A 56,896-nucleotide genomic window follows, 5' to 3' on the forward strand; every position below is an offset into this window, starting at 1 on the left:
GATGACAAGCCTGGTGGCTTGGTGGAGTTTTTACAATCTTTTCAAGACAACAAAGTCAACCTCACGAAAATAGAATCCAGACCAGCTAAAGAGCGTGGTTTTAAAACAGTGTTTTACTTGGACTTCGAAGGACATATTGACGATGAGAATGTTCAAAACGTATTAGAACAAAATAAAAACAAACACCAAATCAAATGGCTAGGAAGCTATGTTGCAGGAGAATAACATGACGTTTAACCCCGTATTGGACGGTCTAAAGAACTACGAAGCAGGCAAACCCATTGAGCTTGTTGTGCGAGATTATGGGATTGCACCTCAAGATGTAATCAAACTTGCAAGCAACGAAAATCCACGAGGGTGTAGTCTTGGCGTGTTGGCTGCAATGCAACAGGAAAGTACACGTGCCCATTTGTATCCGGATGATAGCATGTACGAACTCAAAGATGGGCTAGCATCACGTTTTGGTGTAAAAAAAGAAAACGTAATTATTGGCGCAGGGAGTGATCAGGTTATCGGGTTTGCTTTGCACGCCAAGGCAAACCCCAATCAAGCAATTTTGATGGCAGGAGTAACCTTTGCCATGTATGAAATTTATGGCAAACAAACGGGGGCAACCATTCTAAAAACACCTTCAAAAATGCATAATTTGGAGGATTTTAAACAAATGCTTGCCACCCACAAGGGTGCTATCGGCGTGCTTTTTTTATGCCTCCCCAATAATCCGTTGGGTGAAGCGCTTGATGCTGATGAAGTGAAACTCTTTTTGAGGGAAGTCGACCCCAATATTTTGGTGGTCGTGGATGGTGCCTACCAGGAATATGCTAGTTATAAAGACCAAACCAAAGCCCTTGATCCTAGGGCGTTAATTGAGGAATTTCCCAATGTGCTTTATCTTGGCACCTTTTCAAAAGCCTATGGTTTGGGCGGTATGCGATGCGGTTACGGGATTGGTGAAGCAGGCTTAATCCATACATTGCATAAATTGCGCCCTCCCTTTAACATCACGACGTTGAGTTTAAAAGCAGGTATCGAGGCACTCAAAGACGAAGGGTTTGTTGCGCGATGCATGGAGGAGAATTTTTCTGAAATGAAGCGGTATGAAGCAGAAGCAAGGGCACTCGGATTTGATTTTATTGAGAGCTATACTAATTTTATTACGCTAGAGTTCCCAGAGGGAAAAATTGCCTCAAAAATTGCCCAATCCCTACTTGAAAAAGGTATAATTATTCGTGACCTCTCTGCTTATGGGATGAATGCCGTGCGAGTGACTATCGGCACGCCCGAGCAAAACAGCCGATTTTTTGAAAATTTTAAACGCGTATACTGTTAAGATGGGAGTTTAATGGACGTTAAGGTACTGCTCCACCAGATTGGCTCATTGTTTCAAACCCTTTCCTTGCGGCAACGCATTGTTGCAGCGGTTTCCATTGCTGTCGTGATCGGTTTTTTGGTTTTTTTGAGTTTTTATAAGGGTGGTAAATCTTCAGGGTACGCGGGGTATAGCGTATTGTTTGAGAATACTTCTGCTGAAGACTCAGCTTTGATTATTCAGCAATTGGAACTGCGCAAAATTCCTTATCAGATTCATAACGAAGGAACGGTACTTGTTCCTTCGGATGTGGTCTATAAAGAGCGCATCGCAATCGCTGCTTTAGGAATCCCAAAAAACAGCAAAGTGGGTTTTGAAATTTTTGATAAAAACGAATTTGGTGCTACTGATTTTGAACAGCAAATTAAATATTTGCGTGCCCTTGAAGGGGAGCTTTCACGCACCATTGAAAATCTCCAGCCTATCGCAAAGGCAAGCGTTCATATTGCTATTCCAAAAGAGAGTGTTTTTACCGAAAGACAAGCTCCTCCTACGGCGTCGGTGGTTTTGGAACTTCGCCCTTCTATGCGCTTGTCGCCCAACCAAATTACAGGTATAAAAAATCTTGTAGCAGCTTCAGTGGTACGCATGAGTGCGGAGAATGTCAAAATAGTTAATCAAGATGGTGTTCCTTTAGGAGATGATGAGGGGCTTTATGAAAATGATTTAATTCAAAACCAAATCAAATACAAACGGGATTTTGAAGCAGCCTATGAACGCAAGATTACGAATGTTTTGGCACCTGTTATTGGGGGTGTTGATAAGGTTGTGGCAAAGGTTAACATTGACTTTGATTTTGCTAGAAAAGAGAGCATGAGCGAAGAGTATGACCCTGAATCTGTTCCGCGCAGTGAGCAGTTTGTTGAAGAAAACAGAGAAGGAAGACGTCCTGCACAAGTGGGTGGTGTTCCAGGAGCTGTGAGCAATATAGGCCCCGTCGAAGGACTAGAAAGCGATCAGGTTGTGGAAAAACAGAGCAAAAGTTCCGCCACAACAAATTATGAAATTTCAAAACGCGTTACTAATATTAAGGGGCAGTTCGCGACAATTAACCGAGTGAGCGCAGCTGTTGTGGTAGATGGAAAGTATGAATTCCAAACAGGAGAAGACGGGCCAAGAAAGCTAGAGTTTGTAGCTCTCACTCCTGAGCAATTAAGAAGCATTGAAGCGATTGTGCGCCAAACCATTGGGTTTCAAGAGGCAAGGGGGGATGAAGTTACAGTAAGTAACTTTGAATTCAAGCCGCTTCAGCCTGATGGCAGGGTCGCTCCTACTAAAACTTTTGTGAGTATGGCCCATTACTACCTTGAGCCACTTATTCCTCTTTTGAAGTATTTGCTTGTTGGAATTTTGCTCTTTGTCTTTTACAAAAAAGTCATCCTTCCTTTTAGTGAAAGAATGATTGAAGCCAAGGATGATACGGCTGAACTTTCTAGGGCACTGGAAGAAGTGGATGAGGATGAAAGCGCTGAAGACACTTTGGAAAAATTTAGACAAGCACGTAAAAAAGTAGAAGAACAGCTTGGTATCGGGGATGATTTTAATGAAGAAGAGTTGCGTTATGATGTACTTTTGGAAAAATTAAAAACAATGGTAAATGACCGCGGTGAAGATGTTGCCGCCTTGCTTCAAGGTATGATTAAAAGTGAAACAGAATATGGGCCGCAAGGGAAGGATGGGTAGATGATTAAATTAACTGACCAACAGCAAACCATTTACAATGAACTAACCATGCCTGAAAAAGTGGCTATTTTAATGATTCAGCTAGGGGAAGATACAGCAACGACACTGTTTTCACATATGGACGTAGATATTGTAACAGATATTTCCCGTTATATTGCCACAGTAAAGAACATTGACCGACAAGTGGCAGGGGCGGTACTTGAAGAGTTTTATGCTATTTTGCAATCAAACCAGTTCATTCGCAGTGGGGGTATGGAGTATGCCAAAGAGATCTTATACCGAACGTTTGGACCAGAAGTGGCTCAAAAGATTTTAGATAAATTGGCAAAATCCATGGAAAACACCCAAAGTTTTGGGTATCTTTCTCAAATTAAGCCCCAGCAGTTGGCGGATTTTATCATTAACGAGCACCCTCAAACAATCGCATTGATTATGGCACACATGGACCCTACGAGTGCGGCAGAAACTATCTCCTTTTTCCCAGATGAGTTGCGCAGCGAAGTGACAATCCGTATGGCAAATTTGGGCGATATTTCCCCTTCAGTTATCAAGCGCGTTTCTGCTGTTTTGGAGAGCAAGCTTGAGTCTCTTACGTCTTACAAGGTTGAGGTGGGTGGACCTCGAGCGGTGGCGGAAATTCTCAATAGATTGGGTCAAAAAGCCTCTAAAGCAACAATTAGCTATATTGAGCAAACCGATGAAAAACTTGCTACTATTATTAAAGAGATGATGTTTACCTTTGAGGACATCATGAAGCTTGACAATAGCGCTATTCGCGAAATACTAAAGGTTGCCGATAAAAAAGACTTAATGGTTGGGCTCAAGGGAGCTGCAGAAGAGTTGCGCAATAAATTTATGGAAAACATGTCCCAGCGTGCCTCGGAAGCTTTTTTGGAAGAGATGCAATTTTTAGGGGCAGTGCGTGTAAAAGATGTGGAAGAGGCCCAGCGTCGTGTTGTGGATGAGGTGCAAAAACTAGCCGAACAAGGTATCTTGCAAGTAGGTGAGACCGAAGAGATGGTTGAATAATGATACGCACGGTTATTTCTTCAAAAAATATGCACGATCACAATGTGGAGCCTTACCGCTTTAAGGTTTTGGGCACAACGTTTGAGCCAAAGCAAAAACCAGAGCCTTTGGAAGAAAAAAAAGAAGAGGAACCCAAAAAAGAGTCTCCAGCACCCGAACCAACCAAGCCCCTTGAATCAGCGTTTGTGGAAGAGCTTCTTAAGAAAACAGATGAACTTTCTACAAATATTATTAAGCTCCAAATCCAAATAGAAAATCAAGAAAAAGAGTTTGAAAAACGCCTTCACGATGAGATTCACCGTGCCAAAGAAGAGGGCGCTTCCCAGGGCTATGTTAAGGCGCAAGAAGAGCAGCGCGAGGCATTAAAGGCTCTTCAGGGACATTTTTCACGCTCTTTACATCTTTTAGAAGAAGAGCACCAGCGCTTTAAAGTTTTTTTGGAAAAAAGCGAGGCAGAGCTTTCAGAAGCTGCGATTGATGTGGCTAAGGAGGTGGTCAAAAAAGAAATTTCTCACCACTCAACTGCCGTTTCCATTGCTCTTTCGACTGCGCTTATGCGAGAGCTTCAAGATGCAACAAAGCTTGAAATACGGGTGAATCCAAAAAACTATGAAGGGGTCAAAGAGGCACATGAAAAATTTGAGCATATTCAAGTAGGGGTCGATGATGCAATTACGGAAGGCGGCGTGATTATCCTAAGCGATGTGGGCAATATTGATGGGACGATTTCAACACGTTTGGAAAAAATAAAACAAATGATGAAAGAGTAGCAATAAGGATAATGGGCAAATGAATATTAGAGAAAAAAATCATGAAGAACTAAAAGAGATATGCCATCAAATACGTGAAAAAATTTTAGCTACTGTCAGTAAAAACGGGGGCCATTTAAGCTCAAATATTGGGGCGGTTGAGCTTACTGTGGCAATGCATTATGTTTTTAATATAGAAAAAGACCCTTTTATTTTCGATGTAAGCCATCAATGTTATGCACACAAATTACTTACAGGGCGTTGGGATTCTTTTGAAACATTGCGTCAATTCAATGGAGTTTGTGGCTACACAAAACCCACAGAGTCTCCTTGCGACTATTTTGTTGCGGGCCATAGCTCCACGTCCATCTCATTGGCAATTGGTGCGGCAAAAGCTATCAAGCTTAAAGGCGAAGATCGTATTCCTGTTGTGTTGATAGGAGATGGGTCTATGAGCGCAGGGATGGTGTATGAAGCACTGAATGAACTGGGAGACAGAAAGTATCCTGTTGTGATTATTTTAAACGATAATGAAATGAGCATTGCAAAACCTATTGGTGCAGTTAGTAAGTATTTGTCTCAGGCCATGGCAGGAAAGTTTTACCAAAAAATTAAGCAAAGAATGGAGCAATTTCTCACCTACTTGCCTGAGGGTGCAACATACATGGCGAAAAAATTTGAAGAGAGCTTGAAGCTCATCACTCCAGGACTTTTGTTTGAAGAGCTTGGCCTTGAATACATTGGACCTGTAGATGGGCATGATTTGGAATCTTTGATTGAAACCTTGCAAATAGCCAAAGAGATGGGCAAGCCCGTCATTGTCCATGCTCAGACGCTAAAGGGAAAAGGGTATGAAAAAGCAGAAGGGTATTATGAAAAATGGCACGGCGTAGGCCCCTTTGATTTAAAGAGTGGTAAATCACTAGGCACTTCATCCTCCAAAAACGCCACAGAGCTTTTCAGCGAAGGGTTATTGCGTCTTGCTTCATTACACGAAGATGTAGTGGGAGTAACTGCTGCCATGCCAAGTGGGACAGGAATGGATAAATTAATTGAAAAATTTCCTGAACGTTTTTGGGATGTGGCCATCGCAGAACAACATGCTGTAACATCTATGGCAGCCATGGCCAAGGAAGGGTTTAAGCCTTTTATAGCCATCTACTCGACATTCTTGCAGCGGGCGTATGATCAGATTATTCATGATTGTTGCTTGATGAATCTTAATGTTGTTTTTGCTATTGATAGAGCAGGCATTGTGGGAGAAGATGGAGAGACACATCAAGGCGCATTTGATCTCTCTTTTTTATATCCAATTCCTAACATGACCCTCTTTGCTCCGCGCTGCCCGCAAAGCATGGAACATGCCATTACCTATGCTTATGCACACCAAGGGCCTTGTGCTTTTCGCTACCCACGCGGTACGTTTTTAGAGTGTGGTGAACATGCGGGAAGTGTTTTTGAGTATGGTAAAGGCGAAGTTCTTGAAGAGGGTGAAACCTCTGTATTTATTGGTTATGGCAAGGGTGTGGGAAAGGCATGGGCAACCAAACAACTGGTTAAAAAAGAGATGAATCCTGCTTTGGTTGATTTAAAATTTCTAAAACCTCTTGATGAGGAGTTGTTGTTAGGCTTGGCACAACGCTATAGCCAATGGTATGTTTTTAGCGATTCAGCAAAATGTGGAGGCGTGGGTGCAATTTTGAGTCATTGGCTCCAAACGCAGGGTATTTTAACTGTACATGTAAAGAGTTTTGAATACGGCGATGCGTTTATTGAACATGGAAAAACAGCGCTAATAGAAGAGCACTTGGGGGTTTCCCCTGAAACGATAGCAAAAAGCTTAAAAATAACCTAAATAGTAAAAATTATTAAATAAATAAAATACTTTTTAAAAATATTTTTGGCATAATGGAATAAAAATTAGGAAAATCCCATGAAACAGTACCTTGAACTCTTAAAAGAAAGAAATTTAAAGGCCACACCGCAACGTCTTTCTGTTTTGAAGACGTTGGGTGAGCACATGCACCCTACGATGGAAGAGCTTTATGAGAAAATCAAAGAAGATCACCCTTCGGTTTCGTTGGCTACGGTTTATAAAAATGTCAACACTTTAAAAGAAGAGGGGCTGATTGCAGAAATCAATACACCTGGGTCTAAAACCCGCTATGATATTTTTTGCCATCCGCATATCCATCTTGTGTGTGCTGCATGCGGCGATATTCAAGACTTCCCGTGTGATATTGGTTTTGAAGCGTACCAGCATGACATTGAGGCTAAAGCGGGAAAAGAGATTAAACGCATTGATGTTGTTGCGACAGTGGAGTCGTGCAAAAAGTGTTCCTAGGAATTTAAAGGGTGAGCATGTCACCCTTTAAAGAGGTGCTAGTTCAAAGTTTTTCTACGTTTTTTGCAAGATATTCCGCAACACCTTGTGTCGAACCTTTCATTCCCTCATCTCCCTTGCTCCATCCTGCGGGGCAAACTTCTCCATGCTCATTGGTAAATAACATTGTGTCTACCATACGAATCATTTCATCAATGTTGCGTCCAAGGGGCAAGTCATTGATGACGGCATGGCGCACAGTGCCATCTTTGTCAATCAAAAAAGAACCTCGAAGCGCTACGGATTCATTGAAGAGTACATCATAATCTTTGGCGATTTTTTTAGTAAGGTCAGCAACTAAAGGGAAGCGTACTTGCCCGATACCTCCTTGATTTACCGCGGTGTTTTTCCATGCAAAGTGAGAAAACTGCGAGTCAATAGAAACACCAATGACATTAACACCACGGCTTGTGAACTCTTCTAGGCGTTTATCAAAAGCAATAATTTCTGAAGGGCAAACAAAGGTAAAGTCCAGAGGATAAAAGAAAAGAACAGCACCTTTTTCACCAATATTTTTGTAAAGATTAAAATCTTCAACGATTTGATTGTTGCCTAGTACCGCAGTAGCTGTAAAGTCGGGTGCTTTATTTGTTACTAACATAGAAACTCCTTAATTAAGAAAATTTATTGATGGCGAAATAATATCATCTATTTCTTAAGAAATTAATTAAAGATAAGTGTTACATGTAAAGGTTTGTATTAACTTTTAGTGTTCTGCGGCAAATCCTTTTGTTATAATGCGCTTAGATATTTTTGAGGGAAAAACATGAAAAACAAGTATTTATTTACAAGTGAATCTGTAACGGAAGGGCATCCTGATAAAATAGCCGATCAAATCAGTGATGCAATTTTAGATTATATTATTGCTCGTGATCCTGAAGCCAAAGTAGCTTGCGAAACTCTTGTTTCCAACGGCCTTTGTGTTGTGGCGGGAGGGCTTCAAACAACAACCTATGCGCCAATGCAGGAAATTGTGCGAGATGTAATTCGCCGTATTGGATATACGGATGCCACGTATGGATTTGATTACCGCACAGCTGGAGTGCTTAGTGCTGTAGGAGAACAAAGCTTGGACTTTCCTGGGAGAGCCATGAAAAAAGACGGCATCATGGGCGCGAGTGATCAAGGAACGGTCTATGGTTATGCCTGCGACGAAAGCCCATCGCTTATGCCTTTACCTATCTCACTGGCACATGCGTTAGCTTTTGCATTATCTAAAAAAAGAAAAAGTGGTATGTTGCCTTTTTTGCGCCCTGATGGCAAAACCCAAGTGACGCTTCGGTATGAAAATGATACTCCTGTTGCGGTAGAGAGCGTAGTAGTTTCCACACAGCACTCTCCCGAAATCTCCCAAGCGCTATTAAAGGAAGCAATTATTGAAGAGATTATTAAGCCCACTTTGCCTAAGCATCTCTCTTATGAGACCCTTGTGTGTCATATTAACCCAGCGGGTCGTTTTGTTGTTGGGGGACCACAGGGTGATGCGGGACTTACAGGGCGAAAGATTGTGGTGGATAGTTATGGGGGGAGTTGTCCTCACGGAGGAGGTGCATTTAGCGGAAAAGACCCCAGTAAAATAGTCAGGAGTGGCGCTTATATGGCGCGGTATATTGCCAAAAATCTTGTGGCAGCCAAGGTGTGCACAAAGGTTTTAGTACAACTTTCTTATGCTATTGGTATTGCTAAGCCTGTGTCGGTTTGGGTGTGGACCTATGGGACAGCTCGCGAAACAGAAGAAAAAATTGTAGCTTGCATTTGGGAGGTTTTTGACCTTACGCCCAAGGGAATGATTTACGCCCTAGACCTCCTTCGGCCCATTTATGAAACAACAGCTTCGTATGGTCATTTTGGTAGGGAGGATGAGGGATTTGGCTGGGAGCGGTGTGATAGAGTTGAGGACATCAATGCATTTTTTGGAAGAGACTAGGGTATTGTAAATCAAAAAAATGCAAAAAACAGTGTGCTGAGTTGGTATTTATTTTTTATACCTCTTTTAAACTTTGTGTGCTATAGTTTGCAGGTTTCAACTAGAATTTCAAAGGAGAAAAGATGGCTGTAAAGATTACAGATATTTGTATCAGTTGTGGCGCCTGTATCGACGAGTGTCCAGTAGAAGCAATCGTGGATGATGACGATAACCCAACAGGAGAAGGCATTTACTACGTGTACCCTGACAAATGTGTAGAGTGTGTCGGTCACCATGACGAGCCAGCTTGTGCATCGGCCTGTCCAACAGAAGGTTGTATTGTATGGGATGCAGCTGTCGATGGTCAGCCAAGTCGTGATGAAATTACAGCAGATATGCGTGGCGGAAACACTGCCTGCGTAGAATAATCTTCTTAATGGGCCCTTACTAATTCGGGCCCATTCTCTTCTCTTCTTTTATTTAAAACAATTTTTTGCTATAATCCCGACCTTGCATTGTGCAAACACTGTAATCCACCGAAGGAGTTATTGACAATGGAGCAAACACTATCCATTATTAAGCCAGACGCTGTTGCTAAAGGTGTCATTGGAAAAATTGTTGACCGATTTGAGTCAAATGGGTTGAAAATAGCTGCGATGCGAAAAATTAAACTAAGCCGTGAAGATGCTGGAAAGTTTTATGAAGTTCACAAAGAACGCCCATTTTTCGGAGAATTGGTTGATTTCATGACCAGCGGACCTGTGGTTGTTATGGTTCTTGAAGGTGACAATGCAGTGGTGAAAAATCGAGAGCTTATGGGTGCAACTAACCCAAAAGAAGCAGCTCCTGGAACCATTCGAGCTGATTTTGCTCAAAGTATTGATGCTAATGCAGTACACGGAAGCGACTCTCTTGAAAATGCAAAAGGGGAGATTGAATTCTTTTTTGCAAAACGAGATATTAGCTAAACAATGATCATTGATTTTCGAAAGATTCCTAAAGAAGAATTTGAAATCGATGTTAAAGAGGGCGAAGTCTCTCTAAAAGCGCGTGTTTTCAAAAAAAAATCAAACCTTCTTGTGTGCCAAGGAAAAATTTCTGGAACGCTTGAGCATCACTGTGACAGATGTGGCGCCCCATTGCCTGTGGCTCTTGATGAGGCAGTTGAAGTTTGGATAAGCGATGGTGCAATTCCCTTAGAAGAGGAAGGGCATTTGCTCAACTTGGTTGAATTTTTTGATGGACGTGTGGATTTTTGTGCTATTTTACATAGCGAAGTAGAAGCAATAAAGAGTGATTATTTTTATTGTCAAACCTGTGAAAACTAAACAAAGGAGAGTACAATGGCTGTACCAAAGAGACGCGTAAGTAAGACCCGTTCAGCAAAACGACGTACACACTATAAAGTGTCACTCGCAATGCCTGTGAAAGACAAAGACGGTTCTTGGAAAATGCCCCACCGCATTAACAAAACAACTGGCGAATATTAATTCGAATGTTGCGCATAGCAATTGACGCCATGGGTGGCGACTTCGGCCCAGAACCAATCGTCGAAGGAGCCATCCAGGCACTTTTAGCCTCCAAAAAAGAGTTTCATGCTATTTTGGTGGGCGATAGCGCTGTCATTAAGCCAATGATTCCACAAGGGCTGTTAAAAAAAGTATCTTTTGTGGAGACACGCGATGTTATTGATATGCACGAATCTGCGACCGATGCCTTAAAACGAAAAGAGTCTTCCATTTACAAAGCAGTGGATTTGGTTAAAAATGGCGAGGCAAATGCTGTGGTTTCAGCAGGGCACAGTGGCGCGACCATGAGCCTTGCAACACTTCGCATTGGCCGTATCAAAGGGGTTGCAAGACCCGCAATTGCTACATTGATGCCAACCCTTAAAGGCGGGTATACGCTTGTGTTAGACGTAGGGGCGAATGTAGATTGCAAGCCCGAGCATCTTTTTCAGTTTGCCGTCATGGGAGAGGCCTATGCCAAAGAGGTAATGGGCGTCAAACACCCAAAAGTCGGACTTCTTTCCAATGGCGAAGAAGAGAGCAAGGGAGATGAAATCACCAAAGAAGCGCATAAAAAATTGCTCAAACTCGGTTCTTTTATTGGAAATGTTGAGGGAAACAATATTTTCGACAATTCAGTAAACGTTGTTGTTTGCGATGGATTTGTGGGAAATATCGTTTTAAAAACCAGTGAGGGAGTAGCTGATTCCATCACGAAAATCATTCGTCAAAACATCAGACGTTCTCCTGTTGCAATCGCAGGTGCAATGTTGATGAGAAAAGTGTTTAAGATTCTTAAAACCCAAGTGGATTATGCAGAATATGGCGGAGCTCCATTGCTTGGGATTCAAGGATGTGCGATTGTTGGGCACGGTAAAAGTAATGCAAAAGCGGTAAAAAATGCTATTTTTCAGGCTCTTAATTTTGCCGATTCAACCATTAATACAACAATCGAAAGCGAGCTTTTGCGCTATAAGATTTAAGCGAAGGATATTTACATGTACGCGACCCTCAAATCCATCGGAGCGTATGCGCCTCAAACTATTTTGACCAACCACGACCTTGAAAAAATGGTTGATACGACCGATGAGTGGATTACTAAGCGTACAGGAATTAAAGAACGTCGTATTGCCGCCCCTGATGAAGTAACGAGTGATTTGGGTGCGGCAGCTGCAAAAATTGCCATAGCGCGCGCAGGCATTGACCCTAAAGAGATTGATGGGGTTATTTGTGCGACGCTGAGTCCAGATTACCTTACAATGCCCTCAACCGCGTGCATGATTGCACACAAGCTCGGCCTTAGCCACGTAATGGCATTTGACATTTCTGCAGCGTGTAGTGGATTTGTTTATTTGCTTAATCTTGCTAAAGCGTTTGTTGAATCAGGAGCATACAAAAATCTTTTGATTGTAGGTGCAGAAAAAATCAGTAGTTATGTAGATTACACCGATCGCGGTACATGTATTTTATTTGGGGATGGCGGTGGGGCTGCCATCATTGGCCAAACTGAAAATAAAAACGAAGCAATTTTAGACGTGCATGTGGCATCTGATGGCGAATATGGTCACTTGTTAATTACGCCCGGAGGAGGTTCAAAGGAGCCTTGTTGTTTGAGTCTTCTTGAAAACAAGCGCCAATTTATCCAAATGGCGGGCAATGAAGTGTTTAAGATTGCTGTTAAAACCCTAACCAATGATGTGATTGATATTTTGGCAAAAAACAACCTTTGCGCAGAGCAAATTGATCACTTTATTCCCCATCAAGCAAATTTTCGCATCATTGAAGCGGTGCGCCAAAAGCTAGAATTTCCTGAGGAAAAAACTGTTTTAACTGTCCACAAATACGGCAATACCTCTGCTGCTTCGATTCCTATGGCGATGAATGATGCTTACGAAGAGGGCCGTATCAAGCGAGGGGATTTGATCTTGCTTGATACGTTTGGGGGCGGCTTCACGTGGGGAAGCGCTCTACTTCGATTTGGGGGAGAGTAGTCTCTACCCCAAAATAAGACGCACGCGTCGAATCCCTTCAGTCTTTTCAAGGGCCTGAATCAGGCTAGGTGAAATTTCCCCTTGAACATCAAGGAGCATGTAAGCAACATCTCCTTTGCTTTGGTTAATCATCTCATCAATATTGATTCCCTCTTTTGCCAATAATGAGGTAACTGTGCCGATAATATTGGGAATATTTTTATTTACGATACTGAGGCGTTTTATTCCTTTGCGCATCGGAAGTTTACATGTAGGGAAATTTACAGAGTTTTCAATGTTGCCACTTTCCAAAAAGTTTTTAAGTTGTCGGCTTGCCCAAATGGCGCAATTTTCTTCACTTTCTTCCGTGGAAGCTCCAAGATGAGGAACAGGAATGACTCCTTTGGCATGGATGAGTTTTGTTGTAGGAAAGTCAGTAACATAAGCGCCAATTTGCCCAGATTCCAAAGCGTCAAGAAGGTCATCTTCTTTAAACAATTCTCCACGCGCAAAATTCATAATTTTAATACCGGGCTTCATCATGGCAAATTTTTCGGCATTGTACATCTCTTTGGTGGAGGGCAGAAGAGGGACATGAATGGTGAGGTAGTCTGCGCTTTTAAGAAGGGTCTCTAGTCCTGAAGCTTTTTGCACATCATTTGAAAGTTCCCACGCACCATCTACGGATAAATACGGGTCGTACCCAATGACATTCATCCCAAGCGCGAGGGCGTCTTTGGCGACTAGAGCACCAATAGCGCCAAGACCAACAACGCCAAGGGTTTTTCCTTTGATTTCACATCCAGCGAAGTTTGCCTTTCCTTGTTCCACGAGGGCGGGGATTTGGTCTGCTGGGGCCTCTAAGGACTTAGTCCATGCAACACCACCAACCACATCCCGTGAAGCTAGCAGCATGGAGCATAGCACCAACTCTTTTACTGCATTGGCGTTAGCGCCAGGGGTATTGAAAACAACGATACCTTTTTCACTGCAACGCTCTAGGGGAATATTGTTTACACCCGCTCCTGCTCTAGCAATTGCCTTAAGAGAGATGGGAAATGGCATCTCGTGCATTTTAAAACTGCGCACGATAATTCCATCGGGCTCGTTAAATTCACTAGCAATTTCATACTGCCCGTGCGGCAAAAGGTCTAGTCCTTTTTCGGCGATCTTATTGAGGGTTTGAATCTTATACATGTAACGCTCCTAGCGATGGGTTTTGGCAAAAGAGTGCATGAGGTCTACAAGAGCCTGTACACCTTCTTTGCGCATAGCATTGTAAATAGAAGCCCGCAAACCACCTACTGAACGGTGGCCTTTGAGACCCACCATCTGCTCTTTTTGAGCAAGGTCTAAAAGGGCGGCTTCTAGTGTTTTATCTTTGTCTTTGATGTTAAAAGAGACGTTCATCAGCGAGCGGGACCCAGGGAGTGCGTGCCCCACATAGAACCCTTCGCTTGCGTCAATAGCATTGTAGAGTAGGGCTGCTTTTTCTTCATTGTACTGTCGTACTGCTTCTACGCCCCCTTGCGCTTTTATCCATTTCATAGTGAGACCCAAGAGATAGATGCCAAAAGTGGGTGGAGTGTTGTATAAAGAGTTGGCTTCTGCGTGGGTTTGGTAGCGTAGCATGGTAGGCACTGTTTCATTTACTCTTTCTAGTAAATTGCGTTTGATGATAACAATGGTAACCCCAGAAGGCCCTGCATTTTTCTGTGCCCCTGCAAACAAAAGACTTGTTTTATTCCAGTCAATGGGGTACGAAAAAATATCACTGGAAGCATCCACTACAAGAGGGGCAGTGGCGTCGGGGAATGTTTTGTATTGGGTGCCATAAATAGTGTTATTAGAAGTTATGTAAGCATAATCAGCCTCATCGCTAAAGGCAATATTTTCAGGAATATGCGTATAGCCACTCTCTTTGGAGCTAGCAACGACGCGGGTGTTTAATCCCATGATTTTGGCTTCTTTAATCGCTTTGGAAGACCAAGTGCCTGTGTCGACAAACTCAATAACGCCCCCTTGGGAGAGGTTAAGTGGCACCATAGCAAATTGCAGTGAAGCGCCCCCTTGGAGAAATAAAACATCATAATCTTCGGGTACATGTAAGAGTGTTTTGATGTCTTCTATGGCTCTGTTGTGCACTTCTTCATACATAGAAGAACGGTGAGAGGCTTCCATGATGGAAAGCCCATGCCCATGAAAGTCAAGTAGGTGTGTTTGGGCTTCTTTAAGAACTTCTTGAGGAATCATAGAAGGGCCTGCGCCAAAATTGATGGCTGATTGCATGTTGTCTCCTTAGGTTAAATGTGCAAGATTTGGGATACAAAAAAGTGAGATTGTATCAAAGGAAACTATAAAATCTTATGAAGCGTGGTGGCATTGCCCATCCAAGAGGAGAGCGCGTCCCAATCGCCTTTCTCAATCATGGTTTTGGCACTGTGAAGCTCTTTTTCAAAAAGGTTGATGGATTCAAGCAAATTGACGCGGTTTTGCATGAAAATTTCGCTCCACATCTGGGGTGAACTTTTGGCAATCCGGCTCATGTCACGAAAGCCGCCACCCGCAAGCAAAAGAATACTCTTGGGGTCTTCTTGGCCCATAACGCTATTGGCAAGAGCGTAGCTAAGGGCATGGGGAAGGTGGGAGATAAACGAAGCGTGGCGGTCATGAGATGCGGGGTCCATAAAGACGATTTTCATGCCAATGTGGGAAAAAATTTGCACGGAACGCTCTTTATGTAAATCGCCCGAATTGTCAAAATCACACAAGACCACCACAGCCTCGCGGTACAGTCCCTTCAAGGCTGCACTTGGCCCAAACTTTTCTGTTCCTGTCATGGGGTGGGCGGCCACAAAGTTGGAGCGAATAGAGGCGGGAACGGAAGCGATAATTTTTGCTTTGGTACTGCCTAAATCCACAATTGTTGTGCGTTTTGAGACCCCTACAAGCTCTTGAAGGGTTTTGATAATGCCCTCAACGGGGATAGCCAAAAAAATCATATCACACTGTTTGAGCTCTTCAAAAGAGACAATTTCACCCACCAAGCCAAGAGAAAGGGCTTCTTCGCAGTGGGTAAGATTGTGGTCAATGCCCACAACTTTTGAGACAAGTTTCGTCTCCTGAAGCGCTAGCCCTAAAGACCCTCCCATGAGGCCAAGGCCGACAATGCCTACGGTCATTTTTTACACCTTTTTGGATTTTTACGATGGATTAAATCTTGAGATGGTATTATATCCACTTTGCTACTAAAAACCTGATTACACAAGGAATCCTTCTTGATGAAAACACTCACCATACTTCCCTTATTAGCAGCAACATCGCTGATGGCCATCACCATAGAATCTGTTACTTACAATGGCCTTGTTCGCCTTTCGCCTGATTCAGCAAAAGAGATTACGGGCCTTGAAAAAGGCAAGCAACTTGATATTGAACAGGTAGATGTTGCTATCAAAAAACTTTACATGCAAAATTATTTTAATGACATCTGGATAGAAGAAGATGGTGGTCATGTTACTGTTTTTGTCAAAGAAAAGCCTGCGATTGCACGTATTGAGTTTGAGGGTGTGGGGCAAAATGACAAAGAAGTTCTTGAGCCTCTTTTGGGTGTGCGCAAAGGAATGATGTACGATGAAAGAACTCTTGCTGAAGCCAAAAAGCGCATTCAACAATTTTTTGAAGCTAAAGGGTTTTTTGATACGGTCGTGGAAGTTAAAAGCGAGCCTCTTGCGCAAGAGGGAAGCTTACATGTAAAGTTTTTGGTAAACCGCGGTGAAAAGATTATTATCCGTTCTGTGCAAATGTGTGGAGCAGAGGCACTGGGTTATAAAAATGTTGAACCTGTGCTTGGTAACAAAGAGCGTGAAATGCTAGGGTGGTTTTGGGGATTTAACTCAGGGGAACTAAAAGTACATGAGCTTCCTCTGGACAGCGACCGCATTAAAGACGAATACATGAAGCGTGGGCATTTGGATGTGCAAGTATCCACTCCTTTCCTTAAAACCTATACCGACAGCTTTAATGCAACCCTGACATACCAAGTGGTTGAGGGAGAGGTTTATAAGGTGGAATCTATCACCTTTAATGCACCAGAGGGATTGTTGGACGAAGAGGCATTACGTGATGAGCTTTCTCTTGTGGAGGGCAAGGTGGCGAGTGTTGAACGGTTGCGAAAGGATTTGCAACTTGTAGAAGTTGCGGTTGCGGATCAAGGGTATGCGTTTGTGCGGGTTTTTCCTGATTTGGTGCAAAACAAAGAAAACAAAACCGTGTCCATTACTTACGTTGTTACTCCAGGCGAAAAAGTGCGCGTGCGCAATGTGCGTATCGCGGGCAATACACGTACAATTGACCGCGTTATACGCCGTGAAATGTACTTGACTGAGGGTGCAATGTATAGCCGTACTGACTTGGTGGATTCGCGCAATGCTATTCGCCGAACGGGCTATTTTGAAGATGCGACCATCACAGAAGAGCGTGTGAGTCGTAATGAAATGGATCTTTTGGTAAGCGTAAAAGAGACATCCACAGGAGCCATTAGTGGGGGTATTGGGTATGGAACTTCTGATGGGTTGTTGCTGAGTGCTAGTGTGTCTGATGGCAACGTACTTGGAAGCGGACTGAAGGGAATGGTGAGCGTGGAACGATCGGAAAAAGAGTTGACAGGACGCATCTCCTTAACCAACCCGCGCGTTTTTGACTCGGTGTATAGTCTGGGAGGAAGTATCTACTCGGAAGATAATGAATGGATTGATTACGATGAGCAAAAAGTAGGGTTTGATATCTCTTTGGGAAGGCAGTTTGGCCGGTACACTTCCGTGGGGCTAACCTATGTGCTAGAAGAAGTTGAGTTGTCAAATATGACCCAAGCCTTAAAAGATGAATATGGCTATGAAGAAGGAAAGCGTATTAAAAGCTCTATTGCCCCTTCAGCTTCTTTTAACAACACAGATGATTATTATCTCCCTCGCTCTGGGGTTAGCGCCAGTGCTTCTTTGGAGTTTGCGGGGCTTGGCGGGGATTATGAATTCGTAAAAAACCACTACCGCTTTGCTTATTTTTACGGCCTAAAAGATGCGATGGATTATGATTTGATTTTGCGCTACAAAGCACGCCTTTCCCTGGCATGGGATAATGGTTATTTGCCCCGCAACGAACGGCTATACTTGGGCGGTGTGAGCAATCTAAGAGGCTTTGCTTCCCGTTCCGTTTCTCCTAAAAACGCCGCTGGCACCCTCCTTGGTGGAGAGATGTCTTTTGTAAACTCTATCGAAGCGAGCTTTCCTTTGGTGGAACGGCTCAAAATGCGTGGCGCATTATTTTTTGACTATGGGATGATTGGAGATAGTAACATCGCCGATGAGACGCGCGCGAGTGCGGGTGTGGTGTTAGAATGGACCTCTCCCCTTGGACCAATTGCGCTTATTTTTGCAGAACCCATTGAATCAAAAAGTGGAGACGATACGGCGAGTTTTGAGTTCACAATCGGGCGCCAGTTTTAGTGCGCCCCAAATGCATTCTCTAATACTTTTGTGCTAAAGGCTGTTTGAAGAAGCAACTAACGAAAAGCGATGGCAAAAGAGGCAGGCTTGGTCAGCTTCTTAATTGCTTCTTTGGCTAGGCGCATAGAGATATCACTCTTTACATGTAAGGTGTGGTTTTCGTAAAAAAACGTTACAGATGGGTTGCTAAGGTCTGCGTTGAGGCATTTGGCAAAAGAGAGGATAAAGCTTAACCAGTTTACAACGTTGGCCTCAGGCAACAACGCACCATAGGCTCCAAAGTCTTCGTAGTTTGGCAGTTTTTTGGCATGGTATTTTACCAAAAGCGCAATAAGCATTTTTTCTTCATGGGAAAAGCCAAAGTTGAGGTTGTTTAAAATAAAATAAAAACTATGCAAATGCTCCTGATAAACACTCAAATAACTCCCTACAGAATGTAGCTTGCCTGCGACAGAAAGTGTTTCTTTGTGCGTTGGGTCAATTTTATGCAAACACACAAGAGCATCAAAAAGTGCCAAAGCCGTCTTTGCAACATAAACATCGCCTTTTGGGTTTTGGGAAAAACGGTCCATGAGGCTTTTAAGGCTTGGATTAAAATTTTGAGGAAAAACCCCCCGTTGTGAAGCCAACAAATCACTCAAGAAAACCCCTTCACGAACCCCTGCTCCCGAGGTAAGCACTTTTGAGACTCCGAGCTTGTCGAGTAGTTTGCTAAAAATCACACACCCTTCTCGAATGGTGTCAATGCGATCTTTTTTGAATCCGTAGGGTTTTAAATCCAAAATACTTTTTTCTCCAATGGCCTCAATCCAACTACGGTGTAAAGCAACGTCAAAGGCAAAGCCGTGGACTGTTTTTAGAGGGTAGAGCTCTTTTTCCATAATAGCATTTGAAAGAGCCCGAAGGGTTCCTCCAATGCCCACGGCGCAAGGTGAGGCAAAATGGGAAGGGAGGGTTTCAAGAGCATTGTTTAAAAAGGCTTCAAGAGCGCTTCTGTCCTGTTTGGTGTCAAAAAAAAGCTCTTTAAGTCTAACGGTGCCAACATTCAAAGAGAACGTATCAACAATCTTTCCTCGGACTATTTTAGCCAACTCTGTAGAGCCCCCGCCAATGTCAATCGTTGTAGCCTCTTCTAGGTGTGGGAGCAGATTAAGCGCAGCAATTCCCCCATAGCGTGCTTCTGTGTCTCCGTCGATAATGCGCACACTAAAACCTAGTGCTTTTCGCACTTTGGTCGTAAAGTCGTGTGCATTTGGAGCATCTCTTAGGGCTGATGTGGCAACACACAAGATTTTGGTGCAGGAGAGATTAGAGGCGATACGACTAAAGGCTTCAAGGGTGTCAAAAGCTTCTTGAATGGGTCTGCTCTGGAGGTGTCCGCCGCGCTCATACGCCCCCTCGCCTAGGCGAACGCGGCTTTTGATTTCTTTAATGAGGTGAAATCCAAAACGGCTGGTTTTTTCAAACACAGCCATTCGGATAGAATTTGAACCTAAGTCAATAATGGCGGTGCGTTTAGCCATTACTCTTCGTTTGTAAGTTGTTCGTATTTTAACTTTAGTTCTTCAACGCTCTCTACATTGTCTGGATCGGGAATGATGCATTCAACGGGGCACACGGCAATACACGAAGGCTCATCAAAATGCCCAACGCACTCGGTACAGCTGTCTGGATCGATAATATAAATGGGATCGGCTTCTTCGATAGCAAAATTAGGGCATTCGTCTCGGCAAGCATCGCAAGCAATGCACTCTTCGGTAATCATCAATGACATACGTCTTCCTTCTCATGGGTAAAATATTGGGTGAGTTATACACTAAAACAACTTTGACGAAATTTAAAAGAAAGACACTTGGCTAGCGGTGGCGTTTTTTGTTGATTTTTTGTTGATTTTTTGGAAGGCTTAAGGAGGCGATGGCCCCTTTTTTCTCTGGCCGATTGGCAATATGAATGGTTGCCCCAAGGGCATCGGCTGCTCCTTTTGCCAAGAAAAGACCCAAGCCTGTACCACCTTTGTTGCCGTAACGCTTAAAAGGGGCGAATAAGTCTTTTGTTTCATCAATTCCCTCTCCCTCATCTTCAACAGTAACCATGAATTCTAAAGGCGTCTCGTAGGCACGAATAGTAATGGTGCCTTCATTGGGGGAAAATTTAATGGCATTTTGGACAAAGTTTTGCAAAATATGAATAAGAAGAGTTTTTTGTGTGACGATTTGGTAGTATTTTGTTTGGATGTCTAGCTGAATTTTTTTACCCTCTTGGTGGGCTAGAATTTTAAAGTTGGTGACGCGCTCTTGTAAAAAGGCCACTAAATCAATAGGTGCAGGCTCTTCAAATTGGGCACCTTCTTGGCGACCAATTTCTAAGATGGCCCCTATCATCGCATTCATTTCATTTATGGCTTGGATATTGCTTTGCAGTGCTTCAATGTATTTTTCGCTCTCTCTGGGTCGCAACAAGGTGACTTCATTTTTTGTTTTCATAACCGCTAATGGGGTTTTTAGTTCATGGGCTGTACCAATAAATAGCTCTTTTTGATACTTAACAAAGGTTTGAATTCGGTCAATTAAACGGTTAATCCCCTTTCCCAAGGGCAAAAATTCTTCAGGCAGTGTGTCGGTATCCACAGGACGCAAAAAAGCTTCATTCATGGCTGAGAGTTTGTTGGCAAGAATTTTAATAGGCACAAGCAGCATTCGAGAGAGAAAGAGCGCGTAAAATAAGATAAGAAAAATAGCACTTAAATTAATCAATAAAATATCACGTAAAATACGTTCAAGCATTTTGTCTGTTTGGGTGATTTCTTGAGTGAGCACTACAAAAGCATGGGGATGTGCCCAGATGGGTTGAAAAATAGAAAGAAGTTGCTGATCGCCTTTGGCGTGTTGTTTAAGTTCTACAGTACGATTTTTTTTTGGCAAGAAAACAACTTTAGCGCGAATCTCTGGTGGCAAAACAGGGTGAATGAAAGCGTATTCGAGGGCTGTGTTTGAGGGGGCAATCTCTTTTTCGATAACCGCGGCATAATCACGCAAAGAGCTCGTGATGGTTTCAAAGACGGAAATTTTAATGGTTTGGTATAAAATGGCGGAAAAGATGACAATTAGTGTGGCCGAAGCCGACACTAATTGTAGAATAAACTTAGTTCTTATACTTTTTTGGGAAAGCAAAAGCGGTAACCCCGACGTCGAACGGTTTCGATCGTTGAGATATTGAGCGGTTTATCCATCTTTTGACGGATTTGGTTAATAGCAACTTCAATGACGTTAGGGGTGACAAGTTCAGGCTCTTCCCAAATAGCATCCAAAAGTTGCTCTTTAGAGACAATTTGGTCACTGTGGCGCGCAAGGTGGGTTAAGACTTCAAAGGGCTTGCCTTTGAGTTCAATGTCTTGACCTTTGTAAGTGATTTTTTCTTCATCAGGGTCAATGACCAAGTCATCGATTTTAATAACGTTTGTGCCACCAAAGCGAAGTCTCGCTTCGATACGTGCCACTAAAATATCAAAATCAAAAGGTTTTTTGATGTAATCATCCGCACCCGATTTGAGGGCTTTGATTTCGCTCTCTTTATCGTCTTTGGCAGAGAGGATGACCGCAGCTGTGCGCGGAGACTTTTGTTTGACGAGGCTGATTAAATCAATGCCATCGCCATCAGGCAACATCCAGTCAGACAAGACTAGATCATAGTTGCGAATGCCGATGTAGTATTCGGCGTCTTTGAAGTTCTCAGAACTATCTGTTTGGTAACCAAACTCTTGGAGACCTTCGGCGATGGTTTTGTTGAGGGTTACTTCATCTTCAACGATTAGTATCCGCATTTAGATTTCCTTAAGGTAAAAATTTATGGGGGGATTGTATCATAATTTAAGCGTTATTTCAAGATTTTTTAATGTTTTTTTAATATATTTTTTCTAAGCACGCGCCGACGGTGCATTCAGGAAGAATGTCCGGCTTGGATAAAGAGAGTTTTAGGGATGTGATGGGTGGGAATGCTGTTTTTAGCAAAGGAGCAAGCATTAAAAGTGCTTCTTCAACCGTTTCAAACTGCTCACGAATAAGGGTCTCTTTAACCAATGAAACCACCTGTGCATAATCAATGCTCAAAGGCGTATCGTTACATGTAAAGCTCCCCTCAAAAATTACCCTTTGAGGTGTAATGCGCTCTTCAGGCAACAGACCAATGATGGTTTCAAAGGTAAGGTCTTTTACAAAGATAGTCACCTTAGATAACTTGCTTTTCTTTTCCACCGAGTAGGCGCATGATGTTAGGAATGTGTTTGTACACTACCACAAAAGCAATGATGAGCAAAGGGGCGTGGGTGTTGATGTGGGGCATTTCGTAGTGGATCAAAAAAGAAGAGATAATCAATGCACCAAGAGCGCCGAGAGAAGAAACAGAAGAGATGCGCACTGTGCGTCCCAATAAATACCACACACTAAAAGCAATAAGTGTCTCAAGAGGAAGAAAGTAAAGCACAACGCCAACGGCTGTTGCCACGCCCTTACCCCCTTCAAATTTCAAATAAGGGCTAAAGCAGTGGCCGATGACCGCAAGCACGCCAATGGTCCATTGGGTTTGAGGAGAAAGACCCAAATAAGCTGCCACAAGTATCACAGCAAGACCCTTTAGGGCATCCAGTACCACGGTGGCTATGGCAAGTTTTTTTGCCATAGCGGGGTTGGTTTCTTTGAGTACGCGTAAGACATTGGTAGCACCTATGCTTTGGCTGCCTTGGGTTCGGATGTCAGTGTTGGCAAAAGCTTTAGCTAAAATCAGGCCAAAAGGGATAGCGCCAATCAAATAAGCAGCAAGATAAAAAAGAACATTGATGTTGGTCAGCATAGAGGCGAGCTTCCTTGTGTATAATTGTGATAAGCGTGCATTGTAGCCAAAAATCAATTAGGCGCTCTTTAATGAGCTTTTGCTATAATGCTCGGTTTTACTTAGAGCAAAAAAAGAGGAAAAACAGCGTGAGCAATATGGCAATCAAAGAACAAATTCAAGAACTCAAACGCACCTTAGATGTCTCCATTGTGGCCCATTATTATCAAAAAGACGAAGTCTTTGAGATGGCAGATTTTACGGGAGATTCATTGCAACTTGCCCAGTGGGCGGCCAAAGACCCTAAAGCCAACCTTATTTTTTGTGGCGTGGGCTTTATGGGGCAAAGCGTCAAGATTTTGGCACCTCAAAAGCGGCTCTTGATGCCCCGTATCGCGTGTTGTGCGATGGCAAGAATGATAGACGTAACGTATTATGACAGAGCATTAGAAGTGCTTAAAGAGGCGGGTATTGAGGCGCATGATGTGATGCCTGTGACCTACATCAATTCTTCGGCCGAGGTAAAAGCGCGCATTGGGCAAATGGGTGGCATGGTGTGCACCAGCTCTAACGCAAAAGCCATCATCACTCGCGCGTTAGAAAGCGGCAAAAAAATCCTTTTTGTGCCCGATAAATGTTTAGGCCAAAACATCGCAAGAGAGATGGGGCTGGTGGCCAAAGTGGTTGGCAAAGACGAGGGGTTAAAAGAGGCTGATATTTTATGTTACGATGGTTTTTGTTCGGTGCATCAACTTTTTGAGGTAGAAGATGTGGCCTTTTACCGCGCAAAATATCCTGATATCAAAATCGTCACTCACCCTGAATGCAAGCCAGAAGTGTGTGAAGCTTCGGATTTTGTGGGTTCTACCGCGCAGATGATTGCCTATATCAACGCCCTTCCTTTGGACCAACCTGTGGCAGTGGGGACAGAATACAACCTTGTCAATCGGTTGCGCAAAGAACACACTTATGTGCTTTCCTCCACTAAGCCTGAGTGCCCAACGATGAACGAAACGACGTTGGGGGATTTGCACGCGTGTTTGGTCTCTTTGAAAAACCAGACTTACATGAATGAAATTCGCGTAGATGAGCAGACGAGGAAGTGGGCAAAAGTCGCCCTTGATCGGATGTTTTCCTTATGATACGTGCGTTTGTGCAAGCGGCACTAGAGGAAGATTTGGGGCGTGGAGATTTGTTTGCACGCATTGCGCCCTCCCAAGAAGCCAGCGCACTCCTTACATGTAAAGACGAAGGGGTGTTTGCAGGAGCGCCGTATGCGCACGAGTTGTGCGCACTTTTAGGCATTACGTTGGCTTTACATGTAAAGGACGGCGAAGTGGTAAAAAAAGGCCAACGCCTAGCCCGGTTAGAGGGAAGCTCTTTGGCGTTGCTTCAAGTAGAACGCACCTTACTTAACATGCTCCAGCACGCTAGCGGCATCGCTACTAAAGTTGCCCGCTATGCGCGCGCTTTAGATGGGTTGCCTGTGCGCCTTTTAGATACCCGAAAAACCAGACCGCTGTTGCGTGCTTTTGAAAAGTATGCCGTGCGGTGCGGCGGCGGGAGCAACCACCGTTTTGGGCTTGATGATGCGCTGATGCTTAAAGATACCCATTTGGCACTCATTGGTGATTTGGATGCTTTGATTGCCTCAGCCCGCAAAACCCTCCCTTTTACATGTAAGATAGAAATAGAGTGTGAATCCCTAGAAGCCGCCCAAAAAGCGATGAAAGCGGGGGCAGACATCGTGATGTGTGACAACATGGACGTAGCGCAAACCCAAATTGTGGTCGCGTGGAGAAATACCCATTTCCCTCATGTGTGGCTAGAAGCTAGTGGCAATATCACCGAAGAGACTCTTGTGCGTGTTGCCAAGACAGGCGTTGATGCCATTAGTTGCGGAAGCCTCATTCACCAAGCTACATGGCTTGATTTTTCCATGAAAATGGAACCACACTCCTAAAATGGCTGCGGACGATCAAGAAAAAACAGAAGAACCTACCAGTAAAAAGATAGAAGACGCCCGCAAGGAGGGCAATGTCCCCAAGAGTCAAGATGCGAGCAGTTTCGTGACACTTGTGGTGGCGGTTGTGGTAGTGTTTTTGATGTTTCCTTACTTGGAAGACCGCGTTCGCAACCTTTACATGTACTACTACGAATTTATCGGCAAAGAGATTACCAAAACAGTGGTCATGACCATGTCTATCGCCTCCTTGCGCGAACTTGGGCTGATGATTTTGCCCATTGCCGTGGCGGTTGCATTTGCGGGCGTGCTGGCGGCACTTATGCAGTATGGGTTTTTGTTTACGACCAAGTCCATCACTCCCGATTTAAAAAAAATAGACCCCATTAAAGGGCTTAAAAACCTTCTTTCGCTAAAAAAACTCATTGAGGGGCTAAAGACTATCTTAAAAGTCAGCGCGGTGTTTGGCTTGGCTTTTTATTTTTTGATGGAATTTACCACGGAGCTTCCCGAATCTGTTTTTTTAGGCCTTTTTGGGCAGCTGATTTGGCTGCGCGACAAAATGGTGATTTTGGCCGCAGTGATGTTGGCGCTTTTTTTGATACTTTCGTTTATCGATTTGATGTTTGTGCGGTATAACTATTTTAAAGAACTGCGCATGTCCAAACAAGAAATCAAAGACGAACACAAACAAATGGAGGGCGACCCGCAAGTCAAGTCGCGTATTCGTCGGGTGCAAATGGAGATGAGCCAAAAACGGATGATGCAAAACATTCCTGATGCGGATGTGGTTATCACCAACCCCACCCACTACGCCGTTGCCATTCGCTATGACCAAAGCAAAGACAAAGCCCCCGTGGTGATTGCCAAAGGGGTAGATTTTTTGGCGCTTCGCATTAAAGAAATTGCCCTTAACCACAAAATCCAAATTGTCGAAAACCCCCCGCTAGCAAGGGAGCTTTACAAGCAATGCGATGTGTCGCAGGCTATTCCTGAAAAACTCTATAAAGCGGTGGCGGAGGTGTTGGCCTTTGTATACCAAACCAACAAGCGACGCTCTTAGGGAACTTTTAGCCCACTTTAGGTATAATCACCCACTTCAAATTGCCACTGCGTAGCAACAACCCAAGGATAACCCTATGAAACAACAACGAACCGGTAGTATTGTTGCCCTTCTTGTTATTGGTGCTGTTTTGAGTATTTTACTGTATTTGTATAATGCGCCAATGTTTGAGCGTACTGCCCCAGAAATTACCCTCGAAGAGACAATTCATTGGAACTTAAAAGAGCCCATTGCCTTACATGTAAAAGACCAAAGCGGTGTCAAATTTGTGCGCGTCACTTTGAATGACGGCACCAATAGTGTCGTGTTGCATACCCAAATGTACACCGCTCCCCAAAAAGAACTCTCCCTCGAAGTAGCCTTTCCGCGCACAGGGTTTTTTAGTAAAGAAGAGCAAATGACCCTCGAAGTAGAGGCCGTGGACGCCAGTAAATGGAATTTTTTTGCAGGAAACGAAGCACAAAAAATAGCCCAGCTACACATCGATACCACGCGTCCAGAACTCTTTGTATTGACCAACTCTTATAAGATTACCAAGGGCGGTTCAGCTGCGGTGGTGTTCCGTGGGTATGATGCAAACATGGAAGAGCTGTATATTCAAACCAATGACGGGCAACGGTTCTACCCCGCACCTTTTTATAAAGAGGGGTATTATATTTCGCTTGTGGCATGGCCGAGGCGCGAAGAGACGTTCCATGCAGATATTATTGCCAAAGATAAGGCGGGTAATTTTTCCCGTGAACGTGTGCGCTTTTTTCTGCAAAACCGAAAATACCGTGTTTCTAGTATTGCGCTAACAGAGCGTTTTTTGGAAGGAAAGGTGACAGATTTGGCGCAAATGTATTCGCGAGAATACGAAACCATGCGACCCATTGAGCGCTTTATGTTTGTTAATAAAACCTTGCGCCAAGATAATGATGCGCAAATTTCCCATGTGGCCACTCAGGCCCCTCAAGCGCTTTTGGGTGAAGCCAAGCTAAATCCTTTCTACCCCTTGCGCAACGGTGCTGCTGTTGCGAGTTTTGGCGATCATCGAAAATACACGTACGAGGGTCAAATTGTTAGCGAATCGTACCACCTTGGGCTAGACCTTGCCAGCACCGCGCAAGCCGAAATTCTTAGCAGTAATGATGGAAGGGTTGTGTTTGCCCAAGAAACAGGTATTTACGGCCGAACGGTCATTTTAGACCATGGGCTTGGTTTGTATACCTTGTATAGCCATTGTTCTTCTTTGCTTGTGCAAGAAGGAGATGTGGTAAAGGCGGGAGATGTGATTGCTAAAACAGGTGCTACAGGATTTGCCTTTGGAGACCATTTGCATTTTGGGGTGTTGGTACAAGGAGTAGAAGTGCGTCCAGAGGAGTGGATGGATAAAAACTGGATGGAAGACAATCTTTATGCCATTATGCGCAACGCAAAAGCGCTGATTGAGCGCCAATGAGCCAATGGCGCTTGTTTACCGACCATTCACTCCTGTGCTCTAAAATGGGGAATTATTTTTGCTTAATCGCTCCCAAGTCGAGTGTGATTTATTAAGGAACAGGTGTGCGGCAATTAACCATTCTTAAAAGTGTTGAAAGCGTGGGCATAGGTCTTCACAAAGGCGAACCCATTCGCATTGTGCTTGAACCCATGGAGGCTGATTCGGGAATTGTGTTTTACCGAAGTGATTTAGGCATGAGCGTTAAAGCCCTGCCTGAATATGTCATTAATACCCAAATGGCAACCGTTGTAGGTAACGACAAAGGAGCTATTTCCACCATTGAACATTTGCTTTCGGCTGTTTGGGCTTACGGCATTGATAACATTCGCATCGTAGTAGACGGGCCTGAAGTGCCAGTGATGGATGGCAGTAGCGGAAGCTTTTGTATGATGCTTGATGAGGCGCAGATTCGCCCCCTTGAAGCGTACAAGAAGGTCCTCATTGTGCGCAAGCCTGTGGAGGTGCAAGAAGGCAATAAATTTGCCCGCGTTTTGCCCTCTAAAACTCCCACTTTTCGCTTCACGATACACTTTGACCATGTGGCCATTGGGCACCAAGAATACCATTTTGAGTTTGGTAAAAAAGCCTTTTTAGATGAAATTGCCCGCGCACGCACTTTTGGATTCATGAAAGACGTACAAATGCTTCGCGCACGGGGTTTGGCACTTGGTGGATCACTCGATAATGCCGTAGTCATGGATGAAAAAAAGATACTAAACCCTGAGGGGTTGCGTTATAGTGACGAGTTTGTGCGCCACAAGATTTTAGACGCCATTGGGGATTTGGCATTGCTTGGTGCGCCGATGATTGGGGATTATGAATCTTTTGCAGGTAGCCACCATTTGAACCACCTGCTCACCAAGGCAATTTTAAAAGACCCCTCTAATTACGAGATTAAAACCTTGGTGCCAGAAATCTCCCCTGCGTATGAAAAGGTGTTTGCATAAAAGTTGATATTTTAGTGCTAGCTCTGGGCTCTCCGTTGCTAGTGGGTGTCTACCACGAGGGTGTTCTTATCCAAACAGAACGAAGCACCGACAAGTCCAGCGAGGCCTTGCCTCGCATCATGAAAACCTTGCTTGAAACCTTTACATGTAAAGGACTTTATTTTGCCAGGGGGCCAGGAAGTTTTATGGCCATTAAGGTTACTTATCTTTTTCTAAAAACCCTTGAGATTGCGCTTGGCATTCCTTTAAAAGCCTGTGATGGGTTTACTTTTAACGGAGGGCAGCCTATTAAAGCAGTAGGAAAACTCTTTTTTGTTAAAGAACATGGTAAGATTACGACCGAGTTTTTAAAAGATGAACAAGAGAGTAATTGGGAACTTCCCTTGCGGTTGGATACAGCAACCTTTGGCCAAGATACCAGTCCTTTGTATCATCTTCCTGCCCTTTAGGAGTGTGTTTGAAAATTTATATTCCAGCGACCAGTGCAAATTTGGGCCCAGGTTTTGATGCCCTTGGCCTTTCGCTCTCTTTACATAATCGTGTGAGTATTACTCCAAGTTCTTTAGGCAGTATCTCTATCAAAGGAGAGGGTGCTGATCGCCCAAGACTCAAAACCCACAATCCATTTGTCTCTATTTTTCATGAAGTATACACCCAGATGTCTGGAAGAAAAAGATCTTTTCGGTTTGAATTTGAAAACAAAATCCCACTTTCACGAGGCCTTGGCTCTTCTTCGGCGGTTATTGTGGGCGCTATTGCTAGTGCATACCACATGGCAGGTATGCGAGTTGAAAAAGAAAATGTGCTTAACCGCGCCTTGGAGTACGAATCGCATCCTGACAATATTGCTCCCGCAGTTCATGGCGGATTCACTACTTCCATTGTGCACGAGGGTAAAGTATACACACAAAAAAAATCCCTTCCAGAGAGTATCAAAGCCGTGCTTGTGATTCCCGATCGGCCCATGTCTACGGCAAAATCACGCACCCAACTTCCCAAACATTACTCCATGAAAGAGTGTGTCAACAACCTGTCTCACGCGGCATTTTTGAGTGCAACGTTTTTGAATGAACAGTGGGATTTGTTGCATTTGGCATCACTTGATATGATGCATGAGGAGCGGCGTATGCGCCAATTGCCAGAACTTTTTCGTGTTAGAAAAATGGCATTAGAGGCAGGAGCGCTCATGAGTACACTCTCAGGAAGCGGTTCAACATTCTTAAACATCGTACGAACAGAAGAGGCCGAAGGGGTAAAAGCAGTATTGAAAAAAGCTTTTCCCGAGTACCGTGTAGACACTTGTGCTTTCGATAACGAAGGCTTTACTATCGAAAACAGCTAAAAAAAAGCTAAATTTTGGTACTATCATGAGCAATAAAAATAACCCCGTTCGAATGTGCATTGTCTGCAAGGCTCGCATCCCCCAGTCCGAGTTATTACGACTACAAGTTGACCAGGGAATATTGCGTGCGTTTACGAAAGTGGGTAGAAGCTTCTATGTCTGCGACGATTGCATCGACACAAACAATAAGCAATTAAAAAAAGCACTGCTACAAAAGTGTAAAAAATTAGATCAAAACATTTTGGACTATGGCAAAATGCTGAAGGAGATAGAAACGAATGGTTAAAGTTCGCATACACGAGATTGCAAAAGAACTCGGTATCAAAAGCAAAGAAGTGGTGGAAAAAGCAGCCGACTTGGGTTTAGACGTAAAATCCGCATCTAGTGCCGTAGGCTCAGAAGAGGCGGAAGCGTTAATGAATTTTGTGCTAACAGGTGAGCGGCAAGAGGCCAATACTCCTGCACAAGTGGTAACCCCAGTTGCGCCAGAGCCCACTGAAGAGCCCTCTCCTAAGGCACCAAAGCCAAAAAAAGAAACACCCGTGCAAGAAGCTCCCCCTTCTCCTGATGAGCCCAAAGAAGCCCCAGCGCCTAAAAAGCCCAAAACACCAAAACCTGAAGAAGAGAAAAAGGAAGTCCCAGTTACTCCTCCTGTAGAGGAGCCTGCACCTGAGCCCGTGAGCGAAGAAAAAAAATCTACTATCTCTTCAGGGGAAAGTTTGGCGCAAGCAAGCCTCATGAAGCGCCGTGGACTAGTGATTGTCAAAAAGAAAAAACCCGAAGTCGTTGCAAAACCAGAAGTGGTTAAACCTGTTGATTCTTTGAAAAAAAACATCCCTAGCTCTTTGGAATCTATTTTTTCAACGCAAACAGAAACGGCAGAATCCAAAAAGAAAAAGAAAACCAAAAAAACACCTTCAACGAAAAAAGAGTCTGCGGAAAAAATTGACCTTTTGGCAGATCGTGATTTAGGTGAAGCTAATTATGATCAAGATGATTTGGTTGTGCTTCCTGATTTAACCGTAAAGCCTGAGCCAGAAGCCCCAAAGCCTGCCCTTAAAAAACGCAATGATTCAACCCAGCAGATTATTGGTCGAGGGCAAAAAGCAGTTGCTTTTGGAAACGCAACAACAGGGATTCGACGTAGAGGCAGAAAAAAGCGCCCTAAACAAATCACTAAGGGTAACGATGAAGCAGTAACCTCTGTGCGTATTCCTGAGGAAATTCGCGTATATGAATTTGCTGAAATGATTAACAAGCAACCCAGTGAAATTATTTCCAAGCTTTTTATGTTGGGGATGCTTACCACTAAAAACGATTTTCTGGATAAAGATGCTATTGAGATTTTAGCCGATGAGTTTGGAATCGAAGTTGAAACGGTTAACGCCCAAGAAGAGTTTGACTATGTCAAAGCATACGATGATGACGATGAGGGCGAGTTGCAGGAGCGCGCTCCTGTTATTACCATTATGGGACACGTTGATCACGGTAAAACCTCTTTACTTGATTATATTCGCAGTTCACGAGTAGTGCACGGAGAGTCTGGTGGAATCACCCAGCACGTGGGTGCATATATGGTGCATAAAAACAATAAGAACATCACATTTATCGACACTCCTGGCCACGAAGCCTTTACTCAAATGCGTGCCCGAGGCGCAGAGGTAACAGACATTGTTATTATTGTAGTAGCAGCCGATGATGGAGTAAAGCCACAAACTAAAGAGGCCATCGAGCATGCCAAGGCGGCTGATGTGCCTATTATTATTGCTATTAACAAGATGGACAAAGAAGCTGCGAATCCAGATATGGTTAAAACGCAACTCTCCGATCTTGGGATTATGCCAACCGAGTGGGGCGGAAGTCATGAATTTGTTGGTGTGTCAGCACATACAGGTCAGGGCATTGAAGAATTACTTGAAATTATCCTACTACAAGCAGAAATTCTTGAACTCGAGGCTAATCCAACGCGTGATGCCAAAGCAGTAGTCATTGAAAGTTCATTGGAAAAAGGTCGTGGGCCTGTGGCAACAATCGTTGTGCAAAATGGTACACTTCGAGTGGGTGATACTGTTGTTGCTGGGGTGGCGTATGGGAAAGTACGCGCACTCTTAGACCATGCAGGGAAAGCCATCACTTCTATTAAGCCAGGTGAACCAGGGGTGATTGTGGGTCTGAGCGAGGTGGCTGAGGCGGGCGAGAAGCTGGTTAAGGTTGAAAGCGATAAAGCGGCACGAGAATACGCGCAAAAACGTCATGATTATTTACGCCAGAAAGAGCTTTCGCGCTCTACAAAAGTGACACTAGATGAACTAAGTCAACGCATTGCTGAGGGTGAGATTAAAGATTTGCCTGTCATCATTAAAGCAGATGTTCAAGGAAGTCTTGAGGCCATTAAGGGGTCGTTGGCAAAACTACGCAATGATGAGACTAAGGTTAATGTCATCCATGCAGGTATTGGTGGCGTGACAGAGAGTGATGTCGCCCTTGCGAGTGCGAGTGAAAACTGTATTATTCTTGGTTTTCACATTCGCCCTACAGGCACGGTAAAAGAAAAAGCAAAAAATCTTGGGGTTGAGATTAAAACTTACAATATTATTTATGACCTTATTGATGATGTTAAAGGGGTGCTTAGTGGCATGATGGCACCGATTATTCGTGAAGAAAACCTTGGGCAAGCCCAAGTGCGTGAAGTCTTTGTGGTGCCAAAAGTGGGTGCGATTGCAGGATGTATCGTGACTGATGGCGTGATTAATCGTGGGGCTAAAGTGCGCCTAATTCGCGATGGTGTGATTGTGTATGAAGGTACCGTTTCTTCACTTAAGCGCTTTAAAGATGATGTGCGCGAAGTATCAAAAGGCTATGAATGTGGCATTGGTATTCATAATTTCAATGACATCAAAGAGGGCGATTTTATGGAAAGCTTTAAAGAGGTCGAGGAGAAGGTGAGTTTATGATCAAAATCTTTCGCACCCAAAGTGTGTTAAAAGAGTTGATTCCTGAAGCCTTAGCTACCCTTAGCGACACAATGCTCCAGGGACTTTGCGTGATTGATGTACAGTGTAAAAAAGGCAAGTACGACGCGGATGTGTATTTAGACAAAATGATGCTTACACCCGAAGAGCAAAAGACAATATTATCACGCCTCAGAAAGGTTTCGAAACACTTAGAGACCCATTGCGCCACAGCAGAAGGGTGGTACCGATGCCCCAGTTTTCACTTTAAGTTCGACGAACAATTGGAAAAACAAAACCATTTGGATGCATTGTTTGAAAAAATGGAAAAAGAATTGAAAAAGAGCCACCATGAATGAGACACGACTAAAAGCCTTGCTACAAGATGCTGGTGTTGAGCTGTACGATACCGAAACAACCATGGATGCAGGGCGGAAAATTTTTCGCGTGTATATTACATGTAAAGAGGGCGTTACTCTTGAAATGTGTTCAAAGGTGACGCATATTCTTTCTCCTGTTTTGGATTTAGAGCCACCTGTTTCGGGACAATATTACCTAGAAGTAAGCTCACCTGGCCTCGAGCGAAAGCTCACCAAGCCCAGCCACTATGCTCGCTCCATTGGGGAAATGGTAAAAATTAAAACTTTTGAGAAGGAGTCTTTGGAGGGAAAGCTTGTGGATGTTTCAGACACAACCATTCGCCTAGAGCTCCCAGAGGCAACGCAGGAGATTGCTTTTAGCGAAATCTCCAAAGCACGCACCTTCGTCGTGTGGTAATGCCTGATGAATTTTACATGCGCCTCGCCCTTGAGGCCGCATGGGAATTTCAAGGAAGAACCTACCCAAACCCAGCGGTAGGCTGTGTCATTTGCTCCCAACACGGGGAGATTTTAGCCATCGAAGCCCACCAAAAAGCGGGTGAGGCCCACGCTGAAGTGCGCGCCGTTAAGACGGCTCTTGGGCGCTTGAATCCCTCCCTTATATTTCCTCAAGACCCCACTGCGCTTCACGCTTTTTTGTTGGCTAATCACCAGAACCTTCTTAAAGATGCTTCCATTTACGTCACACTAGAACCGTGTAACCATTATGGCACTACACCCCCTTGCGCCTTGCTTTTAAGAGCCTTACATGTAAGGCGGGTGTGTATTGGCATGAAAGACGAAAGTCCAAAGGCGAGTGGGGGTATGGCACGCCTTGTAAAGGCTGGAATTGGGGTAAAACAAGGGGTGCTAGAAAAAGAGTGTGCCTTGCTTTTGGCACCCTTTTTGGCGTGGCAAAAAGGACATTTTAGTTTTTTCAAACTTGCTATGAGTAGCAATGGCGTCATTGATGGGGGTATTGTTACCTCAGAAGCTTCTCGCAAGCGGGTACACGAACTGCGCCAACATCTTTCGCTTTTGGCCATTGGGGGCAACACTGTGCGCACTGATAGGCCCACCTTGGATGCAAGGCTGTGTGCAGGCAAGGCTCCTGATGTGCTCATTTACTCTCGCGAAGCGCAGTTTGACCAAAGCATCCCTTTGTTTAGCGTTCCTGAGCGCAAGGTTACCATCGCTTCTTCGTGGGAGCCTTTATTGTGTAGTCCTTTTGTGATGATTGAGGGAGGCGAGGGCACCTTGCGCGCTTTGCCAGAACAAACCCAGTGGTTACTGGTGTTTCGCTCTGCCCATTTTAAAACAGGCCAATGCCCATGTATTACGGCGCGTTTCAAGCGCGTATGGCATCAGCCTTGTGGTGAGGATATGATGGAGTGGTATATTCGTGAGTGAGGTGGCACTTACCTTTGGGATTATGGTGCTTGGTGGGTTTTTTCATGGTCTTGTGGGCTTTGGGTTTCCTATGATTGCTACACCCTTGCTTTCCCTTTTGGGCTCAGTGCAACAAGCGGTGCTGACGACTTTATTGCCCACCTTGAGTGTCAACGCTTCAAGCATGCTTGCGCGTAAAGTCGATTTTAATTTTTTGGGACGTTTTTGGCCTCTTGGAGGTGCCATTATTTTAGGGAGTTGGAGTGGCACACAGCTCTTGGTGCAGCATGAGAGCGACTTCTACAAGCTTTTGTTGGCGCTGATGATTGTGTTGTATTTGTACCAGTCTAAACTCAAATTTAATCTCAATGCACTAATTGTGCGCCATTTTTTCCCTAGCATGCTTTTTTTTGGGTTGCTTAGTGGCCTTGTGAGTGGCTTGGTTAATGTGATGATTCCTGTGCTTATTATTTATGTACTGGAATTAAAATTGGAAAAAAACAAGGCGATTATTTTGCTCAATTTTTGTTTTTTCTCCAGCAAAGTTACACAGGTGGTAACTTTTTCGTGGCTAGGGGTGTTTACTTTGCAGACATTGTTTTTAGGTATCCCTTTGGCGGGAGTGGCTGTAGGTGCCTTGTTGCTTGGAAAGCGGTTTTCTGGAAAAATTGATACCGCACTTTATGAAAAGATTTTGAAAATAACCCTATGGCTGATGGCAGGGATGCTATTGTTGCAATACGCAGACATCGTGTAAATGCGTGACGCATCTATACAAGATGCGTCACGAAAAAGAGTTAGTCGAAGGTAGGCTTGGGTGTTTTATCTCCCATTGGAGGTAAAATAGGGTAGATAATTTGTGGCTTTCGCCCTTCAAGTGTGCCAAGGAAAGTGGCAATGGAAGCCGCCTCTTTGTCATTGATGGTAATGCCAAGCTGTGTGCTTCCCATCTCCTTAACCGCGTCAGTGAGTTTCCAAATAGCGCCATTGTGGAAATAAGGAGCCGTTTCGGTAATGTTGCGGAGGGTTGGAGTTTTGACCATGCCGTTTTCATCGCCCGTAAAACCACCAAGGTTAGCAAACTTGTACTGTTTTGCGACTTGGAAAGGCTGCATAGTGCCGCCAAGTGCCATGCCGTTGTGACACGCTGCGCATCCTTTATCAAGGAAGAGTTTTAGACCGTCTTTTTCTGCTTTATTAAGGGCATCGGATTGACCGTTGAGGTAATCATCAAAGCGTGAAGGAGTGACAAGAGTACGCTCAAATACACCAATCACGCTAGCAATGCGTTCAAAGTCAATTTTAACATCAGGCCCGTAAGTACTCTTAAACATCTCTACGTACTGAGGAATAGAGTTAATACGCTCAACAACGAGCTCCTTGGGTGCTGCCATTTCTGGACCTGCTTGAATGGGGCCTTGAGCTTGGTCTTCAAGGTGCGGGCTTCGTCCGTCCCAAAACTGTACTTCGCTCAATACGGAGTTGTATACCGTAGGAGAATTAAGATGGGCTGGGTTCATGGTCCATTTGTGACCAATGGCTGCTGGAACAGCGTCTGCGCCACCTAGAGCCAAGTTGTGGCAGGTGTTACAGCTGATAAGATTACTGCGTGAAAGGCGTGGGTCAAAATAGAGCATTTTGCCAAGTTCGATTTTAGACGCTGTAATAGGATCGTCCCCTTGATCAATATACTTTAAAAGCTCTGAAGTGGACTCAGGAATGGCTTTAATACCAAAACTTTTAGCAGACTCGCCGAGCGCCCCTGCAAATGCCATGGTGCCAACAAGTGCTAACCCGGTAACGCAATGAATGACTTTCATCACTCCTCCTTGTAAAAAGATGTAGGTAATAATAATTGTTAAATGCTTAAAATAATTTAAAAGAGAATTTTACTCTTATATTATATTTCTTGATTAATATTCGCTTAAAATACCACAGTTTCGCTCTTTTGTCATGCAAGTTGCTGTTAAAAAAGTGTTTAATAAGACTTTTTTGTAAAAATATGTTTGTTACAAATTGACCCGTCTCAAAGGAGTTTTTGGAGATAATCATGCTAATGTAAAACTCATTACACTAAAAGGCAAATGCAGATGGTCACTTGGCAGACAAAATTAACACTTTTGCTTATTTCTACCATGACGATTATGTCAGGAACAGCCATTGTGGCGTCTTTACCCTTAATTAAGGCACATTTTGAAAATGTGTTACATGTGGACTTGTATTCAAAACTTATTTTGACAGCCCCTGCCATCTCCATTGCTTTTTTTGCACCATGGACAAGTCGCCTTGCCTTGCGCTTTGGAAAAAAACGCACTTTAGTGGTCGCCCTAGGCTTATTTGGTGTGTTTGGCATGATGGGGGCATGGATGCAAAGCATTGAGGGTATTGTAGTTTCACGTTTGCTTTTTGGTCTATGTGTTGCAGTGCTAATGAGCCTTGCATTGGCGTTGGTGGGTGACTACATGAAAGAAGAAGAGCGCACCCAGTATCTGGGTTACCAAAACACATTTGTTGCTTTGGGTGGGGTAATGTTTATGGCGGGTGGGGGTTTTTTGAGTGAGCTTTCATGGCAGGGTGCTTTTTATATTTATGGCATAGGTATTTTGGTGATGGTGTTAGCAATCGTGTACTTGTTTGAACCCAAGGCGCATTATCCTGCTGAAGGATTTTCAGGCCATGCCCAAGCTTTGCTAATGCGCCTTTGGCCTGTGTTTGCAACGGCAGTATTAACACTAAGCGTATTTTACATGGTGCCAACACAGCTGCCCTATTTGCTGCACGATGCTTACCATGTGGAGGGGCGAGAAGTGGGCATACTTATGGCAACAGTAACCTTTGTTTCGGCAATTACATCGTTGTTTTATGCAAAGTTGCGCCAATTTTTAAGTATTCGCGCCATATACAGTTTACTTTTTTTATCTCAAAGTATTGGGTTCGCGGGGATTAGCCAAGCCAATACTTATTTGCAGTTTTCTTGTTCCCTTGTGGCAGTGGGGATTGGTGTAGGGTTGGTGATTGTTAACACCAACAGTTGGTTGCTTGAATGGGCCCATGAGCATGAGCGCTTAAAAGCGACAGGGTGGTTAACGAGTTCTATCTTTTTGGGTCAATTTTTATCTCCTCTTTTGCTCTATTTTCCTGTGAAAACATTGGGAGTAGATGGTGCTTTTGGGCTTGTGGGCGCCTTGCTTTTTAGCGTAAGTCTAGCACTTTTTATCCAAGCAAATCGTCGAATTAACCTTTAAGTGAGGGGTGAGTATACTACTCCTAATCAAAGGAGTAAAGTGATGGGGATGGAGATAGAACGCAAATTTCGTCTTGATTCTGAAAACCTTTTGTCCTGCCTGATTCAAGAAGGATTACGTGTCGAAAAAGCCTCATTGTGTCAAGTTTACACGCGTATTGACAAAGAGGGTCAAGAGCGGTTTCGTTCTACGGGTAAGGGGTTTTTTCGCACGCAAAAGCGAGGTAAGGGGCTAGCGCGAGAAGAGATTGAGGAAGAGGTCACAACCCAAGCTTATGAAGAGGCTTTCAAGCACGCCATCGGTACCCCCGTCCAAAAGCAACGCTACAGTTTTAAGCTACAATCCCATGAGGCATGTATCGATGTTTTTGAAGGCCCTTTGGTGGGTCTTGTACTGATGGAAGTCGAGTTTGATTGTGTCGAAGATGCGCACGCCTTTACCTTGCCGCCTTGGGAAGGAATAACAGAGGTTACTCAGAATGAATGGTACAAAAACCATAGGCTTGCCCTCTACGGTGCTCCTGTTGAAAATGCACCCAAAGCCTATTTGTTGGAACAAGCGTTAAAGCGGGAGTTGGATATGCGTCTTTTTTCTCCGTCATTATCAAGCTACGACGCGTTTAGGGTTATTTTAACGCAACTTTACGCAACCATTGAGTTTCACCAACAAGGGTACCTTGAAACAAAAGAAAACGAACACTTGCACCAATTTCGTGTAGCTATCCGTAAAACGCGCTCGCTGTTACAATGTTTGCCAGAACTGTTTGATGCAGGCATTTCAGAGCGGTTCGTGCAGGGGTTTAAGACCATTGCACGCCAAACAAATACCAAGCGTGATTTGGATGTTTTTGGAGAGTTTTTGAGCACCTTTTCTGCGTTGCCTTCCATCGCTTTACATGTAGAAGACTCGCGTGCAAGCGAAGATGAAAAAATTTCCCAAACGCTAGGCGTGGGCCACTATGCACCATTTTTAGCAGAATGGAAAATGGTGCTTGAGGACGAAGAGGGGTTTTTTAAGGGCCCAAAAGGCGACCTAACTTTTCAAAGCTTAAGCGCTTTGGCACTGAAAAATCGCATGGAAACAATGGCGCGCAAGCTAAAAAAACTCAAAGAAACCACGCCACTTGCCTCTTTTCACCGCGTGCGCATTGAGTTTAAAAAGCTGCGCTATTTGCTAGAGTACTGTGGCCCGCAATTTTCTTCAAAACCTTTAAAGCGCGCTACTAAAACAGCAAAAGCCATGCAAGAAATCTTTGGGGTTTTGCAAGATAGGGATGTGCAACGCACCGTGCTTGATGGGATTGAAGCCCATCCTTCTTTTGTGAGCGATGTGGAAGCAGTGGCCGCACTTGAGGCATTGCGAGAAGTGCTGGGCCATGAAATTTATGCCTTAAGAGAGCGCATTTTACTTAAGAAGAAAAAGCTCATCAGGAATTTGGTTGCCTGTGCCCCCTTGTTGGACGCCCACCTCTAAGCCCCCATCGGCTATAATCACGCCAGTTTAGTTCAAGGAGTTTGTTTGAAATCAGAAGAAAAACAACAAGAAATTGTTGATATGTTTAACACTATTGCCCCCACCTACGACAAAGCCAATCGCATTTTAAGCATGGGCGTGGACATCAGTTGGCGCAAAAAAGCGTGCGACCTTGCCTTTGAGTTTTACCCTAAAAACCCCCTTTCACGCATTGTAGATGTGGCGTGCGGCACAGGCGACATGATGGGATTTTGGCAAAAACAAGCCGATAAAAAAGGTATTAAGGTTAAAAAAATGGTTGGCGTTGACCCCTCCTCGGGGATGCTAGCCGTTGGTAAAGAAAAATTTCCTTCTTACGAATTTATCCTCTCCAAAGCCACCGACATCCCTCTTGAAACAAACAGCGCAGATGTGCTTAGCATCAGCTACGGGATTCGTAACGTGGTAGAGCGCGAAGCGGCGTTTGTGGAATTTGCCCGCGTGGTCAAACCCGGTGGTTTGGTGGTGATTTTGGAGTTTACCAAAGATGACAAAAAAGGCCCTTTGCACGCCCTTAAGCAGTGGTACCTCACCAAGCTTTTGCCACGCATTGGCGGGATGATTTCAAAAAACAGAGCCGCTTATGAATATTTGCCCAATTCCATTGAGGGCTTTTTGACTGCTTCCATGATGCAAGAAGAGCTTAAGAATGCGGGGTTTGAGACGGTGCATTGTGAGAGTTTTTCCATGGATATTTCCACGCTCATTATCGCCAAGAGGGTGTAAATGCAACCGTGCTTGAGCGTACGCGCGCTCAACGAACAGATTAAATCACTCCTTGAAGCCACCTTCTTACATGTAAGGGTGGAGGGCGAAGTCTCGCGCCCCACATACCACGGTTCGGGTCACTTGTACTTTACCCTCAAAGATGCCGATGCTTCTATTAGTTGCGTGATGTTTAAAGGCAATAACCAACGCCTCAAATTTCGCATCGAAGAGGGTGCGCACGTGGTGGTGTGGGGAAGCATTTCGGTCTACGCCCTACGGGGAAGTTACCAGATAAACTGTGCTGGGGCAGAACCCTCAGGCAGTGGTGCCTTGGCTTTGGCGTATGAACAGCTTAAAAAAGAGTTTGAGGCCAAGGGCTATTTTGACCCCGCGCACAAAAAACCACTTCCTTCTTTTCCCACGCACATCGCCTTGGTCACCTCAGCCACAGGGGCGGCCCTTCAAGACATGCTTACCGTGGCTTCACGCCGTTGGCCGTTGGTAAAACTAGAACTCTTTGAAGCCCTTGTGCAAGGAGAGGGCGCCGTTCCTAGTGTCGTGCGTGCCCTAAAACGTGCAGGGCAAAGCAAGGCCGAAGTCATCGTGGTGGCTAGGGGCGGGGGAAGCGTGGAAGATTTGTGGGCCTTTAATGAAGCAGAGGTGGCTGAAGCGGTCTTTGCTTGTCCGGTGCCTGTGGTCAGTGCGATTGGCCATGAGATTGATACGGTGCTCATTGATTTTATCGCGGACAAACGCGCGCCCACACCCTCTGCGGCCATGGAATTGCTGTTGCCCGATGGCACCGAAATGCGGCTGCACTTAGACCACCTCATAGACTTGCTTAACCAGCGTTTTGCTAGTCATGTGCGCCAAAAAACAGACCTCTTGCGCCACATTCAAGAGGGATTGAAGCGTCATTCTTTGGACGTGAAATTGAGCCTCAAACAACAAGAAATCAAAGCATGCAAAGAGGCACTTATGGCGACCATGAGCCACCGGTTGCAGGGGCAAGATTTTGCCTTGCAAAGCCTCCGTGAAGCCTTACATGTAAAGGCGACACGGCTGTTGGCCTTCAAAGAAGCACAGCTGAGTAGCCTTCAAGCCACCTTTGCGGCAAAAACCCCAAGGCTAGGGGAAGGCATGGCACAAGTGGTGCAACAAGGCAAACCTGTGGAGCTTGAAACCTTAGAGCTTGAAGCAGCCTTTGAACTGCACACCGCCACCGCCGTGGTGGGGGCAAAGGTGATTTCAAAACGACTGCTTTAGTACGCCTTTAGTCCGTAAAACGCAGTTGAAACGCCTAGGTGTACTTCGCTACGCAGGCGTTCAAGGGCTTTTTCCCATTGGGAAGGCTCTTGCCATCTTGCTGCGCTCACTTCGCTTAATTGTATGAGTATTTCTTTGGCATCCTGAAGGCTACCGAGGCTATCCACAAGTCCGATGTTCAAAGCTTCGTGGGCCAAGAAAACGCGTGCTTGCGCAAACGCCTCCTCTTCTTTAAGGCCCCGCGCCTTGGCTACATCTTCTACGAACATTGTGTATGCCCCATCCACGAGGTGCGTCAGGGCTTCTCTTTCTTGGGTATTCCATTCTCTTGTGAAAGTGCCCATTTGTTTGTATTTTCCTGCGGCAACCACTTGTTCGTGGATACCTAACTTGTCGGCTAAGGGTTTGATATTGGGCGCTTGAAACAACACGCCAATGGACCCAATAAAGGCACCCGGATTGGCCACAATCTGGTTCGCCCAAATAGCCGCATAATAACTTCCACTGGTCATTGACCCCGCGGCGTAGGCCACCACAGGTTTGGCCGCTTGAAGTTCGCGCACGGCCATCATCACTTCCACAGAAGCGGCTAATCCACCTCCTGGAGAGTTTACATGTAAGAGCACTCCTTTGATAGCCTCGTTTTCTTTGGCTTCTTGAAGTTGTTCTAAAAGGGGGCGCGCATCTTCGATAGCCCCGTGCACATCAATACTCACAAGGTTGGGTTGCAAGGTGGGAGATTCTGCGGTGTCTCCAAAAAGCAAAAACAAGAACAACAAAAACAGCATGGCTTTAAAATAGGTATTAATAAACGCAATGATGGCAATAAAAGGGGCAAACAAGCGTTTGAAAAAGCTTAACATACAAGACTTCCTTCGATGAAAATATGGCTAGGCGTTTGGGCGTGAAGCACCAAGTGTAGGGGCAGATTGGCCGAAGTGGCACCGCTTAGGGCCATGACGATAATATCAGCCGCTTTGCCACTTTCTAGTACACCCGCATCAAGCCCAAGCGCCTTAGCATTCTGGGCTGTAGCGCTGTGCAATAAGGTTTTTGCAAGGGTGTTTAGGGGCACATCAGGGTGGGCAAACAAGGCCGAGCGCATTTCATCCCAAAGGCTAAGGCTGATGTTAGAACTAAGCCCATCGGTCCCAAGGGTTAAGGGAATGTTGCGCTCAAACACAGGGTCTAACGCTAACACGCCTGTGCCTAAAAGACGGTTTGAAACAGGGCAATGGGTGATGCTTCCCCCTTGGGTGCCAATGGCGTCTAGTTCGGGAAAGGAAGCGTGCACCCCGTGGGTAAACAAGGTGCGCGTGCCTTGAAATAAACGCACGTACTCTAAGCCGCTGCATAAGGGCGCGGCGTGTGGGGAGAAACCCTTAAAAAAGCCCGCAAAATCACCCTTTCCCGCATCAAGCCAAAGGCGTTCGGCTTTGGATTCCATGAAATGGGTGGAGACGATGAGGTTTTCGCGGCGCGCGATATCGAGCGCATTTTTGGCCAAAATAGGATGGGTAGAGTAGGGCGAGTGGATAGAAAGAGCGGCTTTGAAGCGGCTATTTTCCCGTTCATATGCTCCGCGTAAGCGTTGTTTGAAATCATTAAAGAGAATGTCCACCGCATCGGGCCTTGAACCTAGTAGTTCAGTAAAAAACACCACGCGTGCGGGGGTGTTGACGCACGCATCAAGCTCTAAGCCAAAACTGCTAATAGCTCCAAACGCCGTGGTGCCCGTGCGAAGCATGGAAGCAATCGCTTCTTCAATGACCGCTGAGGTGGCCGCTTCTTGCAAGGCTTCGCGATGGGCGATGACTGATTGGAGCCACGGCACAAACGCGCCAAAATCAAGCACCCCTTGGTTGGCTGAAAATTCTAAATGCACATGGGGATTCACAAGGCCTGGTAAGGCCACGCTTCCCTTGGGCGCGACAACAGGTGTGGCATCAGGATAGCGCGCTTCCATCGCACCCCCGTCGCCTAGGTCAAGAATGGTTTTATCAAACACAATTGCGCCATGGTGTATGACGCCCATGGAAGGGTCGCAGGGAAGAATGAAGTCTACATGTAAACGGGTCATTGGAGTTCCTTAGAATGCCCCATAGGGCAACATTAGGGCGCATTGTAGCAAATTTTTAGCTTGCTGGTGTTATAATCAATCCTCATTAACTCCCAAAGGAACCCCATGAAAATCGTTGTTATCCAAGGCCCCAACCTCAATATGCTTGGTCACCGTGAACAGAACATTTACGGCCCGATGAAACTTGAAGAGATTCACACGCAAATGGAGGGTGTGGCCAAACAACACCAGTTTGAAATCGAATTTTTCCAGTCCAACCTTGAGGGTGAAATTGTTGACCGCATCCAAGAGTGCATGGGCGAAGCCGATGGCATTATCATTAACCCCGCTGCCTATTCGCACACGTCTATCGCCATTCGTGATGCGATTAGTTCTGTCTCTTTGCCAGTGGTGGAAGTGCATATTAGCAATATTTACCGCCGTGAAGAGTTTCGTCACAAAAGCCTCATCGCCCCCGTGTGTGCGGGACAAATTTGCGGCTTTGGCCCCTTTGGCTACCACCTTGCGATGATTTCTATGATTCAAATCCTTGGCGAACTTACCGCCATGCGCAAAGCCCAAAGCGAAGCCCAAGCCTAATGCACGCTACACTACTTAAAGGGGAGAGTGCACAAGCCTACGCCTGCGGGTTTTCCTGCGACAATGGGTTGTTGCTTCAAACCCCCGCGCAAGCCTTTTTCATCACTGATGGACGGTACGTGACCGACGCAAAAGCAAAGGTCACTGCCTCAACAGAAGTGATTGATGGGGGTAGAGAATTAGTGGCAACGGCGCGCAAAATAGTGCGCCGTCTTGGCATCACTTCTTTAGCGCTGGACCCTTTAGAGTGGAACATTAGCGCCTATGAAACGCTATTAAAAGGCTTACATGTAAGGGTAAAACCTAAATCCAATCTCTCTCAAAAAAGCCGCATCATCAAAGCCCCTCAAGAGTTGCTTTTGCTACAAAGCGCAGTGCAAAAAGGGGCCGAGGCGTTTGATGCCTTTGTGGCTTTTGTGCGTGAATATGGTGTAGGTTTGTCAGAAAAAACACTCCACTACGAAGCGAGCCGCATCTTGACATGTAAGGGTGCTTTGGGACTCTCTTTTTCACCCATTGTTGCCATCAATGCCAATGCTGCTAAACCCCATGCAACGCCCCAAGAGACGGTTCTTGCGGCGGGAGATTTGCTACTCCTTGACGCGGGTATTATTGCGCAAGGGTATTGTTCTGATCGCACGCGCACCTTTGAAGTGGGGCCACATGCAACGGCAGGGAAAACGCAAACCTTTACATGTAAGACCCGCCAAAAGGTGTATGATACGGTGTTAAAAGCCCAAGAAGCGGCCATTGCACTAGCACGGCCAGGAGTAAGGGCGTGCGCGGTGGACAAGGCCGCGCGCGAAGTGATTGACGCGGCAGGATATGGCGCCTATTTTGTCCATTCTACAGGCCATGGCGTGGGGCTTGATATCCACGAATTGCCCGTCATTTCCGCTTCAAGCCAAAGTGTTTTGGAAGAAGGCATGGTCTTTACGGTGGAGCCGGGCATTTACCTGCCGGGTGAATTTGGCGTGCGCATCGAAGACATGGTGGTTGTGCAGGCTTCTGGAGTGGAAGTGTTATGAAATTAGCGGGTGTTTCGTTGGTCAAAGCGCCGTTTTTTCCAAGCAAACGTGCCGCTAGCGCCCATTATCGTTATCGCGCATTGGTGGGTATTGGGGGAAACGAAGGAGCAGTGATGGAACGTTTTGTGCGTCTTTTGCGTTACTGGACAACCAGGCGAGACCTTTTTGTGGTAGAAACGTCGCCCATTGTCAAAAACCCGCCCTTTGGTTACCTTCCACAACCTGATTTTTTAAACGCCCTTGCGTGGGTGCAAACCAGCCTGAGTGCCAAGGCGTTGTTGCGCTTGTTACTCCAAACAGAAAAACGTTTTGGGCGGGTGCGCAAAGAACGCTTTGGCCCACGAACTCTAGACTTGGATTTGATTTTTTTTGAAAACCAGACGCTAAATACCCCTCGACTTACTCTGCCCCATCCCCATTGGAGCGAACGCCTCTCGGTAATCGTACCCCTTGGGATGATGCAGCAAAGGAATGTATCGTGAAATTTGTAACCTTCACTGGCGAAACACCTGCAGAGGCGCTGAAAAAAGCCCAACATGAATGTGGGGAAGATGCGTATGTTATGAGCACCAAACAGGTGAAGAAAAAAACCATGAATTCCCCTGCTTTGTACGAGATAGTTGTGGCACTTGATGAGAATGCCACGCCTCACAAACCCTCCGCCCCCACAGAAAGACCAACCCGTGGTGAAGATGTATTGCTGAACATTTCCGAAGCGGCAAAGCAGATTTCTGAGATTGCTAAAGTGACCAGTGCGGGGGCGTACGCCAAAGAGCGCAAAGAAGATGCGGCTACCAAAGCTTCTTTGCCAACGGAAGAATTGGGACAAATCAAACAAGAGATTAACAAACTTGCGGATAAAATCAAGCTCATCCAAGAGATGTTTTGGGACGAAAAAGCACCCATGCGGGGCAACCTTGCTATTCCCCCAGAATTTTCCCAAATCTATAAACTTGCAGGCCAAAGCGGGATGAGTAAAGAGCATTTAGGCACCATCATGCGTTTGACCCTTGAACACATGCCAAGCCGCATGAAAAGCAGCAGTGAGACCATCAAGCGCTACTTTCAAGTCCTCCTTCGCAAAATGATTCCTGTGCGCTCAGAGGTAGTGCTTAGCAAAGGGCAACAAAAGATAATGATGTTTGTGGGGCCAACAGGTGTGGGCAAAACCACCACCCTAGCCAAACTGGCCGCGCGCTATTCGTACCTTTCTCAGCAACGCTACAAGGTGGGCGTGATCACCCTAGATACGTATCGCATTGGTGCGGTGGAGCAGTTGTTTCAGTACGCCAAGATGATGCGTTTGCCTGTGGAAGACGTAGTAGACATTGGGGATTTTGAAAACGCTTTGCGTGCCTTGGGGCATTGTGATATTATCTTGGTAGACACCGTGGGAAGCTCCCAGTACGACAAAGAAAAACTAATGAAGCTTGATAATTTTCTCAAAAATTCCGCAGCACAGATTGATGTGAATTTGGTGGTTTCTGCGGGAACAAAACTGGAGGATTTAAAAGAGATTTACAGCAGTTTTTCTTTTTTAGATATTGATACGCTTATTTTTACTAAATTTGATGAAACCAAAGTCTTTGGCAATATTTTTTCCCTGATTTACGAAATCGACAAGCCCGTGAGCTATTTTTCCATCGGGCAAGAAGTTCCCGATGATTTGCGTACGGCTAGTAGTGAGTATTTGGTGGAGTGTATGTTGGATGGTTTCACAAAGGATACCCATGGAAAATCAAGCAAATAAGCTTAAGCGTCTTGTGAAAGAGCAGCCTGAAAAAACAGGCCATGTGACACGCTTTGTTGCTATTACAAGTGGCAAGGGTGGCGTGGGGAAAAGCACTGTGAGCGCTAACATGGCCAATTTGCTTGCCAACCATGGGTACAAAGTAGGGCTTTTGGATGCAGACATTGGATTGGCCAATTTGGATGTTATTTTAAACGTGCGCATTCAAAAAAACCTTTTACATGTACTCAAAGGCGAATGCGCACTAGCAGATATTGTGGTGCAAGTTAAACCTAATCTTATCCTTATTCCTGGAGAGAGTGGGGATGAGATCCTAAAATACAACGACCAGTTTATTTATGAGCGGTTTTTTGAAGAAGCAAAATTTTTAGATAATTTGGATTTTCTTATTATGGATACAGGGGCAGGGATTGGTGAAACAATTCAAGTATTTTTAGAAGCGGCGGATGAGGTGATTATCGTCACTGTGCCAGACCCCGCTGCTATCACAGATGCCTACGCAACCATCAAGGTGACAAGTAAAATTAAAGATTCTTTGCAAATGGTGCTCAATATGACACGCAATGAAAAAGAGGCGCAGTTAATTTTTGATAAAATCAAAAAAGTAGCGCTACAAAACATTGGCCCAAAGCTCGAACTCAATCTTTTAGGTAGGCTCCCCGATGATAAAATTGTCTCACGTAGTGTGAAACAACGCACGCTGTTTACCAATGACGCACCCATGAGTGCGCCGTCGATGGAGATGAAGCGCATCGTCAATAACCTCGTCTTTCGCTTGGAACGAAAAGTGCTTGACACCAAAGCAGACCGAAGCTTTGGCGGCTTTTTTAAGCGTTTAATGGAGCAATTTTGAGCAGCAAGGGTGATTACAGTATGCTAAAACCAGAAAATTTCATCTACTTCTTTACCGTGTGTGGCTTTTTTATCGGCCTAGTTTTTTCTCTTATGCTTGAAGCAGAACCTATGGATTTTTTAGTTTATACATTGGAAATCACCCTCTTTTTTTACTTGTTTATTCATGTGGTTATTATGAATTTTGTAGATGTCCGACTCGCAGGAAAGAAACTTTTTGATTATAAACAATACGAAGAAATCAGCGGGTATTTTATCCATGAGATTCAAGAGCGTGAGCGGCGAATGGAAACGTTGATCGACCCCGATGCCCAGCATGAGCCCAACGTGGTGCACAACATGATGAGAAGCCATGGAAACAACAAGAAAAAAGCAGCTTAGTGTTTACGGCCAAAACGCCAAAAAACACCAAGATGATCTCGTGCTTCAATACATGCCAGCGGTGCGCGCGATGGCTTTTCGCCTGAAAGAACGTTTGCCTTCGTCGGTGGATGTAAATGACCTCATTTCTGTAGGGACTGAAGAGATGATTAAGCTCTCTCGCCGTTACGACAAAGAGCAAAATGACTCCTTTTGGGGATATGGAAAAAAGCGTGTGTATGGATCGATGCTAGATTATTTGCGCTCTTTAGATGTCATGAGTCGCTCAAACCGAAAACTTCTTAAGGCGATTGACCACGAAATAGACATTCACTATAATACCCACGGAGAAGAGCCAGATAATGTGACCCTTGCGACAATCTTGGGGGAAGAAGTGGAAAAAATAGAAGAAGCCAGAAATGCTTTCATGGTGGCAACCACTTTGCCTATCAATGAGCAAATGGCTATTTTTTCCCAAGAAGAAACCGAGTCTATCGTCGAAAAAGACCAGCTTATCGAGGTGGTGCAAAGTCTCTTGGCAGGCTTTAAGGAAAGGGAACAATTGATTATTCAACTCTACTACTTTGAAGAGTTAAACCTCAAAGAAATTAGTGCAATTTTAGATATTACTGAATCGCGTATTTCACAGATTCACAAAAAACTCATGCGAAAACTTCGCGACGCGTTGGAGGGCAATCATGGCTGATATTTTAAGTCAAGAAGAGATTGATGCCCTTTTAGAAGTCGTTGACGAAGAAGGAGATGCCGACTTAATTGCCAGCGGGAGTGAGCCAGAAGATAACCGGCAAGTTATTTTGTATGATTTTAAACGCCCTAACCGTGTCTCTAAAGAACAGTTGCGCGCGGTCAAAGGGATTCACGACAAGATGGCGCGAAACTTGGCCTCCCAAATCTCTTCCATTATGCGCAGTATTGTTGAGATTCAGCTTCACTCCGTTGACCAGATGACCTATGGGGAATTTTTGATGAGTTTACCCAGTCCGACAAGCTTTAACGTGTTTTCCATCAAGCCACTTGATGGTAATTGCATCATTGAAATCAATCCTTCTATTGCTTTTCCGATGATTGATAGGCTACTAGGAGGAGGTGGAGAGTCGTACGAGTCTACGCGCGAACTGACTGACATAGAGCTGAACCTTTTGGACGCAATTTTGCGTATCGTGATGCAACGGCTCAAAGAAGGATGGGCGCCCATTACGGACATGTACCCTAATGTGGAGTCTAAAGAGTCTAGTCCCAATGTGGTGCAAATTGTTTCGCAAAATGAGATTGTTATCATGGTGGTGATGGAAATCATCATCGGGAATTCCAGCGGGATGATCAACCTGTGTTATCCTGTTATTTACCTTGAACCTATTCTTTCGCGTTTAGCTAATCGAGACATCATGCTTGGGGAAACCTCGGCCAAGAAAAGCCGTAACAAAGAACTTAAAACCCTTGTGGGGCGTGCTGAAGTGTTTGGCGAAGCCTTGTTGGGTCGCACGATTATGAGCGTGGGGGAGTTGTTAGAATTGCAAGAGGGTGACATCTTAAGGCTTGACCGACCAGCGGATGATCATGCGGTGGTAACCATTGACCGAAAGGATATTTTCTTGGCAGAAATTGGGCTACACCGGTTTCGAAAATCCATCAAAGTAAAAGAGCTTATCCGAACCGATAGAGATGAGATTAAGACCTTGTTAGAAGAGTACGAACAGAGCAGGCGGGCCAAAGTGTCCTCCTACGATTCCGAGGAGGCAGTGAATGAATGAGTTTATAGCGCTATTGGGCCAAGAGTTAGTCTCGACCGTTGAGGGATTGACGGGGCAAACCCCCACCTTGGAACTTGTTGATACTGCCGATGTAAATAAAAACACCTCTGTTGTGCCTCCTATGGCCATTGCTAAAATAGCTGTGAGTGGTGCGACAGAGGGAAGCATGAAAGTTGCCATTGCTCCTGGGCTTGCCACGGGAATTGGTGCTTTGATGATGGGAGAAGAGGAGGCTGTTGGCAAAGAGGAGATGGACGAGGATGACTTGGACGCCACCAAAGAGATAGTCTCTAATGTCCTGGGGTCTTTTTCGACAGCACTTGGTGGCCAAAAAGCGCTTCCAAAGCTTAATTTTGCTGTAGAATCCATCACTTTTGTGGATGCGACAGACACGATAGATTTTACAGGAATGCACACCGCCTATATTCACTCCATGGGTGTGCAAGGCATCGTGGATCAGATTATTTTTGTCACCGATGGAGCCATTGAAAAGACATTGGGTAATGTGCAAAATGATACCCCGTCCACCGTTGTTTCAAATGAAGAAAAAAATACTACCGTTAATGACCTTAGTAGTGAAGAGATGCGCAACATTGCGCTGATTATGGACGTGCAGTTGCCTGTACGGGTGCGTATCGGGTCTAAAAAAATGCTTTTAAAAGATGTGCTGAGTATGGATATTGGCTCGGTGATTGAGCTTAACCAGTTGGCCAACGACCCCCTTGAAATCCTCGTGGGAGACAAGATTGTGGCCATGGGCGAAGTGGTGATTGTGGATGGTAACTTTGGAGTCCAGATTACAGAGATTGGCACCAAGCGTGAACGTTTAGAAAAACTCCGCTAAAGTACCACAATGGAAAGTGTAAAGCAGCGCATTCCCTTTGGACAACGCAATCCTCAAAAATCCCATGCGGTGTTTTTGGCCATTTATTCGCGGCATATTTCCCCGTGGAAGTACTTTAACGATGACTTACATGTAAAAGAGTGCTCCGGGGTGATTATGATTGACCGTTGGGATGGGCGCACGGGATTTCCTGGTGGGACAGCCGATGAAAAAGAAACCTTACTAGAAGCCCTTGAGCGGGAGATAAAAGAAGAGATTGGGATTCAGATTCGTCCCAATAAAATCCACGGCATCGCTTCTCATGAATGGAAGATCGGCACCCATTTTTTTGGGATGGAAGTCAATGAGATGGAACTGATGCACATCTTTTATCACATCCTCAATAACTTTGCCCGCTCTACCTTGCTGCACGCCTACCAAGAAGGCGACCGATCGCGGTTTCTCTCCGAAACCACGGGCATTAAATTGGTGCCCATCGTTTCCCATAAAGGCAAGGGCGTAGACCACTTTCTTACTAATGCTTTTGCGGGAAGTGCGGATTTGGATTTTCGGATTTTTTTGGAAGAAATTTTAGAATTTCACATCGCTTAGGACCGCGTAAGTTTCTTTACATGTAAAGCTTTTGTCTGTTTTTAAGCCCGATTTTTGTACAATGAGCCCTCTCAACAAAGCCCATGCCAAGGAATGTTCATTATGCGAGGCTATAAAGTCTTTTCAGGGACGGCCAACCCTGAATTTGCAAAAAAAGTTGCCAAATACCTCTCGTTGCCCCTTTCGGAGGCAGAAATCAAACGCTTTAGTGACGGTGAAATTAGCATCCAGATTAGCGAAAGTGTACGCGGAAAAGATGTGTTTATCATTCAGCCTACCTGTGCACCTGCTAATGTTAACTTAATGGAATTGCTCATTCTTACAGACGCCCTTCGTCGCAGTTCTGCCGATTCGATTACGGCAGTCATTCCCTACTTTGGGTATGCCAGACAAGACCGCAAAGCCGCACCCAGAGTGCCTATTACGGCCAAATTGGTTGCCAATATGATTCAAACGGCGGGCATTGACCGCGTGGTGACCATCGACTTGCATGCGGGCCAGATTCAAGGGTTTTTTGACATTCCTGTAGACAACCTCTACGGCAACATTATTTTCAACGACTACGTCAAAAACAAAAACCTCAAAAATCCTATCATCGCAAGCCCTGACATCGGTGGCGTTGCAAGGGCACGAAGCTTTGCTAAAAAACTTGGTGTGGACATGGTTATCGTCGACAAACGCCGTGAAAAAGCCAACGAATCTGAGGTGATGAATATCATCGGTGATGTGGAAGGCAAAGACGTTATCTTAGTAGATGACATGATTGACACCGCGGGTACCATCGTCAAAGCCGCCGAAGTACTCAAAGCCAAAGGCGCCACAAGCGTGATGGCATGCTGTACTCACCCTGTACTCTCCGGCCCTGCTTATGAGCGCATTGAAAAAGGCGAATTGGACGAATTGGTGGTAAGTGATACCATCCCTCTTTCACGAGAATGTTCTAAAATCAAAGTCCTTTCTGTTGCCCATGTCTTTGGCGAAGTGATTCGTCGGGTTTACCATAACGAAAGTGTCAATGGACTCTTTTTATAACGAGGAACTATGCAAAACCGGATTCGTAATTTTTCTATCATCGCCCATATCGACCACGGTAAAAGTACCCTAGCAGACCGCCTTATCCAAGAGTGCGGCGCAGTTTCAGACCGAGAGCTAGGAACTCAAATGATGGACACCATGGACATCGAAAAAGAGCGCGGGATTACCATCAAAGCCCAAAGCGTGCGTTTGACCTATGTCAAAGATGGTGTGCCTTATGTGCTCAATCTCATCGATACTCCAGGGCACGTGGATTTTTCCTATGAAGTGAGCCGCTCTTTGGCTTCGTGCGAAGGAGCATTGTTGGTGGTGGACGCTTCGCAAGGCGTGGAAGCACAAACCATCGCCAATGTGTATATTGCCCTAGAAAACGACCTTGAAATCATTCCTGTGATTAACAAAATCGACCTTCCTGCGGCAGACCCAGAACGGGTAAAAGAAGAAATCGAACACACGATTGGGCTGGATTGTTCTCGTGCTTTAGGCGTGAGCGCAAAAAGCGGCATCGGGGTAAAAGAGTTGCTTGATATGCTTGTTGATGTGGTTCCTGCCCCCACAGGCAATGCTGATGGACCAACTAAAGCGCTCATTTATGACAGTTGGTTTGACAACTACCTGGGCGCTCTTGCGCTTGTGCGCGTGTACGATGGCAAAATTGCCAAAGGACAAGAAGTGTACATCATGGGTTCGGGCAAAAAACACGAAGTGTTAAGTCTCATGTACCCTCACCCTCTCAAGCAAGAAAAAACAGCAACCTTGGAAGCGGGCGAAGTGGGGATTGTCGTACTGGGCCTTAAAAACATCAGCGATGTGCGGGTTGGAGATACCATTACCGACAACCGCAATAAAGCAAAAAAGCCAGTGGATGGCTTCGAAGAAGCCAAGCCTTTCGTATTTGCAGGACTTTATCCTATTGAAACAGACAAGTTTGAAGACTTGCGTGACGCGTTAGATAAACTTAAAATGAACGATGGCAGTATTAGCTACGAGCCTGAAACCTCTGCTGCCCTTGGTTTTGGGTTTCGCGTGGGGTTTTTGGGTATGTTGCACATGGAAGTTATTAAAGAGCGCTTGGAGCGTGAGTTTGACCTTGATCTCATCGCCACAGCGCCCACAGTAACATACCGTGTTATTAAAACCAACGGAGAGATAAAAGAGATTCAAAACCCCAGTCAGTTGCCCGCGCCTAATGAGATTGACCGCATTGAAGAACCTTATGTGCGGGCTACTATCATCACGCCTTCGGAATTTTTGGGCAATATTATTTCGCTGGTCAATGGAAAGCGTGGCATCCAAGAAAAGATGGACTACATGAACCCGCAGCGGGTATTGCTCGAATATGCTATCCCGATGAATGAGATTGTGATGGATTTTTATGACAAGCTAAAATCCGCAACCAAAGGCTATGCTAGCTTTGATTACGACCTCTCAGGGTACCGCGTGGGAGATTTGGTAAAACTTGACGTGCGTGTAGCAGGAGAGGTAGTGGACGCCCTTTCTATCATTGTTTCTAACGACAAAGCCATGACTAAGGGACGGGAATTTGTCAAAGCTATGAAAGAGATAGTTCCACGCCAACTGTTTGAAGTGGCCATTCAAGCGAGCATTGGCAACAAAGTCATTGCACGCGAAACCGTAAAATCCATGGGCAAAAACGTCACAGCCAAATGCTATGGTGGCGACATTAGCCGTAAGCGCAAACTGTTAGAAAAACAAAAAGAGGGCAAAAAGCGCATGAAGTCTATCGGAAAGGTACAATTGCCTCAAGAGGCGTTTTTAACCGTTTTAAAGATTGATTAACCCTTACATGTAAAGGAGAAAGTATGCGAGTAGGGATTGGACTGATTCTGGCACTGTTGGTATTGACGGGGTGTGTGTATAAAAACACTCCTTTGACCTTTTCTCCCTACGTGCCTAAACCTTCGACGATGGTGGGCGGCAAAAGCGTGCAAAAAGTCTACCTTAAAACGGTTATTGATAATCGACCAAGGCAAAGTATTGTTGCCTCTTCCACCAACACTTCGGGGCAAAATGTAGGGTACGCCACTACCAGCACCGCTGTGGATGTGTGGGTCCATGATGCCTTACGCAGAGGGCTTTTGGCGCGAGGGTATGAAGTAGTTGTACAGCCTTTCAAAGAAGCTAAAACCCTTGAAGTGAGCATTGATGAGTTGTTTGCCCACTATAATGGCACTTTGCTCTCTGGGGACAACCTCACAGGCACTATGCAGTTAAGCTTACATGTAAAGAGTGGGCAAACAACCACGACCAAGCGCGTAAGTCAATCCCAGCAACAATGGCACGCACCCATGCACTCTTCGGTTGCGTTTAAACCTTTTTTGGAGCGCTTAATGAAAGATGTGCTTGCACGCGCGATTGATGAAATTCACGCTTTGTAGCTAATGCGTTGTTTGGTATGCGAAGCCTTTTCTTGGAAGATTTTATGCGTCGCATGTGCTGATTATTTTAGTGTTTTGCATCCAAGTCAACGTACACTTTCCAATGGTTTTAAAGTCAACAGTTTTTTTGCCTATGATGATGTAGCGGGATTGCTTCACACAAAGCACACTCCCCACGGCGCACGCGTGTTGGACTTTTTAGCGCGCGTCTCTTTCGTACCTTTTATTCGCAAACTCACCCTTGAGTCCCCTTTGTTGGCTGTGCCTATTGATGACCACGTGCGTCACGGGTATAGCCACACAGCTATTTTGGCAAAAGCGTTAAAAACCCCAATGGTAAAGCCACTTTATGGTGTGTTACGCGCAACCAATACCACTTCTTTTAGCGGCAAGTCTTTAGCCTTTCGCAAGGCCAACCCCAGAGGCTTTACATGTAAGGTACCCAAAGGAAGCGTTGTGGTCTTGGTGGATGATTTAATTACGAGCGGGCAGACACTTTTAGAAGCTTCCAATGTGCTCACAAAACAAGGGATCACCCCGCTTTTTGGCTTAACTTTAGCCAATGCAAATGTTACTTAAGATAAAATAGAACCATTTTCAACTCGGCCTTTTCCCGAAAGGGGTTTGTGGCGAGATATTCAGAGTGAGGACAGTGAATGAGCAATCTCTTAGACATCAATCAAGACATCGATGTTATCAATATTGAAGACTCGATTAAGGCCAGTTACTTAGATTACTCCATGAGTGTTATCATTGGGCGTGCTTTGCCTGATGCAAGAGACGGTCTCAAGCCCGTACACCGCCGTATTTTATTTGCCATGAATGATTTGAACGTAGGCTACCGTAGCCCTTACAAAAAATCAGCCCGTATCGTTGGGGACGTGATTGGTAAATACCACCCTCACGGCGACTCTTCGGTGTATGATGCGCTGGTGCGGATGGCACAGCCTTTTTCCATGCGCGTTCCTGCGGTGGACGGTCAGGGAAACTTTGGTTCAGTAGATGGCGATAGCGCGGCTGCGATGCGTTATACCGAAGCACGCATGACCCTTTTAGCCGAAGAACTCCTAAAAGACATCGATAAAGACACTGTAGATTATGTGCCCAATTACGATGATTCGATGAGTGAGCCCGATGTGCTTCCCGCGCGCGTTCCTAATCTTTTGCTTAATGGCTCAAGCGGAATTGCTGTAGGCATGGCAACCAACATTCCTCCACACAGTTTAGATGAATTAGTAGGTGCTTTGTTGTGTTTGATTGAAAACAAAGACGCAGAATTAGAAGACATTATGGAGTACATTCAAGGCCCTGATTTTCCCACGGGGGGAATTATCTTTGGAAAAAAAGGCATTGTAGACGCCTATAAAACAGGCCGAGGACGTGTGCGCATTCGGGCAAAAACCCACATCGAGCAAAAAGGTAACAAAGACGTTGTTGTGATTGATGAATTGCCTTATCAGGTCAATAAAGCCCGTTTGATTGAACAAATTGCCAACCTTGTGAAAGATAAATACCTTGAGGGTATTAGTGAGATTCGCGATGAAAGTGACCGCGAGGGGATTCGAGTGGTGATTGAGCTAAAACGCGATGCCATGAGCGATATTGTCCTTAATAATCTTTATAAATCCACCCCGCTTGAGACCACCTTTGGGGTGATTATGTTGGCCATTGAAAACAAAGAACCAAAGGTTTTTACCCTTTTGGAGCTTTTACATCTTTTCTTGCGCCACCGAAAAACCGTCATTATTCGCCGTACGATTTTTGAACTTGAAAAAGCCAAAGCCAAAGCCCATATCTTAGAGGGCTTAAAAATTGCCCTAGATAACATTGATGCGATTATTGCACTCATTAAGCAAAGTGCAGACGCAACAGAAGCACGCACGGGTTTGGTAGAAAATTTTGGTCTTTCAGATTTGCAAGCAGGTGCTATTTTAGACATGCGTCTTAATCGCCTTACTGGCCTTGAGCGTGAAAAAATCGAAAATGAATTACGTGCTTTGCTAGAAGAAATTGAAAGGCTTAGCGCTATTTTAAAAAGTGAAGCGATTTTGAGCAACTTGATTAAAGAAGAGTTGCTAGAAATCAAAACCAAATTTAATGTGCCGCGCATCACAGAAATTGTTGAAGATTATGATGATATTGGCATTGAAGATTTGATTCCCAATGAGCCTATGGTGGTAACGATCACGCACCGTGGCTACATTAAGCGGGTTGCGCTACATCAATATGAAAAGCAAAAGCGTGGCGGCAAAGGCAAAACCGCCGTTACAACGTATGACGATGATTTTATTGAGAGCTTTTTTGTTTCCGATACCCACGACACCTTAATGTTTGTTACAGATAAAGGCCAACTCTATTGGCTCAAAGTCTATCGGATTCCAGAAGGAAGTCGTTCTGCTAAGGGCAAGGCAGTTGTAAACCTTGTGCAATTGCAGCCGGATGAAAAAATTATGGCT

Annotated in this window: 60 protein-coding genes (2 of these 60 only partly in view); 47 read left to right on the forward strand and 13 right to left on the reverse strand. The window is 44.9% G+C overall.

Features of this window, described 5'->3' with window-relative positions; genetic code table 11:
• The 7 genes from pheA to JWV37_RS01405 form a co-directional block, all read left to right on the forward strand.
• Positions 1-225, forward strand: partial view of a prephenate dehydratase gene (gene pheA, locus JWV37_RS01375; protein ID WP_205457860.1) — the end only. The gene continues 846 nt to the left of window position 1, outside the view; the window shows 225 of its 1,071 coding nt (coding positions 847-1,071); its start codon lies beyond the left edge, outside the window; its stop codon occupies positions 223-225.
• 1 nt (position 226) lies between these two features.
• Entirely contained in the window at positions 227-1,330 is a 1,104-nt protein-coding gene (hisC, locus tag JWV37_RS01380; protein WP_205457861.1) for a histidinol-phosphate transaminase, read from the forward strand.
• 12 nt (positions 1,331-1,342) lie between these two features.
• Positions 1,343-3,052 (forward strand): flagellar basal-body MS-ring/collar protein FliF, encoded by a 1,710-nt coding sequence (gene fliF, locus JWV37_RS01385; RefSeq protein WP_205457862.1) that lies wholly within the window; start codon positions 1,343-1,345, stop codon positions 3,050-3,052.
• A complete protein-coding gene (fliG, locus tag JWV37_RS01390; protein ID WP_205457863.1) occupies positions 3,053-4,081 on the forward strand; it encodes a flagellar motor switch protein FliG in 1,029 nt (342 codons plus the stop codon).
• Positions 4,081-4,851, forward strand: a complete 771-nt coding sequence (gene fliH / locus JWV37_RS01395; RefSeq protein ID WP_275898325.1) for a flagellar assembly protein FliH — start codon at positions 4,081-4,083, stop codon at positions 4,849-4,851. Before fliG ends, fliH begins: the two co-directional genes overlap by 1 nt.
• A 19-nt stretch (positions 4,852-4,870) precedes the next feature.
• A complete protein-coding gene (dxs, locus tag JWV37_RS01400; RefSeq protein WP_205457865.1) occupies positions 4,871-6,685 on the forward strand; it encodes a 1-deoxy-D-xylulose-5-phosphate synthase in 1,815 nt (604 codons plus the stop codon).
• 78 nt (positions 6,686-6,763) lie between these two features.
• Complete coding sequence (locus JWV37_RS01405) at positions 6,764-7,174, forward strand: Fur family transcriptional regulator (RefSeq protein WP_205457866.1); 411 nt, start codon at positions 6,764-6,766, stop codon at positions 7,172-7,174.
• Between the two features lie 43 nt (positions 7,175-7,217).
• On the opposite strand, the gene JWV37_RS01410 is transcribed toward JWV37_RS01405, so the two are convergent.
• A complete protein-coding gene (locus JWV37_RS01410) occupies positions 7,218-7,814 on the reverse strand; it encodes a peroxiredoxin (RefSeq protein WP_205457867.1) in 597 nt (198 codons plus the stop codon).
• A 165-nt stretch (positions 7,815-7,979) separates the two neighbouring features.
• Here JWV37_RS01410 and metK point away from each other — a divergent pair, with 165 nt between their 5' ends.
• The 7 genes from metK (at position 7,980) to JWV37_RS01445 (ending at position 12,618) form a co-directional block, all read left to right on the forward strand.
• Positions 7,980-9,140: a methionine adenosyltransferase gene (metK, locus tag JWV37_RS01415; protein ID WP_205457868.1), complete on the forward strand. Its 1,161-nt coding sequence runs from the start codon at positions 7,980-7,982 to the stop codon at positions 9,138-9,140.
• A gap of 122 nt (positions 9,141-9,262) precedes the next feature.
• Entirely contained in the window at positions 9,263-9,547 is a 285-nt protein-coding gene (locus tag JWV37_RS01420) for a DUF362 domain-containing protein (protein ID WP_205457869.1), read from the forward strand.
• Positions 9,548-9,673: 126 nt separating this feature from the next.
• Positions 9,674-10,087, forward strand: coding sequence for a nucleoside-diphosphate kinase (ndk, locus tag JWV37_RS01425; protein ID WP_205457870.1), 414 nt, complete (start codon positions 9,674-9,676; stop codon positions 10,085-10,087).
• Positions 10,088-10,090: 3 nt separating this feature from the next.
• The gene (locus JWV37_RS01430) at positions 10,091-10,447 is read left to right on the forward strand and encodes a DUF177 domain-containing protein (RefSeq protein WP_205457871.1); all 357 of its coding nucleotides are present in this window, start codon (positions 10,091-10,093) and stop codon (positions 10,445-10,447) included.
• Positions 10,448-10,462: 15 nt separating this feature from the next.
• On the forward strand, positions 10,463-10,609 hold the full coding sequence (rpmF, locus tag JWV37_RS01435; protein ID WP_205457872.1) for a 50S ribosomal protein L32: 147 nt from the start codon (positions 10,463-10,465) through the stop codon (positions 10,607-10,609).
• Positions 10,610-10,614: 5 nt separating this feature from the next.
• On the forward strand, positions 10,615-11,610 hold the full coding sequence (gene plsX / locus JWV37_RS01440; protein WP_205457873.1) for a phosphate acyltransferase PlsX: 996 nt from the start codon (positions 10,615-10,617) through the stop codon (positions 11,608-11,610).
• Between the two features lie 15 nt (positions 11,611-11,625).
• Entirely contained in the window at positions 11,626-12,618 is a 993-nt protein-coding gene (locus JWV37_RS01445) for a beta-ketoacyl-ACP synthase III (protein ID WP_205457874.1), read from the forward strand.
• A gap of 3 nt (positions 12,619-12,621) precedes the next feature.
• Here JWV37_RS01445 and JWV37_RS01450 read toward each other — a convergent pair whose 3' ends face one another.
• The 3 genes from JWV37_RS01450 to JWV37_RS01460 all read right to left on the reverse strand — a co-directional run bounded on the left by JWV37_RS01450 (position 12,622) and on the right by JWV37_RS01460 (position 15,779).
• Positions 12,622-13,794, reverse strand: coding sequence for a phosphoglycerate dehydrogenase (locus tag JWV37_RS01450; protein WP_205457875.1), 1,173 nt, complete (start codon positions 13,792-13,794; stop codon positions 12,622-12,624).
• 9 nt (positions 13,795-13,803) lie between these two features.
• Positions 13,804-14,886, reverse strand: coding sequence for a 3-phosphoserine/phosphohydroxythreonine transaminase (serC, locus tag JWV37_RS01455; protein WP_205457876.1), 1,083 nt, complete (start codon positions 14,884-14,886; stop codon positions 13,804-13,806).
• Positions 14,887-14,951: 65 nt separating this feature from the next.
• A complete protein-coding gene (locus JWV37_RS01460; protein ID WP_205457877.1) occupies positions 14,952-15,779 on the reverse strand; it encodes a prephenate dehydrogenase in 828 nt (275 codons plus the stop codon).
• A 99-nt stretch (positions 15,780-15,878) separates the two neighbouring features.
• Here JWV37_RS01460 and bamA point away from each other — a divergent pair, with 99 nt between their 5' ends.
• Positions 15,879-18,098 (forward strand): outer membrane protein assembly factor BamA, encoded by a 2,220-nt coding sequence (gene bamA / locus JWV37_RS01465; protein WP_443081667.1) that lies wholly within the window; start codon positions 15,879-15,881, stop codon positions 18,096-18,098.
• 56 nt (positions 18,099-18,154) lie between these two features.
• On the opposite strand, the gene JWV37_RS01470 is transcribed toward bamA, so the two are convergent.
• From JWV37_RS01470 to plsY, 6 genes are all read right to left on the reverse strand, one after another.
• Positions 18,155-19,621, reverse strand: a complete 1,467-nt coding sequence (locus tag JWV37_RS01470; RefSeq protein ID WP_205457879.1) for a Ppx/GppA phosphatase family protein — start codon at positions 19,619-19,621, stop codon at positions 18,155-18,157.
• Positions 19,621-19,872: a YfhL family 4Fe-4S dicluster ferredoxin gene (locus JWV37_RS01475; protein WP_205457880.1), complete on the reverse strand. Its 252-nt coding sequence runs from the start codon at positions 19,870-19,872 to the stop codon at positions 19,621-19,623. The genes JWV37_RS01470 and JWV37_RS01475 overlap by 1 nt, the downstream gene beginning before the upstream one ends.
• Positions 19,873-19,954: 82 nt before the next feature.
• Positions 19,955-21,223: a sensor histidine kinase gene (locus tag JWV37_RS01480; RefSeq protein WP_369407632.1), complete on the reverse strand. Its 1,269-nt coding sequence runs from the start codon at positions 21,221-21,223 to the stop codon at positions 19,955-19,957.
• Between the two features lie 23 nt (positions 21,224-21,246).
• Positions 21,247-21,918: a homeostatic response regulator transcription factor HsrA gene (gene hsrA, locus JWV37_RS01485; protein WP_205457882.1), complete on the reverse strand. Its 672-nt coding sequence runs from the start codon at positions 21,916-21,918 to the stop codon at positions 21,247-21,249.
• Positions 21,919-21,997: 79 nt separating this feature from the next.
• Complete coding sequence (locus tag JWV37_RS01490; RefSeq protein WP_205457883.1) at positions 21,998-22,321, reverse strand: dihydroneopterin aldolase; 324 nt, start codon at positions 22,319-22,321, stop codon at positions 21,998-22,000.
• Between the two features lies 1 nt (position 22,322).
• The gene (plsY, locus tag JWV37_RS01495; RefSeq protein ID WP_205457884.1) at positions 22,323-22,943 is read right to left on the reverse strand and encodes a glycerol-3-phosphate 1-O-acyltransferase PlsY; all 621 of its coding nucleotides are present in this window, start codon (positions 22,941-22,943) and stop codon (positions 22,323-22,325) included.
• 137 nt (positions 22,944-23,080) lie between these two features.
• Here plsY and nadA point away from each other — a divergent pair, with 137 nt between their 5' ends.
• The 13 genes from nadA to JWV37_RS01560 all read left to right on the forward strand — a co-directional run bounded on the left by nadA (position 23,081) and on the right by JWV37_RS01560 (position 35,176).
• Entirely contained in the window at positions 23,081-24,064 is a 984-nt protein-coding gene (gene nadA / locus JWV37_RS01500) for a quinolinate synthase NadA (protein WP_205457987.1), read from the forward strand.
• On the forward strand, positions 24,061-24,885 hold the full coding sequence (gene nadC / locus JWV37_RS01505; protein ID WP_205457885.1) for a carboxylating nicotinate-nucleotide diphosphorylase: 825 nt from the start codon (positions 24,061-24,063) through the stop codon (positions 24,883-24,885). The genes nadA and nadC overlap by 4 nt, the downstream gene beginning before the upstream one ends.
• Position 24,886: 1 nt before the next feature.
• The gene (gene flhB / locus JWV37_RS01510) at positions 24,887-25,948 is read left to right on the forward strand and encodes a flagellar biosynthesis protein FlhB (RefSeq protein ID WP_205457886.1); all 1,062 of its coding nucleotides are present in this window, start codon (positions 24,887-24,889) and stop codon (positions 25,946-25,948) included.
• Between the two features lie 76 nt (positions 25,949-26,024).
• The gene (gene pgp6 / locus JWV37_RS01515; RefSeq protein ID WP_205457887.1) at positions 26,025-27,389 is read left to right on the forward strand and encodes a peptidoglycan metallopeptidase Pgp6; all 1,365 of its coding nucleotides are present in this window, start codon (positions 26,025-26,027) and stop codon (positions 27,387-27,389) included.
• Between the two features lie 104 nt (positions 27,390-27,493).
• A complete protein-coding gene (gene lpxC / locus JWV37_RS01520; RefSeq protein ID WP_205457888.1) occupies positions 27,494-28,378 on the forward strand; it encodes a UDP-3-O-acyl-N-acetylglucosamine deacetylase in 885 nt (294 codons plus the stop codon).
• Positions 28,379-28,392: 14 nt separating this feature from the next.
• Positions 28,393-28,827, forward strand: a complete 435-nt coding sequence (locus tag JWV37_RS01525) for a hypothetical protein (protein WP_369407633.1) — start codon at positions 28,393-28,395, stop codon at positions 28,825-28,827.
• Between the two features lie 8 nt (positions 28,828-28,835).
• Complete coding sequence (gene thrB, locus JWV37_RS01530; RefSeq protein WP_205457889.1) at positions 28,836-29,720, forward strand: homoserine kinase; 885 nt, start codon at positions 28,836-28,838, stop codon at positions 29,718-29,720.
• A gap of 52 nt (positions 29,721-29,772) precedes the next feature.
• Entirely contained in the window at positions 29,773-30,006 is a 234-nt protein-coding gene (locus JWV37_RS12880) for a DUF448 domain-containing protein (protein ID WP_369407635.1), read from the forward strand.
• The gene (gene infB / locus JWV37_RS01540) at positions 29,999-32,674 is read left to right on the forward strand and encodes a translation initiation factor IF-2 (RefSeq protein ID WP_205457891.1); all 2,676 of its coding nucleotides are present in this window, start codon (positions 29,999-30,001) and stop codon (positions 32,672-32,674) included. Before JWV37_RS12880 ends, infB begins: the two co-directional genes overlap by 8 nt.
• Positions 32,671-33,030 carry a 30S ribosome-binding factor RbfA gene (rbfA, locus tag JWV37_RS01545; RefSeq protein WP_205457892.1) on the forward strand — a complete coding sequence of 120 codons (360 nt, stop codon included), beginning with the start codon at positions 32,671-32,673 and terminating at the stop codon, positions 33,028-33,030. Before infB ends, rbfA begins: the two co-directional genes overlap by 4 nt.
• A complete protein-coding gene (locus JWV37_RS01550; protein WP_205457893.1) occupies positions 33,023-33,448 on the forward strand; it encodes an LSm family protein in 426 nt (141 codons plus the stop codon). Before rbfA ends, JWV37_RS01550 begins: the two co-directional genes overlap by 8 nt.
• Positions 33,448-34,440 carry a bifunctional diaminohydroxyphosphoribosylaminopyrimidine deaminase/5-amino-6-(5-phosphoribosylamino)uracil reductase RibD gene (ribD, locus tag JWV37_RS01555; RefSeq protein WP_205457894.1) on the forward strand — a complete coding sequence of 331 codons (993 nt, stop codon included), beginning with the start codon at positions 33,448-33,450 and terminating at the stop codon, positions 34,438-34,440. The genes JWV37_RS01550 and ribD overlap by 1 nt, the downstream gene beginning before the upstream one ends.
• Positions 34,433-35,176 (forward strand): sulfite exporter TauE/SafE family protein, encoded by a 744-nt coding sequence (locus JWV37_RS01560; RefSeq protein ID WP_205457895.1) that lies wholly within the window; start codon positions 34,433-34,435, stop codon positions 35,174-35,176. Before ribD ends, JWV37_RS01560 begins: the two co-directional genes overlap by 8 nt.
• Positions 35,177-35,216: 40 nt before the next feature.
• Here JWV37_RS01560 and JWV37_RS01565 read toward each other — a convergent pair whose 3' ends face one another.
• Positions 35,217-36,239 (reverse strand): cytochrome-c peroxidase, encoded by a 1,023-nt coding sequence (locus JWV37_RS01565; protein WP_205457896.1) that lies wholly within the window; start codon positions 36,237-36,239, stop codon positions 35,217-35,219.
• Positions 36,240-36,503: 264 nt separating this feature from the next.
• Here JWV37_RS01565 and JWV37_RS01570 point away from each other — a divergent pair, with 264 nt between their 5' ends.
• From JWV37_RS01570 to xseA, 4 genes are read left to right on the forward strand one after another with little or no spacing between them, the layout of a single operon-like run.
• Positions 36,504-37,664: an MFS transporter gene (locus JWV37_RS01570; RefSeq protein ID WP_205457897.1), complete on the forward strand. Its 1,161-nt coding sequence runs from the start codon at positions 36,504-36,506 to the stop codon at positions 37,662-37,664.
• 48 nt (positions 37,665-37,712) lie between these two features.
• A complete protein-coding gene (locus JWV37_RS01575) occupies positions 37,713-39,137 on the forward strand; it encodes a CYTH and CHAD domain-containing protein (RefSeq protein ID WP_205457898.1) in 1,425 nt (474 codons plus the stop codon).
• A 45-nt stretch (positions 39,138-39,182) separates the two neighbouring features.
• Positions 39,183-39,902, forward strand: coding sequence for a bifunctional demethylmenaquinone methyltransferase/2-methoxy-6-polyprenyl-1,4-benzoquinol methylase UbiE (ubiE, locus tag JWV37_RS01580; RefSeq protein ID WP_205457899.1), 720 nt, complete (start codon positions 39,183-39,185; stop codon positions 39,900-39,902).
• A complete protein-coding gene (gene xseA / locus JWV37_RS01585) occupies positions 39,903-41,150 on the forward strand; it encodes an exodeoxyribonuclease VII large subunit (protein WP_205457900.1) in 1,248 nt (415 codons plus the stop codon).
• On the opposite strand, the gene sppA is transcribed toward xseA, so the two are convergent.
• The gene (gene sppA / locus JWV37_RS01590; protein ID WP_205457901.1) at positions 41,147-42,013 is read right to left on the reverse strand and encodes a signal peptide peptidase SppA; all 867 of its coding nucleotides are present in this window, start codon (positions 42,011-42,013) and stop codon (positions 41,147-41,149) included. The two genes, xseA and sppA, sit on opposite strands and share 4 nt — an antisense overlap.
• Positions 42,007-43,230: an aminofutalosine deaminase family hydrolase gene (gene mqnF, locus JWV37_RS01595; RefSeq protein WP_205457902.1), complete on the reverse strand. Its 1,224-nt coding sequence runs from the start codon at positions 43,228-43,230 to the stop codon at positions 42,007-42,009. Before mqnF ends, sppA begins: the two co-directional genes overlap by 7 nt.
• A gap of 105 nt (positions 43,231-43,335) precedes the next feature.
• Here mqnF and aroQ point away from each other — a divergent pair, with 105 nt between their 5' ends.
• From aroQ to gyrA, 15 genes are all read left to right on the forward strand, one after another.
• Positions 43,336-43,809: a type II 3-dehydroquinate dehydratase gene (gene aroQ, locus JWV37_RS01600; RefSeq protein WP_205457903.1), complete on the forward strand. Its 474-nt coding sequence runs from the start codon at positions 43,336-43,338 to the stop codon at positions 43,807-43,809.
• Positions 43,809-44,837 carry a M24 family metallopeptidase gene (locus JWV37_RS01605; protein WP_205457904.1) on the forward strand — a complete coding sequence of 343 codons (1,029 nt, stop codon included), beginning with the start codon at positions 43,809-43,811 and terminating at the stop codon, positions 44,835-44,837. The genes aroQ and JWV37_RS01605 overlap by 1 nt, the downstream gene beginning before the upstream one ends.
• Positions 44,834-45,319 carry a 2-amino-4-hydroxy-6-hydroxymethyldihydropteridine diphosphokinase gene (gene folK / locus JWV37_RS01610; RefSeq protein WP_205457905.1) on the forward strand — a complete coding sequence of 162 codons (486 nt, stop codon included), beginning with the start codon at positions 44,834-44,836 and terminating at the stop codon, positions 45,317-45,319. The genes JWV37_RS01605 and folK overlap by 4 nt, the downstream gene beginning before the upstream one ends.
• Positions 45,316-46,587 (forward strand): flagellar biosynthesis GTPase FlhF, encoded by a 1,272-nt coding sequence (gene flhF, locus JWV37_RS01615; RefSeq protein WP_205457906.1) that lies wholly within the window; start codon positions 45,316-45,318, stop codon positions 46,585-46,587. Before folK ends, flhF begins: the two co-directional genes overlap by 4 nt.
• Positions 46,568-47,440 (forward strand): MinD/ParA family protein, encoded by an 873-nt coding sequence (locus JWV37_RS01620; RefSeq protein ID WP_205457907.1) that lies wholly within the window; start codon positions 46,568-46,570, stop codon positions 47,438-47,440. Before flhF ends, JWV37_RS01620 begins: the two co-directional genes overlap by 20 nt.
• A 20-nt stretch (positions 47,441-47,460) precedes the next feature.
• Positions 47,461-47,820: a hypothetical protein gene (locus JWV37_RS01625; RefSeq protein ID WP_205457908.1), complete on the forward strand. Its 360-nt coding sequence runs from the start codon at positions 47,461-47,463 to the stop codon at positions 47,818-47,820.
• Positions 47,792-48,505 carry an RNA polymerase sigma factor FliA gene (locus JWV37_RS01630; RefSeq protein WP_205457909.1) on the forward strand — a complete coding sequence of 238 codons (714 nt, stop codon included), beginning with the start codon at positions 47,792-47,794 and terminating at the stop codon, positions 48,503-48,505. The genes JWV37_RS01625 and JWV37_RS01630 overlap by 29 nt, the downstream gene beginning before the upstream one ends.
• Positions 48,498-49,571, forward strand: a complete 1,074-nt coding sequence (gene fliM / locus JWV37_RS01635; RefSeq protein WP_205457910.1) for a flagellar motor switch protein FliM — start codon at positions 48,498-48,500, stop codon at positions 49,569-49,571. Before JWV37_RS01630 ends, fliM begins: the two co-directional genes overlap by 8 nt.
• Positions 49,564-50,415 (forward strand): flagellar motor switch protein FliY, encoded by an 852-nt coding sequence (fliY, locus tag JWV37_RS01640; protein ID WP_205457911.1) that lies wholly within the window; start codon positions 49,564-49,566, stop codon positions 50,413-50,415. Before fliM ends, fliY begins: the two co-directional genes overlap by 8 nt.
• A 9-nt stretch (positions 50,416-50,424) precedes the next feature.
• Positions 50,425-51,006, forward strand: coding sequence for an NUDIX domain-containing protein (locus JWV37_RS01645; RefSeq protein ID WP_205457912.1), 582 nt, complete (start codon positions 50,425-50,427; stop codon positions 51,004-51,006).
• 102 nt (positions 51,007-51,108) lie between these two features.
• The gene (locus JWV37_RS01650) at positions 51,109-52,038 is read left to right on the forward strand and encodes a ribose-phosphate pyrophosphokinase (RefSeq protein ID WP_205457913.1); all 930 of its coding nucleotides are present in this window, start codon (positions 51,109-51,111) and stop codon (positions 52,036-52,038) included.
• 9 nt (positions 52,039-52,047) lie between these two features.
• Positions 52,048-53,841 carry a translation elongation factor 4 gene (gene lepA / locus JWV37_RS01655; protein WP_205457914.1) on the forward strand — a complete coding sequence of 598 codons (1,794 nt, stop codon included), beginning with the start codon at positions 52,048-52,050 and terminating at the stop codon, positions 53,839-53,841.
• A gap of 23 nt (positions 53,842-53,864) precedes the next feature.
• Entirely contained in the window at positions 53,865-54,440 is a 576-nt protein-coding gene (locus JWV37_RS01660) for a YajG family lipoprotein (protein ID WP_205457915.1), read from the forward strand.
• 3 nt (positions 54,441-54,443) lie between these two features.
• Positions 54,444-55,019: a ComF family protein gene (locus tag JWV37_RS01665; RefSeq protein WP_205457916.1), complete on the forward strand. Its 576-nt coding sequence runs from the start codon at positions 54,444-54,446 to the stop codon at positions 55,017-55,019.
• Between the two features lie 77 nt (positions 55,020-55,096).
• Positions 55,097-56,896: the 5' portion of a DNA gyrase subunit A gene (gene gyrA / locus JWV37_RS01670; RefSeq protein WP_205457917.1), read on the forward strand. Its footprint extends 714 nt past the window's final position; the window shows 1,800 of its 2,514 coding nt (coding positions 1-1,800); the start codon lies at positions 55,097-55,099; its stop codon lies off the right edge, out of view.

The organism is Sulfurospirillum tamanense (genome assembly GCF_016937535.1).
Lineage (GTDB): Bacteria > Campylobacterota > Campylobacteria > Campylobacterales > Campylobacteraceae > Sulfurospirillum_B > Sulfurospirillum_B tamanense.

What these genes read in the sequence shown, in the direction of transcription:
- hisC (WP_205457861.1), top strand. Translation starts at nt 227, where the DNA reads ATGACGTTTAACCCCGTATTGGACGGTCTAAAGAACTACGAAGCAGGC.
- fliF (WP_205457862.1), top strand. Translation starts at nt 1,343, where the DNA reads ATGGACGTTAAGGTACTGCTCCACCAGATTGGCTCATTGTTTCAAACC.
- fliG (WP_205457863.1), top strand. Translation starts at nt 3,053, where the DNA reads ATGATTAAATTAACTGACCAACAGCAAACCATTTACAATGAACTAACC.
- fliH (WP_275898325.1), top strand. Translation starts at nt 4,081, where the DNA reads ATGATACGCACGGTTATTTCTTCAAAAAATATGCACGATCACAATGTG.
- dxs (WP_205457865.1), top strand. Translation starts at nt 4,871, where the DNA reads ATGAATATTAGAGAAAAAAATCATGAAGAACTAAAAGAGATATGCCAT.
- JWV37_RS01405 (WP_205457866.1), top strand. Translation starts at nt 6,764, where the DNA reads ATGAAACAGTACCTTGAACTCTTAAAAGAAAGAAATTTAAAGGCCACA.
- JWV37_RS01410 (WP_205457867.1), bottom strand. Translation starts at nt 7,814, where the DNA reads ATGTTAGTAACAAATAAAGCACCCGACTTTACAGCTACTGCGGTACTA.
- metK (WP_205457868.1), top strand. Translation starts at nt 7,980, where the DNA reads ATGAAAAACAAGTATTTATTTACAAGTGAATCTGTAACGGAAGGGCAT.
- JWV37_RS01420 (WP_205457869.1), top strand. Translation starts at nt 9,263, where the DNA reads ATGGCTGTAAAGATTACAGATATTTGTATCAGTTGTGGCGCCTGTATC.
- ndk (WP_205457870.1), top strand. Translation starts at nt 9,674, where the DNA reads ATGGAGCAAACACTATCCATTATTAAGCCAGACGCTGTTGCTAAAGGT.
- JWV37_RS01430 (WP_205457871.1), top strand. Translation starts at nt 10,091, where the DNA reads ATGATCATTGATTTTCGAAAGATTCCTAAAGAAGAATTTGAAATCGAT.
- rpmF (WP_205457872.1), top strand. Translation starts at nt 10,463, where the DNA reads ATGGCTGTACCAAAGAGACGCGTAAGTAAGACCCGTTCAGCAAAACGA.
- plsX (WP_205457873.1), top strand. Translation starts at nt 10,615, where the DNA reads ATGTTGCGCATAGCAATTGACGCCATGGGTGGCGACTTCGGCCCAGAA.
- JWV37_RS01445 (WP_205457874.1), top strand. Translation starts at nt 11,626, where the DNA reads ATGTACGCGACCCTCAAATCCATCGGAGCGTATGCGCCTCAAACTATT.
- JWV37_RS01450 (WP_205457875.1), bottom strand. Translation starts at nt 13,794, where the DNA reads ATGTATAAGATTCAAACCCTCAATAAGATCGCCGAAAAAGGACTAGAC.
- serC (WP_205457876.1), bottom strand. Translation starts at nt 14,886, where the DNA reads ATGCAATCAGCCATCAATTTTGGCGCAGGCCCTTCTATGATTCCTCAA.
- JWV37_RS01460 (WP_205457877.1), bottom strand. Translation starts at nt 15,779, where the DNA reads ATGACCGTAGGCATTGTCGGCCTTGGCCTCATGGGAGGGTCTTTAGGG.
- bamA (WP_443081667.1), top strand. Translation starts at nt 15,879, where the DNA reads ATGAAAACACTCACCATACTTCCCTTATTAGCAGCAACATCGCTGATG.
- JWV37_RS01470 (WP_205457879.1), bottom strand. Translation starts at nt 19,621, where the DNA reads ATGGCTAAACGCACCGCCATTATTGACTTAGGTTCAAATTCTATCCGA.
- JWV37_RS01475 (WP_205457880.1), bottom strand. Translation starts at nt 19,872, where the DNA reads ATGTCATTGATGATTACCGAAGAGTGCATTGCTTGCGATGCTTGCCGA.
- hsrA (WP_205457882.1), bottom strand. Translation starts at nt 21,918, where the DNA reads ATGCGGATACTAATCGTTGAAGATGAAGTAACCCTCAACAAAACCATC.
- plsY (WP_205457884.1), bottom strand. Translation starts at nt 22,943, where the DNA reads ATGCTGACCAACATCAATGTTCTTTTTTATCTTGCTGCTTATTTGATT.
- nadA (WP_205457987.1), top strand. Translation starts at nt 23,081, where the DNA reads ATGGCAATCAAAGAACAAATTCAAGAACTCAAACGCACCTTAGATGTC.
- nadC (WP_205457885.1), top strand. Translation starts at nt 24,061, where the DNA reads ATGATACGTGCGTTTGTGCAAGCGGCACTAGAGGAAGATTTGGGGCGT.
- flhB (WP_205457886.1), top strand. Translation starts at nt 24,887, where the DNA reads ATGGCTGCGGACGATCAAGAAAAAACAGAAGAACCTACCAGTAAAAAG.
- pgp6 (WP_205457887.1), top strand. Translation starts at nt 26,025, where the DNA reads ATGAAACAACAACGAACCGGTAGTATTGTTGCCCTTCTTGTTATTGGT.
- JWV37_RS12880 (WP_369407635.1), top strand. Translation starts at nt 29,773, where the DNA reads ATGTGCATTGTCTGCAAGGCTCGCATCCCCCAGTCCGAGTTATTACGA.
- infB (WP_205457891.1), top strand. Translation starts at nt 29,999, where the DNA reads ATGGTTAAAGTTCGCATACACGAGATTGCAAAAGAACTCGGTATCAAA.
- rbfA (WP_205457892.1), top strand. Translation starts at nt 32,671, where the DNA reads ATGATCAAAATCTTTCGCACCCAAAGTGTGTTAAAAGAGTTGATTCCT.
- JWV37_RS01550 (WP_205457893.1), top strand. Translation starts at nt 33,023, where the DNA reads ATGAATGAGACACGACTAAAAGCCTTGCTACAAGATGCTGGTGTTGAG.
- ribD (WP_205457894.1), top strand. Translation starts at nt 33,448, where the DNA reads ATGCCTGATGAATTTTACATGCGCCTCGCCCTTGAGGCCGCATGGGAA.
- JWV37_RS01565 (WP_205457896.1), bottom strand. Translation starts at nt 36,239, where the DNA reads ATGAAAGTCATTCATTGCGTTACCGGGTTAGCACTTGTTGGCACCATG.
- JWV37_RS01570 (WP_205457897.1), top strand. Translation starts at nt 36,504, where the DNA reads ATGCAGATGGTCACTTGGCAGACAAAATTAACACTTTTGCTTATTTCT.
- JWV37_RS01575 (WP_205457898.1), top strand. Translation starts at nt 37,713, where the DNA reads ATGGAGATAGAACGCAAATTTCGTCTTGATTCTGAAAACCTTTTGTCC.
- xseA (WP_205457900.1), top strand. Translation starts at nt 39,903, where the DNA reads ATGCAACCGTGCTTGAGCGTACGCGCGCTCAACGAACAGATTAAATCA.
- sppA (WP_205457901.1), bottom strand. Translation starts at nt 42,013, where the DNA reads ATGTTAAGCTTTTTCAAACGCTTGTTTGCCCCTTTTATTGCCATCATT.
- mqnF (WP_205457902.1), bottom strand. Translation starts at nt 43,230, where the DNA reads ATGACCCGTTTACATGTAGACTTCATTCTTCCCTGCGACCCTTCCATG.
- aroQ (WP_205457903.1), top strand. Translation starts at nt 43,336, where the DNA reads ATGAAAATCGTTGTTATCCAAGGCCCCAACCTCAATATGCTTGGTCAC.
- JWV37_RS01605 (WP_205457904.1), top strand. Translation starts at nt 43,809, where the DNA reads ATGCACGCTACACTACTTAAAGGGGAGAGTGCACAAGCCTACGCCTGC.
- folK (WP_205457905.1), top strand. Translation starts at nt 44,834, where the DNA reads ATGAAATTAGCGGGTGTTTCGTTGGTCAAAGCGCCGTTTTTTCCAAGC.
- JWV37_RS01620 (WP_205457907.1), top strand. Translation starts at nt 46,568, where the DNA reads ATGGAAAATCAAGCAAATAAGCTTAAGCGTCTTGTGAAAGAGCAGCCT.
- JWV37_RS01625 (WP_205457908.1), top strand. Translation starts at nt 47,461, where the DNA reads ATGCTAAAACCAGAAAATTTCATCTACTTCTTTACCGTGTGTGGCTTT.
- JWV37_RS01630 (WP_205457909.1), top strand. Translation starts at nt 47,792, where the DNA reads ATGGAAACAACAAGAAAAAAGCAGCTTAGTGTTTACGGCCAAAACGCC.
- fliM (WP_205457910.1), top strand. Translation starts at nt 48,498, where the DNA reads ATGGCTGATATTTTAAGTCAAGAAGAGATTGATGCCCTTTTAGAAGTC.
- fliY (WP_205457911.1), top strand. Translation starts at nt 49,564, where the DNA reads ATGAATGAGTTTATAGCGCTATTGGGCCAAGAGTTAGTCTCGACCGTT.
- JWV37_RS01645 (WP_205457912.1), top strand. Translation starts at nt 50,425, where the DNA reads ATGGAAAGTGTAAAGCAGCGCATTCCCTTTGGACAACGCAATCCTCAA.
- JWV37_RS01650 (WP_205457913.1), top strand. Translation starts at nt 51,109, where the DNA reads ATGCGAGGCTATAAAGTCTTTTCAGGGACGGCCAACCCTGAATTTGCA.
- lepA (WP_205457914.1), top strand. Translation starts at nt 52,048, where the DNA reads ATGCAAAACCGGATTCGTAATTTTTCTATCATCGCCCATATCGACCAC.
- JWV37_RS01660 (WP_205457915.1), top strand. Translation starts at nt 53,865, where the DNA reads ATGCGAGTAGGGATTGGACTGATTCTGGCACTGTTGGTATTGACGGGG.
- JWV37_RS01665 (WP_205457916.1), top strand. Translation starts at nt 54,444, where the DNA reads ATGCGTTGTTTGGTATGCGAAGCCTTTTCTTGGAAGATTTTATGCGTC.